The sequence below is a fragment of the Lysinibacillus sp. FSL K6-0075 genome (assembly GCF_038592945.1).
Classification (GTDB): Bacteria; Bacillota; Bacilli; order Bacillales_A; family Planococcaceae; genus Lysinibacillus; species Lysinibacillus fusiformis_F.
In genome coordinates this window covers 4954469-5012139 of sequence record NZ_CP151947.1, presented here as the reverse complement: position 1 = coordinate 5012139, position 57671 = coordinate 4954469, and the positions used below count along the sequence as shown (strand labels likewise).

The following is a 57671-nucleotide window of genomic DNA, read 5'->3' as shown; positions in this document are numbered from 1 at the left end:
TAGTTACTTAAAGGTGGTGCCACTTGGATGAAAAGTCCTTTTTCACGTTTTTTTGGAGGCGGAAGTAAAACAGAGCCTATTGTGAAAAATGAAGTAGAACAAGCAGAGGCGGTTCATGCAGCGGAAGAAGTTATAAAGTTGCCTATTGATCAAATTGTACCTAACCGTTTTCAGCCACGTACTATTTTTGATGATGAAAAAATTGAAGAATTATCAAGAACCATTCATACACATGGTGTGATTCAGCCAATTGTTGTACGTAAAACATCAGAAAATCAATATGAAATCATCGCTGGTGAGCGTCGATATCGAGCGATGAAAAAGCTACAATGGACAGAGGTCCCTGCTATTGTACGTAATTTAACTGATAAGGAAACAGCATCTATTGCGTTAATAGAGAACTTGCAGCGTGAGGAGTTAACAGCAATTGAAGAAGCGGTAGCCTATCAAAAATTATTAGAGCTTCATGAGCTAACACAGGAAGCTCTTGCCCAAAGACTTGGAAAAGGACAATCCACTGTAGCCAACAAATTACGTTTATTAAGGCTGCCAGATGAAGTACAGCAAGCTATTTTGAAGCGTAAAATATCTGAACGACATGCACGTGCATTAATTGCTATTAAAGATCAACCATTGCAATTAGAAATTTTACAGCTAGCAATGGATAATGATTGGAATGTGCGACAGCTAGAGGAGCAAATCCAGGTCATATTACATCCTGTAGCTGACGAGCAGGAAGAAACAATCCCAAAGAAAGCTAAACCGAAACGTAAGGCCATAAGTAAAGATGTGCGTATTGCTTTAAATACCATCAAACAGTCGTTAACGATGGTAACGAAAAGTGGGATTACGGTGAAAACTGAAGAAGAAGATACAGAAGAATACTATCAAATTACAGTGAAGATTCCTAAAAAGAAAAAAGTGTAATAAATTATTTTAGTAAAGTAATTTATAATCAAATTCATCACTGTACAGGGGAGATATCTCAAAAGATTAATTGAGATATCTCCTTTTTTGTATATATTCTTAATATTTTATACAACTCTCTTCAATTTTTTTGATAGAATGAAAGTTAGATAGCGGATTAAATAGTGATTTTACAAATGATTTGTCAAAGTAAACTTTGATAGATGAAAGCAGGTGCTTTTAAATGGGTAGAATTATAGCAATCGCCAATCAAAAGGGTGGCGTAGGTAAAACAACAACTTCGGTCAATTTAAGCGCTTGCCTAGCATACTTAGGTAAGAAAGTGCTTTTAATTGATACTGATCCGCAGGGGAATACAACAAGTGGACTTGGTATTAATAAAGGAGAAATACAAGGGTGCATTTATGATGTGCTCATTGATGATGAAGATGTTGAAAATGTCATTCAAATAACCAATGTAGAAAATTTATCTATCGTGCCCGCAACCATTTCACTTGCAGGCGCAGAAATTGAATTGGTTTCGACTATTTCAAGAGAAGTACGTTTAAAACATGCTCTACAAAATGTGAAAGAAGATTTCGATTATATAATTATTGACTGTCCACCATCTTTAGGGCTTTTAACAATCAACGCTTTAACAGCTTCAGATGCGCTCATTATCCCTGTACAATGTGAATATTATGCATTGGAAGGGTTAAGTCAATTATTATCAACAGTTCGCCTCGTTCAAAAGCATTTGAATCAACAGCTTTACATCGATGGTGTTTTATTAACAATGCTAGATGCACGCACGAATTTAGGCTTGCAAGTTATTGATGAAGTGAAAAAATATTTCCAAGATAAAGTATATAAAACAATAATTCCTCGTAATGTGCGATTAAGTGAGGCACCAAGTCATGGTCAACCAATCATCACTTATGACGCAAAATCTAGAGGTGCAGAAGTTTATTTAGAGATGGCGAGGGAAGTGATTAAAAATGGCTAAGGGTCTAGGAAAGGGTATTGGTGCATTATTTCCAGGAGAGTCTTTAGAACACAGTGGACAAGTGGAAGAAATCCAATTAGATTTAATTGTTGCGAACCCATTTCAGCCTCGTAAAATTTTCGATGAAGAGAGTTTACAAGAATTAGCAGATTCTATCAAAGAACATGGGATTTTGCAGCCGATTGCCGTGCGTAAAAAAGCACGTAAGTTTGAAATTGTTGCTGGAGAACGTCGTTACAGAGCGTGCCTATTAGCAGGCCTAGAGGTTATTCCTGTTATTATAAAAGAGTTATCAGATGCACAAATGATGGAGCTAGCTATTCTAGAAAACCTCCAACGTGAGGATTTAACTGTAATTGAAGAAGCTGAAGCCTATCAGAGTTTAATGGAAAACTTACATTTAACACAGGAAGAGTTATCGAAGCGATTAGGAAAAAGTAGACCACATATTGCAAATCATGTTCGGCTACTTGCTTTACCAGAAGATGTACGTAAATTGATGAATGATGGAACATTATCGATGGGGCAGGGACGAGCTTTACTCGGCTTAAAAAATAAAAGAAGAATATCAGAAGTGGCCAATAAGGTAATAAGTTTAGGATTGAATGTACGTCAAGTTGAATTATTAGTGCAAAACTTAAATGAAGAAGTTTCACGTGAAACAATCCCGCCTAAGAAAAAAGATATCTTTGTAAGTGCAAAGGAGTCACAATTACGTGATTACTTTGGAACAAATGTTCAAATAAAAAAAACAAATAATAAAGGGAAAATTGAAATTGAATTTTATTCTGAAGATGATTTAGAACGTATATTGGAAATATTAAACATACAGGAAGAATAAAATAATATTTCTATAACTTAATCAGAGCGCCAAGCAAACAGGCGCTCTCTATTTTTTAGAGAGAAAGAAGGCTTAAGTGTGGTATTACTAGGAGCTTTGATAAATGCTGTGTTAATTGTAGCAGGAGCATTAGTAGGGCGCATTTTTAAAAATATCCCTGAATCTATGAAGTCTACGGTCCTATCTATTATTGGTTTAGCCGTCACATTATTAGGGATAAAAATGGGCTTTGAAAGTGATAATTTTATTATATTGGTAGTAAGTTTAGTGGTAGGTACAGTAATAGGTGAGTGGTTAGATTTAGATAAACAAATGAATCGTCTTGGTAAATGGGTAGAGAGTTTATTTCGTACAAAACGGGATGGCCAAAATCAAATTAGTATAGCAGAGGGCTTTGTTACTGCTTCCCTAATTTTTGTTGTTGGCTCAATGGCCGTTATCGGTGCACTCGATAGTGGTCTTCGTAATGATCATAATGTACTCATTACAAAAGGATTAATAGATGGATTTACATCCATAATTCTAGCATCCACATTAGGTATAGGTGTATTGCTATCCGCTGTACCTGTCTTTGTTTATCAAGGATTAATAGCACTTTTTGCAGGGGTTATAAGTTCCTTTATCCCTGATGCCGCACTACAAATGTTCATTACAGAAATGACGGCTGTTGGCGGGGTTATGATTATGGCAATAGGGTTAAACATTGCAGGCTTAGCTAAGATCAAAGCTGCTAACTTGCTGCCAGGTATCGTCATTGTTGGTATTATGGTGGCTATCTTCTACACTTTTTAGTGAATAACGATGAGCAGCCAGTAATAATGCTCTTGAAAGCTTTTCAGCCATTGCATAAGAAATATGAAGTCTTGTATTTTGTAAAACAAGCATTTCCATAAAGCCTCCAATATTGACGATTCCTTTCACGGAAATGTCTCCAATTGGGGGTAATTCTTTTTTTACAGCTTTTCCAGGGAATATCGGTCCACTTTGAACGGAAATATGACCAACATTTTGCTCACTGCCAAGACAGGCATCAATCGCAATAATGAATGGTTTTGTAGTATGATTGTGTAGCTGTTGCATTGTAGAATCCAGGTTTAGAGCATGTAAAGGATCTTCTAAGGATCCTACAATTTCATAAGGAAAGCTAACAGATTTTTTTAAGAAACTACCAGTTAATGGCCCAAGTGTATCACCCGTACAACGATCACTGCCAATACAACAAAAAATTAGTCTTTCATGATGAAACGGTATATGTTCTAAAAATAATGTACTTAATTGCCAAACAGCATTTTTACTCTCGTGATGAAGGGAATAAGGTAGTAACAAATTTGGTATAGTATTCATAAAAAAACTCACTTTCTTTTTATTTTTAGAAGTGCTCAATTTTTATGCAGTATACGCAAATTTTTAGCAAGTTATTCAAGAGGTGGTAATGATGGAAAAGAATAAAAAATTAATGGAGAAATACTGGGATAAGCTCACATCTGAGGATCTTTGGGAACATGTTATTGATGCATCTATAGAAATTGTGCTCATTCTATTAGCATCATGGATAGCGGTAAGATTAGGTAAAAAATTTATTAAAAAAGTGTTTTTAATCCGTATGCGTTCACCCTTAAGCCACTCAGAGCGACGCCAACGAACAATTTCAAGATTATTACAAAGCGTGATTTCCTATGTTGTTTATTTCTCTGCAATCATTGGTATTCTTTCTTCCTTAAATATAAAGGTAGCGGGTTTATTAGCTGGTGCAGGGATCGTTGGTTTAGCAATAGGTTTTGGTGCTCAAAGCTTAGTAAAGGATGTTATTACTGGATTCTTTATTATTTTTGAAGACCAGTTTGGTGTAGGAGATTATATAAAAATAAATGCTGCAGAAGGTACGGTTGTAGAAATTGGCTTACGTACAACAAAAATTAATGGTGCTACTGGTGAACAGTTCATCATTCCCAATGGTGCCATTGGCGAAGTCGTCAACTATTCTGTTAACAACTCCAAAATTTTTATAGATTTACAAATGGCCACAGATGCTGATTTTGAAAAAGCAGAAGGGGTTATTAATAAGTATTTAGAGACATTGCCTAAGATGCATAAAGAATTAATTGCCGCTCCAGTATTTCTAGGTGTGCAAAATGTTAAAGGGACAGAAGTAACCATTCGTATAGCTGCTGAAACCTTACCACAGCAACAATATGGAGTAGCACGTATCATTCGTCGCGATATTACGAAACTCTTTGAAGAAAATAATATACCAATGGCCTATCCAAAAATGATGTTCTATGGCAAAGATGAGGGGAGAAGTGAGTAAGATGGAGGCAAAGAAATTTGGTTTAAATGATATTGTTGAAATGAAAAAACAACACCCATGCGGTACTAATAAATGGAAAATTATTCGTATGGGGGCGGATGTACGTATCAAATGCGAAGGATGTCAGCATAGTGTCATGATTCCACGTCGTGAATTTGAGAAAAAAATGAAAAAGGTTTTATTTTCTGCGAATGAGTCGTAACATCAGGCATATTAGACTTTTTCTGAGTGAATCAATATAATAGATAAGGTTATATGAGAGAAAATTTGAACTGAGTATAGAAAGGTTGTGTCCATTCATGGCATTAACAGCTGGAATCGTTGGTTTACCTAACGTTGGAAAATCAACATTATTTAACGCAATAACAAAAGCGGGCGCATTGGCTGCAAACTATCCATTCGCAACGATTGATCCGAATGTTGGTATCGTTGAAGTACCTGATGCACGTTTAGATAAATTAACAGAATTAGTTGTACCGAAAAAAACTGTACCAACTGCATTTGAATTTACAGATATCGCTGGAATTGTTAAAGGTGCTTCTAAGGGTGAAGGATTAGGAAATAAATTCCTAGCTCATATTCGTGAAGTAGATGCAATTTGTCAGGTAGTACGTTGTTTTGTAGACGAAAACATTACGCACGTTTCCGGTGCAGTAGATCCAATTGATGATATTGAAGTTATTAATCTAGAGCTTGCGCTAGCTGACTTAGAATCTGTAGATAAACGTTTACAACGAGTTAGCAAAATGGCGAAACAAAAAGATAAAGAGGCTATGATCGAAGAGCCAGTACTTCTAAAAATTAAAGAGCAACTAGAAAACGGTAAACCAGCTCGTGCAGCTGAGCTATCAGATGATGAATTAAAGGTAATTAAAGGTCTTCATTTGCTAACAATTAAACCAATGCTTTATGTAGCAAACGTTTCAGAAGATGAAGTAGCAGATGCTGACAACAACGAGTATGTGAAAAAAGTACGTGAGTATGCATCGGCTGAAGGTGCTCAAGTTATTACAATTTGTGCTAAAATCGAAGAAGAAATTTCTGAGCTTGATGATGAAGAAAAAGCTATGTTCTTAGAAGAATTAGGGATTAAAGAATCTGGTTTAGATCAATTAATTCGTACTTCTTATGATTTATTAGGATTAGCTACGTACTTTACTGCAGGTGTACAAGAGGTACGTGCCTGGACGTTCCGTAAAGGAATGAAGGCACCACAATGTGCAGGTATCATTCATACTGACTTTGAGCGCGGCTTTATTCGTGCAGAAACAGTTGCATATGATGATCTACTAGAGGCAGGTTCTCAAGCAGCAGCTAAGGAAGCTGGTAAAGTACGTCTTGAAGGTAAAGAATATGAAGTACAAGATGGCGATATTATGTTATTCCGCTTTAATGTATAAAAACTAACATGGGCAATCTATATGGTTGCCCTTTTTCGATTGCATAGTTATCAGAATTTTTAGTGTATGGAGGCAACCTTTGAATGAATGTTATGCAAATTAAGGAACGTGGTTTAGAGTTTGAGCAATTGGGGATGCTGCCACAAGATGTCTTAGATTATATTTATGAACAACAACTATTCAAATTGTTCACTTCAAGAGAATTAGGTGGTAAGGATTTAGATTTAGTAGAAGGTGTAAAGGTATTCCAGCAGATGTCTGCACTTGATGGCAATTTTGGGTGGCTCATTACGATTGGTACAGGTGGAAATGCATTTATTCCAACATTCAGTCAGGAAATCTGTGAAAAAATCTATTCTCCTAAAGAAGCAGTTATAGCAGGTAGTGGATATCCAACGGGTATAGCTGTCAAAACAGCTGGTGGCTACTATGTAACAGGGCAATGGAAGTATTGTAGTGGTTCTAATTATGCCTCGACATTTACGATGAATTGCTTAATTGAAGAAGATGGTATCAAAACAGAAAAAATTATTAGCTGCTCAGTGAATCCACAAGATGTTGAGATTTTGAATGATTGGTCTGCAATGGGTTTGAAGGCAACAGCAAGTCATACAATCCGTGTAAACAACGTTTGGGTGCCTCAGGAAGCTACTTTTCAATTAGGTACAATCAGAAATGATTATGGCAATTCAGTGCATAGCTTTCCATTCATCACTTTTGCGGAGGCCTCCTTTTTAGGTGTTTGTCTTGGGATTACAGAGAATTTTTTAGAAGAAGCTTTTGCTTTAATGAAGCAACGAAATGATGATATAAGCAGAACTGAACGAATTGGAGCCTTACAATTTTTATGGATGCAGCAGCAGAAACGTTTCAAGCAATGTGAGGAGCAGTTCTTCGCAACATTATCTGTCTATTGGCAAAAGCATCAAATAGGTGATGAATTAACAGAAGAGGAATTATCACAATTTACCCAAATGACTAAGGATATTGCTGCTGCTTGCTTAGAGATAGCGAATAACTTAATACGCAGTCTCGGTATGGATGCTATTACAGAAACATCCACGATTAATCGAATTTGGAGAAATTTATATACAGCAGCCCAGCATGGATTTTTAACTCCTTAAAGTATAAATAGAATCTGTAGCTATTCATTTTAATCTACAGATTCTATATGTTTATGTAGTCTTACTTTACTGGGCGTCCTTTTTCTTTGTTGTATAAACATACAGCTTTGGTAATTTGGGATCATCCTGTACGATAGCATTTCTCGGATATTTCCGTAGTTCTTTATACATGGCAAAATCACCTACTGCACCAGCTATTAACACTGCCCCTATCAAGATTAAAACGGTGCTGTTAAGATAAAACCCAATGATAGTTGGGAGTACACCAGTTGTCCAGAATGGCAGTAATAGAGCCTTTTTCATAGCATGATTGTAGAGAGGTTGCTCAGTAGTTGCATAGGCAATACCCAACTCTAAATTTACGCCATATTTCAAAGCTTTATAGGGCACTTTGCCAAAAATCATAAAGCCAATTAAATGAAAAGCCTCATGTAGGATAATAAAAATTATATACAGTACGACAAATAGTGCTGTGCCACAAACCATATTCCAAAAAGAAAAATGAAAATCTTTAAAGCAAATATATTGAATGGCTATAAATAATATGACAAGACCACTTGTAATGACAAAATTGTCGATCATTAATTTTTTTAAATCTAATTCGATAACGATAGGTTCCTCATCATTGATGAACATGAAGGCACTCCTTTCATAGATAATTGAAATATACTGTTATTATATAATGAATTATTAGTTTGTGACTTGAAAGACATGTACCTATATGTTACAATTCATTGATGTGAGTAATAATTAATTACTTGCTCCTTGCTCCCTTAAATAGGAGAGCCTAAGTCCATAAGGAGGTGTAAACAGATGAGAAAATACGAATTAATGTACATCGTACGTCCGAACATTGAAGACGAAGCGAAGAAAGCTTTAGTTGAACGTTTCAACGAAATCTTAACTTCTAACGGTGCAGAAGTCATCGAATCAAAAGAGTGGGGCAAACGCCGCTTAGCTTATGAAATTCAAGACTTCCGCGAAGGTTACTACCAAATCGTAAAAGTAAACGCTACTTCAGATGCAATCAACGAGTATACACGTCTTGCTAACATCAGCGAAGACATCATTCGCCACATTGCAGTTCGCCAAGAAGCTTAATTATTAAATTTTTACAAAATGCTGAAAAGGAGGTTGTATTCTGATGATAAACCGTGTCGTATTAGTTGGAAGACTAACAAAAGATCCTGAGCTACGTTATACACCGAATGGAGTTGCGTCTACAAGATTTACAGTAGCTGTAAACCGTGCATTCTCAAATCAACAAGGTGAACGCGAAGCTGATTTCATTAGCTGTGTTGCCTGGCGAAAACAGGCTGAAAACCTAGCGAACTTCATGCGAAAAGGGAGTTTAATTGGGGTAGAAGGTCGTATCCAGACAGGCAGTTATGAAGGACAAGACGGTAAGCGAGTATACACAACAGATGTCGTGGCGGATAGCGTACAGTTTTTAGAACCCCGTAATGGTAGCGGTGCTCCTGCTCCTCAATATGGTGGTGGACAAACTTACGGTAATAACCAACCGTCATATGGCGGTGGTCAACCACAACAACAGTTTGGTGGCGCTATGCCAGGGCAGGGTTCCTATGGCGGCGATGCTTATCAGCAAAATCAACCACCTATGAATCAGCCGAATTATACACGTGTAGATGAGGATCCATTTGCGAATAGCAAAGGACCAATTGAAGTATCTGAGGATGATCTTCCATTCTAATGCTTCTAAAAGATAAAAAAAGATAAGGAGGAGACACACTATGGCACCACGTCGCGGAGGCCGCAAACGCCGTAAAGTTTGCTACTTCACTTCAAACAATATTACGCATATCGATTATAAAGATGTAGATCTTTTAAAGAAATTCATCTCTGAGCGCGGTAAAATTTTACCACGTCGCGTAACTGGCACAAGTGCAAAGTACCAACGTAAATTAACTTCAGCTATCAAAGTATCTCGTATTATGGGATTACTTCCATTCGTTGCTGAAGATAAATAAAATTTATTTATTAATAAAAGCACAACAAGGTTTTCATAACCTTTGTTGTGCTTTTTTTATTTATACTGTTTTCTCAAAGATTGTTGCTATAAAGGAAAGTTAGGATTATTCCACAAGCGCACCCGATTGTGGAAGATCATAAGCATATTTCTTCTTAAACTAAATCACCTGTTAATTCAATTAGTAACACATTATTTAAGCAACGGTTGAAGACCTATTAGCAAGGGTGCATACACGATTAATGGAATAAGCAAAATTACTGCACCAATTTTTTTAATTCCCTTTTGTAATAGTAAAAGAGAAGTAATGAAAAATAATGGGTAAATAATAAACGCAATTATTAATATACCATCAACTAATTGATATAGTTTTCCTGAAAATGCTCCTATGAATGGGATTGAAATCCATTCTAGTAAGCTAAACGTAATAACTAATATCCATAACCATTTGAGTGTCATTACTAATCACCTCTAAATCCCTGATTGGTCAAAAAAGTAAAAAAACTTATTCCACTTTACATTATTATTTCAATGCATTGTATTACATTACCAATTAAACTGATTTTTGTTAAATTAAACTACCTCTTTAGTTTAAGTAAAAATCTTCTATTGCAAACGAATTACATAATTTAATAAGGTTAGATTCGGATATAAGCCTATTAGAAAAATTTTTTTTCAATTTTTAAGCACTGATCAGTTTTTTAGGTAAGATTATTTTCTAAAATTATTTTATATAAAATGTCACCAAATGGTATCTTCATGTGTGTTATAAGTGAAAGGAGTTGATGGATGTTGCAACAATTAGTTTGGGCGAACGAACTAGATATAGAACGAATTGTTGATAAATATGGAAATATGCTTTTTAGAATGTGTCTTGTTATTCTATGCAATGAGAATGATGCAGAGGATGTCGTACAAGACACTTTTATTACCTATCTAACTAAATCTACACCATTTAACGATTCAGAACATGAGAAAGCATGGTTGATTACTATTGCTACAAATCGCTGCAAGAATATGAGAAGGTACAATATTATTCGTAAACATATGGATATCAATGATTTGCAACTATATTGTAAGGATGATGAAAACTATGATTTAATCGAACATCTTATGAGATTGCCAAATAAACATAAGATTGTATTGTTACTTCATTATGTAGAGGGCTATAAAGTAGATGAAATAGCAAAAATACTTGCCATTACTACTTCAGCAGTTAAAAAGCGATTACAACGTGGAAGAGAGCTTATTCGAGAAAGATATCGAAAGGAGAATGAATGATGAACTTTGATAAAATTAAAGAAGCGGTTAATTCTATTGAAATGTCAAAAACTATGAAAAGTCGTGTGAAAAAGAATTGCAATATTATAGAAAAGAAAAATAATTTTAAAGGGCGGATTTCTGTAGCTTGTGCATTTGGAATCCTATTGTCAATTATGATAGGCATTCCACTTTTCAATAAGAATGGAAACTTTCAAGGCGCAAATTTTGCAATCACAGCTTATGCATTGAGTAATGATGGGAATCAGTCTAATACCAAACTTTCATCAGATAAAGCCACTTTTGAATTATCAACTGAAACTAGAGGTATTACAATTGATCGAACTGGTGATACAGGTGGTTTAATTTTTACAAATATTATGCTAAATATAAGTGGAGAACATATCGACTCAATTACTTATACCATTAACAAAGGCAAGTTTTTAGAGGATGTTATACTAACAGCTAAAGAATATGCAGACAAAGACTGGTTATTGTCAGAAAAGATAGTCACCATTGGAAATTCGCCTGGTTCAGATATATATTCTGCTACAAAGGACATTGGAAATACCTATACAGTTAAGTATAATGAACAGGATAAATATAAATATTCATTTGTAATTCATCATGATGGTAATTTGGTAATAGATGATGACATAATAATCAAAGTAATTATAAAATATACAGATGGAAAGTCTGAACAACAAGATATTATTGTAACTCAAGAATCAAATTCTATCGAATCAAAATCTATTTCATTAAAGCTAAATTAAAATAATCGAGATGATAATACTACTGTACAAAGAACTAAGTTAACTGGAGAAAAGAAGAACTAGTAGAAAAATCTACAGGATAGATTAGAAACCAAACATTGGCGAGGATACTTATTACTCTTGGTAGTATTGTTGGCTACGGAATTTATGTAGGATTTAGAAAGTTAATTAGTACGTATATTTATATTTTATAAAATATGTAGAAACTTTTCTCCAACTAAACCATCCAATAGTTTGTCAATATTTATTAATGGAAAATAAAAATAGTTCATTTTATACTAAATTTGGGCATGCCAAATAACCGCTAATAACATTACGCATATCGACTATAAAGATGTAGATTTATTAAAAAAATTCATCTCTGAACGCGGTAAAATTTTACCACGTCGCGTAACTGGCACAAGTGCAAAGTACCAACGTAAATTAACTTCAGCTATCAAAGTATCTCGTATCATGGGATTACTTCCATTCGTAGCAGAAGACAAATAAGATTGATGATGGTAAGGTAACTGACCTTACATCAATTTTAAAAACCAGCATATTACGATATTCGTATCGGGTATGCTGGTTTTTTGTTATGGTTAAAAAGGAAATTACCAACCACTTAGGTAAAAGTCTGAATTAAAATTGAAAAAATAAAGACAATGTACATAGTGATCTAAGTGATTTTTGTTCAATACTATGAAAAAATGGTACAATAAAGGGTAGTAAGTTTGACTGAAAAAAAGGAAGGTTTTCAATGCCGAATAATCAAACAAAAGCGCTTGTACAAGGCTCAATGATGGTTGCACTTTTTACAATTTTAATGTTAATTTCTGCATATGTACCATTCATCTTTATAGTAGCTTTATTATTCGCTCCACTACCGATTGCTTGGTATAGCGCAAATTACAAGCGTTCCACATCAATACTCGTAGCAATAGTAGGCTGTATCCTAACCACTATAACGAGTGGAATATCCATGCTGCCATTTGCCTTTATTTTAGGGTTATTAGGTGTCGTTATGGGTAACGCCATTTATCTGAAGAAGAGTAAGCTTTATTTATTTATGTCCATGGGGATTGCTAATCTTATCTCGATGGCAATTGTTTATATTGCCTATGTAAAGCTTTCAGGAATTGACTTCATTAACATGAGTTTAGAGATGGCGCGTAAAAATTATGAGCAATCTAATGAATTTGCAAAGAATGTAACAGGTCAAGTAGCCATAAATCCAGAACAGCTTGAGGCGATGTTTAAAACAATTGAACTGACTATGCCTGCAACGATAACAATCTCAGCATTTTTTGCTGCATTTATTATCATTACAGTAAATTTACCAGCTCTAAAACGACTAGGAGTAGATGTTCCTAAATTTGCTCCGTTCCAAAATATGAGATTACCACGCTCTATTTTATGGTATTACATGATTGTTTTATGCATTAATTTATTCATGCGTCCAGAGGCTGGTTCTACGCTAGATATCATTGTATTAAATGTTTCTTATATTTTATGGTTGTTACTCATTCTACAAGGAATATCTTTTATCCATTATTTTATTTCTAAAAAAGGGATGCCAAACGGTGTTAAATGGGTAGCTACTTTGTTAGCAATTCCTTTATCATCCTTCATGATCTTACTCGGTATTGTTGATTTAGGTTTTGACGTACGTTCACTTGTAAAGGGGAAGACTAAAGAATAAGGGGCTGATTGTAATGGGGACTTTTAGAAAACGACCAATTCGCTATCCGCTTTTTGTTCTTTCCATATTTGGAACTGTGACGTTCGTGCTTCTATGTATTTGGAATATCGGGATAGGTATCGGTTATGGTGTAGGTTTTGTTTTACTGATGACCTACACATGGAAGGTAGAAAAGATAGCTTATGAGGAAACGGAAAAGCATATTGAATCTATTTCCTTCCGTATGAAAAAAGTAGGGGAAGAGGCATTGCTTGAAATGCCGATCGGGATACTTCTGGTTAATGAGCAATATGAAATAGAATGGTCTAATCCATATATGCAAGGTATCCTTAATGTGGAATCATTAGTGGGTGAAGGTATTGTCAATATATCCGATGATATCTACGTGTTAATGAAGACCGAGGAAACAAATGAGGCTACGATTACATTACGTGATCGGAAATATCGGGTTTATTATAAAAAAGAGGAACGACTACTGTATTTCTTTGATATAACTGAACAGATTGCCATTGAAAAGCAATACTTTGCAGACCGTACAGTAATCGCTATATTGTTTGTCGATAATTACGATGAAATCACGCAAGCCATGGACGATCAACCACGTAGTTTAACTAACACAATGGTTACTTCAATTGTCAATGAATGGGCTGCGGAGCATGGTGTGTTTGTCAAACGAATATCATCCGATCGTTTCCTAGCAGTATTAAATGAATCCATTTTAACGGAGCTAGAAAAGAAAAAATTTGCTATTTTAGATACCATTCGTGAAAAAACAGCTCAAAAGAATTTATCGTTAACATTAAGTATTGGGGTAGGAGCTGGATCATCCTCATTAGTTGAGCTTGGTGAGTTGGCACAATCAAGTCTAGATCTTGTATTAGGACGAGGTGGTGACCAAGTGGCGATAAAGCAACCTACTGGAAAACTTAAATTCTATGGTGGAAAAACAAATCCAGTTGAAAAACGTACACGTGTTAGAGCGCGCGTTATTTCACATGCATTACGCGATTTAATTCAAGACAGTGATCAAGTGTTTGTTATGGGACATAAAAATCCTGACATGGACTCCATTGGTGCGTCTGTAGGTGTACGGAAAATGGCTCAAATGAATGATGTAAAGGGCTATGTCATCATCAATTTTGATGAATTAAATGGTAGTGTTACACGATTAATGAATGAAATAGAGAGTAAATCAGATTTCTATGAAAATTTCCTTACACCAGAGGAAGCCGCTGGTAAAATGACTGAGAAATCGTTGCTCGTTATTGTTGATACACATAAACCGAATTTAGTAATTGATGCACACCTATTGAAATTAGCTGAAAAGGTGGTTGTAATCGACCATCATCGTCGAAGTGAGGACTTTATCGAAAATCCTACACTTGTTTATATGGAGCCGTATGCGTCGTCCACAGCTGAGCTAGTGACAGAGTTACTAGAATATCAGCCGAAGCGTGCAAAGATCAATATGCTAGAAGCTACTGCATTGCTGGCAGGTATTATTGTTGATACCAAAAGCTTTACACTTCGAACAGGAGCACGTACATTTGAAGCTGCTTCTTATTTACGAACGAATGGTGCAGATACAGTATTGGTACAACGTCTCTTAAAGGAGGACGTGGACACATATATAGAGCGCTCCAAAATTGTGCAAACAGTTAAGTTCGTAAAACCTGGAGTAGCTGTTGCTGTAGGTGAAGAATCAAAAGTGTATGACTCTGTCTTAATTGCGCAAACAGCAGATATATTACTAACGATGAAGGATGTTAGTGCATCCTTTGTCATTGCGCATCGGGCAGATGGAAAAATTGGTATAAGTGCACGCTCACTTGGCGAGGTCAATGTACAGCTAATTATGGAGAGGCTCGGCGGCGGTGGACATTTAACAAATGCTGCCTGCCAAATAGATGCTAAATCCATTGATGGTGTGAAAAAACATTTAGAAGAGGCCATAAATGAGGTCTTTGAAGGGAGTTCTGACTAATGAAAGTAGTATTTTTAAAAGACGTTAAAGGAAAAGGAAAAAAAGGTGAAATTAAAAACGTAGCTGATGGCTATGCACAAAATTTCCTAATTAAGAATGGCTATGCAGCGGAAGCAAATGCGCAAGCTTTAAGCCAATTAGATGGGCAAAAAAAATTAGAGGCCAAAAATGCAGCTGCTGAATTAGCTGAAGCACAAGCATTGAAGGAAAAAGTAGAAGCACTAACAGTTGAGCTAAAAGCAAAATCAGGTGAAGGTGGCCGCTTATTTGGCTCAGTATCTACAAAGCAAATTGCTGATGCATTACAAAAGGTGCATGGCATTAAAATTGATAAACGTAAAATGACTTTACCTGATGGAATTCGTTCACTTGGCTTTACAAATGTTCCTGTAAAACTACATCATGAAGTATCAGCAACGTTAAAAGTACATGTAACGGAAGAATAAGGAGCGACGATCCATGAGTGAACCGATGATGGACCGCGTTCCACCGCATAACCGGGAGGCGGAACAATCGGTTATCGGTGCTATCTTCCTTGAGCCACAAGCATTAATAACAGCATCAGAAATTTTATTGGCAGATGATTTTTATTTAAATGCCCATAAGAAAATTTTCGAAACGATGTTGCGCTTGAGTGATCAAGGAAAAGCGATAGATGTTGTAACAGTTACTGAAGAATTATCAGCTAAAAAAGAGATTGAGGACGTTGGCGGGCTTTCTTATTTACTAGAGCTCGCCAATGCTGTCCCTACAGCTGCCAATGTCGCCCATTATGCCAAAATCGTTGAGGAAAAGGCCCTCTTACGTCGATTGATTCGGGTCGCTACGAAAATCGTCGAGGACGGCTATACGCGTGAAGACGAAGTAGAGGCATTATTAGGTGAGGCAGAGAAGAAAATGATGGAGGTTGCCAATCGTAAGAATGCAGGAGACTTTAAGCATGTTAAAGATGTGCTAGTGGAAACTTTCGATAATATTGAGCAACTTCAATCACAAAAGGGAGAAGTAACGGGTATACCAACTGGCTTCCGTGATTTAGATAACATTACTGCTGGCTTTCAGCGCAACGACTTAATCATTGTTGCTGCACGTCCATCTGTAGGGAAAACGGCCTTTGCATTGAATGTTGCACAAAGTGTTGCCGTACAAGCACGTGAAAATGTAGCAATCTTTTCTTTAGAGATGGGTGCAGAGCAACTGGTAATGCGTATGCTTTGTGCAGAGGGAAATATAGATGCACAAGTTTTACGTACAGGTGCTTTAACTACAGAAGATTGGGGTAAACTAACTATGGCAATGGGTAGTTTATCGAATTCAGGGATTTTTATTGATGATACACCTGGTGTACGTATCAATGAAATTCGTGCAAAATGTCGTCGTTTAGCACAGGAAAATGGACTAGGAATGATCTTAATCGATTATTTACAGTTGATTCAGGGTAGTGGCAAGCCAGGAGAAAACCGTCAGCAAGAGGTATCAGAGATTTCACGTTCCTTAAAGGGATTAGCCCGTGAATTAAAGGTACCTGTTATTGCTTTATCACAGTTATCTCGTGGAGTTGAGCAGCGACAAGATAAACGGCCAATGATGAGTGACTTACGTGAATCGGGAAGTATTGAGCAAGATGCTGATATTGTTGCGTTTTTATACCGTGATGATTATTACGATAAAGAATCTGAGAATAAAAATATGATCGAAATTATCATTGCGAAACAACGTAATGGTCCAACAGGAACCGTTACACTTGCCTTTAAAAAAGAATTCAATAAATTCATTAATGTGGATTGGTCACAAATGCCACCACCACCGCCACGTGATTAGTCATGTTATTCGTCATTCAGATAAGTTGCCTATCCGTAATGAAATATTACCCTTAGAATGAATTAATCTGAATGTTCGATAATATTCATACCATTCTGTTATTAAACACGAACGTTGAATCAGATTTTTTGATTTTATGTTCGTGTTTTTTCACTATTTTTTATTGACGAGTTGTTTCTATCATTGTTACAATAATTGAGGCTTGAAATTTGAGATACAAAGGTATCTAACGGAGGTGCTGATTATGACATCAGTAGTAGTTGTAGGAACACAGTGGGGAGACGAAGGAAAAGGTAAAATTACAGATTTCCTTTCGCACAAAGCCGATGCCATCGCTCGTTTTGCCGGTGGAGATAATGCAGGACATACCATTAAAATTGATGGTGAAACTTATAAATTACATTTAATTCCATCAGGGATCTTCTATAAAGAAAAAACTTCAGTAATTGGTAATGGATTAGTTGTGAATCCAAAATCACTGGTAACGGAGCTTAAAGGTTTACAAGAGCGCGGTATTAATACAGATAATCTACGTATTTCTAATCGTGCACATGTTATTTTGCCTTATCATATTAAACAAGATATAGCTGATGAAGAAAGTCGTGGAGACAATAAAATCGGCACAACTTGTAAAGGAATTGGACCTTGTTATCAAGATAAAGTAGCACGTATTGGGATTCGTATGGCTGACTTACTTGATAAGGAAATCTTTGAAGAAAAACTACGTCATAATTTAGCCATTAAAAATAAATTATTTGAGAAATTCTATGAAGTTGAAGGGGTAACATTCGAAGAAATTTTCGAGGAATACTATGGTTATGGACAAGAAATTGCAAAATATGTCGCTGATACATCTAAAATCTTAAATGATGTCCTTGATGAAGGCGGTAAAGTGCTATTCGAAGGTGCACAAGGAATTTTACTTGATGTCGATCAAGGTACGTATCCATATGTAACATCTTCAAATCCAGTTGCAGGAGGAGTAGCGATTGGCGCTGGTGTTGGTCCATCACGCGTGACAAGTGTTATAGGTGTATCCAAAGCCTATACATCTCGTGTAGGAGATGGTCCTTTCCCAACAGAGTTATTTGATGAAGTGGGTCAACAAATTCGCGAGGTAGGTCGCGAATACGGTACAACAACTGGTCGTCCACGTCGTGTAGGCTGGTTCGACACAGTCGTTGTTCGTCATTCACGCCGTGTAAGTGGCATTACTCATCTTGCCCTTAACTCTATCGATGTTTTATCTGGTTTAGAAACAGTAAAAATTTGTACAGCATATAACTATAAAGGTGAAACAATTACAGAATATCCAGCAAATCTTCATATTATTGAACAATGTGAGCCGATTTATGAAGAGCTTCCAGGCTGGTCAGAGGATGTAACAAGCTGCCGAACTTTAGAAGAGCTACCTGAAAATGCACGCCGCTATGTGGAGCGTATTAGCGAACTAACGGGCATTCAAATTGCTACTTTCTCTGTTGGACCTGCACGTGAGCAAACAAACGTGTTAGTGGACGTTTGGGAAGCATAATGAAATAAAATGAAAGGGCGTGCCAAATGCGGCATGCCCTTTTTTAGTGAATATCCTTCTTCTTAAAGCGACCACCTTTTACCTCGGCGATATTACCGATGGCTAGAAACGCATTGTCATCTATTTCAGCGACGATTGTTTTCAATTTAGACTCTTCTAAACGAGTAATAACGGTAAATATGACTTTCTTGTCATTCCCCGTATAAGCTCCTTCTCCGTGAAGGAAAGTAACGCCACGACCAAGTCGATCCATAATAGTTTGTCCAATTTCATCAATGTCATCACTTATGATATAAACAGATTTCGATTCTTCCAATCCTTGAATAACAATATCAATCATTTTATAGGCAATATAGTATGCAATGATGGAGTACATGGCTTGTTCCCAATTAAAAATAAATCCTGCCACCGTAAAAATAATGACATTGAAGAGCATAATGATTTCTCCAACTGAAAAAGGTGTCTTGCTATTAAATAAAATAGCTAATATTTCAGTTCCATCCAATGAACCTCCATAACGAATGACAATACCGACACCAACTCCTAAAATCATTCCTCCAAAAACTGTTGCCAATAATGTGTCTTCCGTAAATGGATGGATATTATGTAAGGCAAGTGTTGCGAACGAGAGTACGGTAATACCTAGACCTGTCGACAGTGCGAAGGTTTTACCAATTTGTTTATAGCCTAAAAAAATAAAAGGTAAGTTTAAAATGAAGATGAAAATACCAAGGGGTAAATTTAATAAATGAGATGTGATAATGGAAACACCTACGATTCCACCATCCATAATGTGGTTAGGTACTAAAAACAATTCTAAGCTCAATGCCATTATAATCGCACCTAGCGACACCATAACAATTCTTGCAAAAACTTTCCGCATGCTATTTTTCTGAGGTCTCAACATTTTTGTTGTGTTCTCAGAGGTTTGTGAATCACTCAATTTAATCGCTCCAATCAAATAGTGTACCTTCTATATACATTTTATCGGAATATTAAAAAAGTAAAAAGTATTAAGCCCAAATTCACTTGAAAAAAATTAAAGAATAGTATACCCATGATATTTTTTAAATTGTATTTTAAGAACCAGTATATGAATAAAAATACAGTATTTATAAACTATATAAAATATATTCTATGTAACAATAAGTAGATAAATAATACATTTACATTACAAAAGAGCGAAATCGTTCAAACGTCATTTTCTTTATGGTACATTATAGGGGTGCAAAAAATCCTTGTGGGTAAATCATCCTACAGTAGGGTAAAGTTGGAAGGGGCTTTATTGATGAATTCGTTTTGGAATAGAAAAGAAGAAAACAATAGATTCACCTACAATTTTTCTTCTTTTAAAAAGGCTTCAATCATTGTAGTTTTAATGACAAGCCTAACGATTAATATGGGATTTGCTAAGGAATATAACAAAGAAAACTTAAATAAAATTTACCACGTTTATGTGGGGAATGAATATATTGGTGCAGTGTCTGATGAGAAAGCGATTCAAGAAATTATTGCATCAAAAGAAAAAGTAGCAAGTCAGCAATTCAAAGGTTTATCCATTGATGCTAGCTCAGCTGTTAAAATAATCCCAGAACAAGTATTTACAAATGAAACAAAAGATGCAGAAACATTATCAAAACTTAAGCAATCTTTAGTAGCTAAATCTGATGCCTTTACATTATTAGTAAATCATAAACCGGTAGTATCATTAAAGAATACGGAAGCTTATGAAAAAACGGTTCAAATGTTAAAGCTACAATATGTTTCTCAGCAAGAATTAGAGAAATTATCTAAAAACCAACAATCTAATAATAATTTACCAGAATTACAGAATGGTGAGTCCCGACTTCTAGATGTTTCTTTTAAACAAGGAGTTTCAGGATTATCGCAAAAAGTTACACCAACTGATATTGTATCACCTGAGCAAGCCGTGAAATATTTAATGACAGGCTATCTTGAGCAGGAAACGTATAAAATTCAATCTGGAGATGTGTTAGGGTCGGTTGCTAAAAAACATAATTTAACAACAAGCGAACTGTTAGCTCTGAATTCTGATATTACAGTGGATACAGTTTTACAAATTGGACAAGAATTAAATGTTACTGTGGCAAAGCCGTTTGTAACACTTGAAGTAAAAAAGGAAAAGAAAGTTGCGGATATCATTCCGTTTAAAAAAGTAGTCGAAGAAGATCCTACAATGTATAAAGGCGAAAAGGTCATCAAGCAAGAAGGTGTTAATGGAAAAAAAGAAACAACCTATGCATTAACATCTGAAAATGGTACGCAGACATCAAAAGTTGCCTTAGAGGAAAAAATCCTTCAACAACCAGTAGATGAAATTGAAGTAGTCGGTACAAAGGTTATTTCTTCACGTGGAACTGGTGAATTTGCATGGCCAGCAGTCGGGGGCTATATTTCAAGTGGTATGGGTGAACGTTGGGGAGCCTTCCATCGAGGTATTGATATCGCTCGACCAAGTAACTATAATATTTTAGCTGCTGATAATGGTGTAGTTGTTGCAGCTGGCACTTCTGGCACCTATGGTAATCGCATTGTTATTAATCACAATAATGGTTTTACAACACTTTATGGACATCTATCTTCAATCAATGTTGAAGTAGGACAAGTAGTGGAAAAAGGTTCTGTGATCGGTATTATGGGTTCCACTGGAAATTCGACAGGTACACATTTGCATTTTGAAGTTGAAAAGAACGGTTCATTAGAAAATCCGTTATCTTATGTAGGCCGATAAACATGTTGAATAGAAGGCAGTCCAAATAATGGACTGTCTTTTTCTATTATTTCCCGAGAAATAATTGTTGAAATACATCGCTTTATGTCACAGTATTAGAAGGATCGAATATCGATTAATGCATAGAATGCGAAAGCATGATAGAGTTAAGAGTAGTGAATTTACCAATACACATTGTTTAAGAATAGATAAAAAGCGAAAGGGAGAGAATGTATGAACAAAACAATTTTAGTTGTTGACGATGAGAAACCAATCGCAGATATTTTGCAATTTAATTTAATAAAAGAAGGCTATAAAGTTATTTGTGCCTATGATGGTGATGAGGCATTAAAGAAAGTAGAGGAAGAGCAACCAGATTTAATGCTTTTAGATATTATGCTGCCAAAGCGTGACGGAATGGAAGTTTGTAGAGAGGTACGTAAAAAATACGACTTCCCGATTATTATGCTAACAGCTAAAGGCTCTGAGATTGATAAAGTATTAGGGTTAGAGATGGGTGCAGATGATTATGTCACAAAGCCATTTAGTACACGAGAGCTGATTGCGCGTGTGAAGGCCAATATGCGCCGTTTACAAGTGGTCGCTCCAGCAGCAGAAGAGGCTGAGGAAGAGTCGAATGAGATTGTCGTAGGATCGCTTGTTATTCAACCAGATGCTTATTTAGTAATGAAGCGTGATGAGGCAATTGAACTGACACATCGCGAATTTGAGTTACTTCATTATTTAGGGAAACATATTGGACAAGTAATGACACGAGAGCACTTACTACAAACAGTATGGGGCTATGATTACTTTGGGGACGTACGAACTGTTGATGTAACCATTCGCCGTTTACGTGAAAAAATTGAGGATAATCCTAGTCATCCTGCTTGGATTGTCACACGACGTGGTGTAGGTTATTATTTACGAAATCCTGAACAGGAGTAATAGGAATGCAGAAAGTGAGCTTCTTTAAATCGATTCATGTCAAACTAGTGCTGATTTATATTTTATTAATATTACTTGCTTTACAAATTATCGGTATCTATTTCGCTCGTGAATTAGAACGAAATTTGAAGAGCAACTTCCAAGATTCCATTTTTCAGCGAGTTGACTTGATGCAATATAGTCTTCGTGAAGAAATTTTAAAGGAACGCGATGAAAGCATGCCTAAACTAGAGGAAAGCCTAAAGTCAATTGTTATGGAGTTTTCTACTGGTTTAAGGGATGTTTCGAATGGTGATATTTTAGAAATCCGTGTTATTGATGATAGACAAAGAATACTTGCAACATCTGAGCTTGAAAATCAAAATTTAATAGGCCAACGCTCTAATACTGATCTTGTACGTCGAGCAATATCTGCTGAAACACTATTTGATATTATTAAGCTGGACAATAAAACGAGAAATCGTGTGTGGGTATTAGCGAACCCCATTCGTGCTGGTGCAGGACCAGACGATGAAATCATTGGTGTACTCTATATTGAAGCCAATATTGAATCCGTTTTTGAACAAATGAATGATATCAATCAGATTTTCCTCGGTGGTACGGCAATGTCCTTGGTCATTACCATCTTCTTAGGTATTCTTGTGGCACGAACGATTACACAGCCAATTGCTGATATGCGAAAGCAGGCTCAGGCAATGGCTAAGGGGAACTATTCTCGGAAAGTGCGTGTATATGGTACAGATGAAATCGGACAGCTAGCCGTCACCTTTAATCATCTAACCAACCGTTTACAGGAAGCACAATCGACCACAGAAGCTGAACGCCGTAAGCTAGATTCAGTTCTGAGTAATATGACAGATGGCGTTATTGCAACAGATCGTAAGGGACGTATTATTCTAATCAATGACCCTGCACTAGAACTACTGCATATTTCCAGAGATATTACATTAGGGCGTCCTATCGCCTCCGTATTGGGGATTGATCAGGAATATAGCTTTGAAGACTTAATCCATATGAATGATGCAGTCAATTTAAACTTCAGTACATCGGATGCACCCTATATACTTCGCGCTAATTTTTCTGTTATTCAAAAAGAGACGGGCTTTATTAATGGTCTGATTACTGTATTGCACGATATAACCGAGCAAGAAAAGATTGAAATGGATCGTAGGGAATTTGTATCGAATGTATCACATGAGTTAAGAACGCCATTAACAACAATGCGCAGTTATTTAGAGGCACTAGCAGATGGGGCATGGAAAGATGAAAATATTGCTCCTACATTTTTAAATGTAACGCAAACCGAAACAGAGCGTATGATTCGTCTAGTGAATGATTTATTGCAGTTATCTAGAATGGATAGTTCAGATTATGAGTTGAATAAAGATATTGTCTTATTTAATTCATTCTTTAACCGTATTATTGATCGATTTGAAATGTCTAAGTCTGACAAAGTACAGTTTGAACGATTATTCCCTGAAACATCCTTTTATGTAGAAATTGATACGGATAAGGTCACACAAGTCATTGATAATATCATTTCGAATGCTATTAAATATTCACCAGATGGTGGGAATATTCGCTTTGGCTTTACTGGACAAGAGGACATGCTGAAGGTCATGATTTCAGATGATGGCATGGGTATTCCTAAAGAAAACGTTGGTCGTATTTTTGATCGCTTCTATCGTGTGGATCGTGCTCGTGCTCGTTCTATGGGAGGAACAGGTTTGGGATTAGCTATTGCGCGGGAAATGATTGAAGCACATGGTGGTAAGATTTGGGCTGAAAGTGAAGAAGGACAGGGTACAACAATTTTCTTCACATTACCATATGATGCAGATGAATTTGGTGAGGCAGGTGAGTGGGAATGAAATATATAGAGCCGGTTAAATCTGTTGTATTATTTCTACTTGTCATGCTGAGTGTGATCTTAACCTTTTTAATTTGGACTTATACACCTGATTATAAATACATTGAAAAAACAGAGGGAGAGGAAATTTTAATTAAGCCGCAAAAAGATATGGAGGATATTATTCGCCCATACAAGGCTATTTTCCGTTCTGAAGAAGAGTTTACAGGTACGGTTTCTAACGCAGCTATGAAAGATATGATGAAAGTATTTAAAGGCTGGAATGTTTTAGATTTAGTGCCTGTAAACAACAATCTTTCTGCAAACTATGTGAATCAAATTATTGGTGCAGATCATCGGATGACTATCTTTTTTACCGGAGAGATTCCCTTTTCAGCTTTTAACACGACTTTTCAGTTCACTGATAAAGAATTACCAGAAACAACGTTCAATCGTATGATTATAGATTGGAGTAATTATAATAGCAAAGAATTAATGTTGTATTACATTAGTGGCAATAACCAATCATTATTCCGCTCACGTGTCAGTGTGCCAAACATGAATCAATTTATACAGGAAGTCATTGAGCCTGCAAAAAAATATGAGGTTTTTAAAGAAGTAGAGAGAGAAGGCTATACATCTCTTTATCTGGCAAACAGTAATATTGAATCTGTAAAATATACGTACTTTATTGAGGATATTACACCAGAATTATTTAAAAATGTGTTATTCCCAGATCCAAATATTGTGCAGCGTAATGTTGAAAGTGCATCCTCTGAAAAATATACAGATGGTATGTCATTAATGACCTTAGAAACAAATCTTAAATCATTAAACTATGTATATCCAGCTGCAGAAAGTAGTATTAGAGTCGAGCCTTCCAAGCTTTTAAAGGATAGCTTTGAATTTATTAATGAGCATGGAGGATTTACGGCAGATTTCCGCTATGCTTCATCCAATACCAATAAAAATCAAATAGATTATCAAATGTATCTGCAAGGTTTCCCTGTCTATAGCAATCATGTCATTACACGAATGACAACGATTTGGGGAGATAGTCGAATTTTCCATTATAAGCGTCCATACTTCTCATTGGATATGGATATATCATTAGAGAAAGAAATTAAAGAATTAGCATCTGGTGCGGAGATCGCAGAGAGATTAAAAAGCGCTAACAGTATACCTTTGTCTGATATTGATGAAATTGTCTTGGGCTATTATTTAACACAAAATCAAGAACAGAATATATTTATATTCGAACCTTGTTGGTTTGTTATTCGTAATGGTAGTTGGACTAAACTGACTCCTGAAGTATTAGGAGGTGTTAAAAATGGATTGGAATAGAACAAAATCTATTTTTATATTCGTTTTTTTAATACTTAACATCTTCTTGTATTCACTTTATGTCAATCGCTATAATGAAGCGAAGGATATTGAGGTACCTGGTGAAAGAACAATAGAAGCTCGTTTAAAAGATGACAATATTACATATGGCACATTACCAAATAATATTGAATCTGCTTCGTATATGACAGCTCAAGTGCATAAATTCACACCAGCTGAATTTAGTAATAACAACCAACAAATTAAATTTAAGGATGATAATAATACAAAGGCACGTGTTATTTTTATGAGGCCTATTAAATTACGTAATGTGAGTGATGATGCAAGCTTTACAGATTTTGCCCTTGCAAACATTATTGAAGGAGCATCTTATGCTTTATGGAAAGTAGATCGCGAAGAACGAGTAGCGATTTTTTTCCAAAAGACAAACAACCGAATGTTCTATTATAGCGGTTCATTAAAAATCAAATGGAATGCAAATAACGAAGTAACAATGTATGAACAAACAATGATTGATAATATTGAAGAAATGGAACAGCAGGAAACAGTTATTCCACCACTTCAAATTATTCAAACTTTGTATGCAAAAGGACCGCTCAAGCCAGACTCGCGTATTACACAAATGAAACTAGGTTACTCAACGCTTGTTAAATTGACACGTACACAGGTATTGGTGCCAACATGGGAAGTTCAAGTGAAATTATCTGATGGGACAAAAGAGGAGTACTTTGTGAATGCAGTAGAAGGTAAAGTCATCGAAATCCAGGAGGACAAGCAAGAGAGCGAAGAAGAAGACTGGGGAGTTGAATAATGCGATTTAGTGTTTTAGCAAGTGGCAGTACAGGGAATTCGATTTATGTAGAGAATGACGATCATGCTTTTATCGTCGATGCGGGTCTTAGTGGGAAAAAGATGGAGCAACTTTTTACAAAAATCGACCGTAATATGAAGCAGCTCAGTGGTATCTTTGTTACACATGAGCACAGTGATCATATTAAAGGAATTGGTGTACTGGCACGAAAATATCATGTACCAATTTACGCAAACGCCAAAACGTGGCAGGCGATGGACGGGCTTGTTGGTGACATTCCTGTTGAGCAACGTTTTGAATTTGAAATGGATACAGTGAAGCATTTTGGTTCTTTAGCTGTTGAATCCTTTGCCGTTTCACACGATGCAGCAGATCCAATGTTCTACACTTTTCATGAAAATGATCGCAAGCTAGTCATTATTACAGATACTGGCTATGTTAGTGATCGTATGAAAGGAATTATCCGCGGCGCAGATTCTTTTGTCTTTGAAAGTAATCATGATGTCAATATGCTTCAAATGGGACGTTATCCTTGGTCTATTAAACGTCGTATTTTAAGCGATGTAGGACATGTGTCTAATGAGGATGCAGCGATCGCTATGAGTGAGGTTGTATTTGATAAGACGACCAATATTTATCTTTCACATTTAAGTAAAGATAATAATATGAAAGAGCTAGCACGTATGAGTGTCGCACAAACTTTGCAATCTTGTGGCATCCTTGTTGGTGAGCATGTTCATCTTTATGATACGGATGCAGAAGAACCAACAAAATTGGTCACAGTTTAATCATAAGCTATTTAGGCAAAACTTGAAGCTGTTCAATGCATTTAAAAAAATGCATTGGGCAGCTATTTTTATGCCCATTTTATTTGTTTTTCATCTGATTTTAATGTTTGAATCGTAAGATTAGGGTAACAATTAACAAATAGCAACCAAAGGAAAGGATGAAGAACATGAGTTATTTCCAAGATGATGATAAAAACAGTGATTTCTTAAAAAATGATGAAGTACCGAAATCACCTCTTCAAGAAAGACTAGAGCGTGAGGAGCAAGAAATGCAGACTAAGCGTCTTAAAAAGAAAGGTGGCGGAGGAAAAGGCGGCTATTTCTTTAGTGGTCTGATTGGTGTCATTATAGGTGCTTTACTTGTATGGCTTATGCTACCGGGACTTGTCAACCAAATGCCTGGGACAACATCAAGTAATATAGAGAAAAATAACCCAACAATTAATCAAGTAGCAACAGAAATAACGACAGATGTGACAACAGCAGTTGATAAAGCCTCACCCGCAGTTGTTGGCATCACAAACATTCAAGAAGTCACAAGCGGAGGCTTTTGGAGTCCATCATCAACGACAACAAAAGAGGCAGGAAGCGGATCAGGTGTTATTTATAAAATCGAAGGTGACAAAGCCTTTATTGTTACAAATAACCACGTTATTGAAGGGGCAAAACAGTTAGAGGTCACAATGCCGGATGGAACAAAAGAACCTGCACAATTAGTAGGTCTAGACGTTTGGACAGACCTTGCTGTTATTTCAATAAGCTCAAAGAATGTAAAAACAGTAGCAACTTTCGGTAACTCTGATGTGCTAAAACAAGGCGAAACAGTTATAGCAATCGGTAATCCACTTGGCTTAGATTTCTATGGCTCTGTTACAAAAGGTGTTGTTTCTGGTAAAGACCGTTCTGTACCAGTAGACTTAAATGGTGATGGGACAGAAGACTGGCAACAAGAAGTATTACAAACAGATGCAGCAATTAACCCAGGGAATAGTGGTGGAGCACTAGTGAACTTAGCTGGGGAATTAGTAGGGATTAACTCCATGAAAATTGCTGAATCCTCTGTTGAAGGTTTAGGTTTCTCTATTCCTATTAACTCAGCTATTCCAATTATTGAGGAATTAGAGAAAAACGGTAAAATGGAACGTCCAACAATGGGAGTTTCTTTAGCAGATTTAACAGATGTGCCATCATTCTATCAGCAACAAACATTAAAATTACCTACGGAAGTGACAACGGGTGTTGTGGTAACAGATGTAATCAATAACTCAGCAGCATCAAAAGCAGGAGTCCAACAATATGATGTTATTGTTGAAATGGATGGTCAAAAAATCGAAACAACTATTGATTTACGCAAACATTTATATAATGACAAAAAAATTGGTGATAAATTAACGTTAAAAGTTTACCGTCAAGGTAAATTAGTTGAACTATCATTAACATTAACAAACGGTAATACAATGTAAAGAATATGAAGAGCGGTGGAGATTTAATCAATCTCCATCGCTTTTTTGTGAGGATGGAGAAAATACTTTTATGAAATATTGTGGATAACTAGAAAATTGTGAATACTAATGCTACACAGGAAATCGCGAGTAAAAGGCGCTTCTTCCATACGTGCCATTCCTTTGTTACAATAGATTGTGGATAACATAGACTGATTTGTGAATAAGTTTGTGGAAATTTCGGAAAATAAGGAGACATCAGAAAATGGAAAAATACAGCTGTGAAAGCCATATAAATCACGCTTTAGACATGTTTGTAGCAGAGCAAAAAGTGTTCCCAATTATGGATAAAATCGAAGAGGGTAAAAAGTTATCCACAAAGTGTAGCTACTGTGAACAGCCAGCAGAATATATTGTATCAAGTAAATAACTTTACACAATATATAGAAGTGACATGTGGATATGTTGATAACTTTTGTGGATAATTTGTTTGTAAATGAATTGTAAAGGTGGATAACGTGTGAATATAACGATTGTATCAGTCGGCAAACTAAAAGAAAAGTACTTAAAAATGGGGATCGATGAGTACGTAAAACGTCTTGGCGGCTATGCAAAAATGGATTTGATTGAAGTGCCAGACGAAAAGGCACCTGAACAACTAAGTGAAGCTGAAATGGACATCGTCAAGAAAAAAGAGGGAGAACGCATCCTAGCGAAAATCAGTCCAGATGCCTACGTAATCGCCCTAGCCATCAACGGAAAAATGAAAACCTCCGAGCAAATGGCAGCTGATATCGAATCTCTCATGACCTACGGCAAAAGCAAAATCGCCTTCGTCATCGGCGGCTCCCTCGGCCTACACGAAGATGTGCTGAAGCGTGCGGATGAGCAGCAATCTTTTGGTAAGATGACACTTCCTCACCAGCTCATGAAGCTCGTGCTAGTCGAGCAGATTTATCGTAGTTTTAGGATTATGAAGGGTGAACCATATCATAAATAAGTGTGGTTTTTGAATAAATCACTAATCATATTGATAATGATATGATTAGTGATTTATTTTGCTTCATAATTAATAGAGAAAGGTAAATTGTTTGCAGCTGTATTGTGAGGGGGCACTAATAATCCTAAATTAAATTCATTTAAATAAAAAGTTCAGTTTTGCGGAGAATATAAGTTATTACAATTAATAAATAACAATAAAAGCGCGTGACTTTTTTGCCAATTAGAAGGTTAGTAGAATAGAAGGGTACGGACAATGATATTTTTTTACGTTTTAAAGGACCCATAACTGCTAGAATTTCCAGTTCCATTCTGCTCCTTTTTTATTTTGCACTAAACATTTTATATTAAAGTAAACTTCCACATAATTAACCATATATAAATTGACCCGTAGTCATAAATAATGATTGTAAAATAAATATTCTAAAATTTAATCAATAATATAATAAGATAAATATTGACCGTGAGTCTAAAAAGTATTATAAATAGTTTAGTAGTTATTTCCAAAAAGGGGAAATGTGAGTTGTCTAATACACGTATTCATTTTATGGATTTTTTAAAAGTGTTTCTTTCTTGCACTGTAATTGTCCACCATGCAGGTCAACCTTATGGCGGGGCAAATGGTTTTTGGTATGTACGAGATTTGGGTGTTGATTCTGACTTGGGCGTTTTTTTTGGGATAAACTCTGCCTTTAATATGAGTCTTTATTTTTTTCTTTCTGCTTATTTTATTCCTCTTGCGTATAAACACAAAGGGAATATAGGTTTTTTGAAAGATCGGTTGAAGAGAATTGGTATACCTTTATTATTTGGATTTATAGTAATAATTCCTTTAATAATGTACTTTTATTATAATGAATTTCGTGGTTACCCTAACCTATCGTTATATGAATACTATAAAAATATTTATCTAGGATTTGGTGAAAAACCATTAAATTGGGCAGGACCATCTTGGCCAGACCTAAATTTTGGCCATCTTTGGTTTATTGAACATCTTCTTATTTATTCACTGATATATCTATTATTAATGAATCTTTTTAAAAATATTAATTTATCAAAAATTTCAATTTCCCCAACACATAAACATATTTTTATATTTGTTATTATCGTATCGTTAATTACTTTTTTAGTTCGAACAAGTTATTCGATTGATGAATGGATTGGTGTACTAGGTTTTATCCAAATGGAGTATGCACACTTTCCTCAATATTTAGCATTTGTAGTTTTAGGAATAACAGCTGCTAATAGTAACTGGATTTATCATATCCCTAAAAGTGTTGGTAATTTATGGTTATTTGTAGGGGTTTTATTAATTGTTTTAAATGTTATTGGGTTTGTACCACATTCAAGGGGTGGATGGGATAGTAGTTCACTTATTTATGCAATCTATGAGACCTTTTTATGTACAGGACTTTCAATTGGTTTAATTGAATTATTTCAACGTAAATTAAATAGAGAATCAAAATGGATGGAGATTCTAGCTAAAAATTCCTTTTGTGTTTATATAATTCATATTCCGGTTTTAATTGGAATTCAATATATTTTAATTAGTGTACCTGTTTCAGGCTATATAAAATTTGTATTAGCATCACTATTGGGGATTGTATTTAGCCATTTAATATCGTATTTTATTATTCGAAAATTACCGGTTATTAGTCTACTATTCTCTGGTACAAATCATAGACGTTCTCAAAGTTTAGTCGATAAATTTAATAAGAAGAGTATATATTAGTTCTCTGCTTGTCTCCAATTCTCTCTTTGACAACATACCTGCGAGTTTTTATAACCCAGGCTATTCTCGCAGGATTACTTTGGATATCAACAGGATCTTTATGAAGATATTCCTTTAAAGAAAACATCAAAACTCATCATAAGTTGTGTAATAAGATCATCTTCGCCTCCACCAAGACACCAGTGGGTTAATACACCAATAAACATTTGAATAGTTAAGTCTGCCAGTGTATCAGGGGGTAATTTTTGTGTAAATTCCCCCATTTCTTGTCCATGTTTAAAAATTGGAATCAATAAAGCACGAAGATTATTCATATTATCTATGTGATTATTTAAATTATTAGCACTTGAGAGAGTTGCCATTAAAGTTGCTCTTCTTAATGACCTTGTATAGTTTAAATTATGTACGATATTAATTAACGAAGAGAGTAGTTTAGGCACAACTGGACTTGTGATATTCATTAATTTTTCAGCTTCCGAATAGATTGAAATTCTTTCGAAATCTTCTATGACTGCCTCTTTTGTAGGAAAATAATTAAAAAAAGTTCCCTTAGAAACTCCAACTAATTTCACAATATCTTCAACCTTTGTCGACTCATATCCATTTTCTGAAAATAATTTGAAAGCGGCGTTTGTTATAGCTAATTTAGTTTGTCTTTTCTTTTCTTCCCTTCCCAAATTTATTCACTCCATTTCTTACAATAACGTTATTATTAATTCTACTATAAATAACTGTTTAAAAAGTAATTATTGTTTTAATAATACGTATTAAGAAAAACAGACAGCTAATATTGATATGCTCCCAATTAGGTAGACAAATAAAAAATTAATCTTATCTAATAGGGGGCATTTTTGTATGGCCTTTTATAAACATCCCAAAGAATTAATGTTACCTATTGTTCATTTATATCAAGACACTAGCGTTGCATTAAAATAGCTAAGGTTTTAATTTGAGTCTGAATTTTTTGTAAAAGTTTATGGATTTTCCTAAGGAACTTTTGAGCATTCAGCAATTTACAGGGAGTGACAGCATCCTAAATCTTCGAATACTTAGCTACATATGAATGAATATAATATACTCAGAAAGAAGTTTATTTGATCTTGTGGCGTTACCACCAGGTAGTGTGACTGCTTCTTGCGTTAACTAATAGACATCCCCCATAACCTATGAGAATACTCCTCTAGCTTTTAATTCTCCAAGGTTCGAGTTGCTTCTGTTAATCCTCTGTCTACGGTTCTAGTTTCTCCTTTCAAATCTACATCAAGAAAGATTCAAACATACCCACATATTTTGTCATAGTCTTTTCCTAATACCCCTTCATTGTATTGTTGACGATTTCCATGACCTTATCATACTTTTTCGTACTGAGAGAGGAACGGACTAAGCCTGCCGAGCCCATGATTTATCTCGAACACAAACTTAAAGTTTTCTTTAAGTTTCATTAATGGGCTAATCTACCATGGTAAAATACAGGAAGAGAATCGTTATAATTTATCATCGACATCGGCAGAAGTATCACTACAAATAGATAAGTGCCTTAGTAAAATATTAGTAGTTGAAAAAGGATATAGGCAACTTGACCCTAAAAGATACAATCAATAGTTACAAATAAGAAAGTTACTGTTGCAGGAAGCAATAAGGAAACTTCAATTGAACGAATTATAATATTTCTCATAAAAGATGTTCAAATCACATAAAAATGCTTCACGGTAAAGGAGTGAGTCTGATGCTGGTCCTAGGAAGAAAACCCGGACAATACATTGTGATCAATGAAAAAATTATTATAAAGGTAATTAAAAGTGAAGAGGGGCACTTACGCTTGGCTATAGAAGCGCCAAAAGATATCTCTATCGTTCGTGGAGAATTGCTTAGTCAAGAATAAGCACAAGTATCACGGTTTTTAAACTTCCATCTGGCATGGGTTAATGATAGGTAATTAGGACTGCATTAGTTATATATGAATTGTACAGGTTTACTTCAGGTTAGACCCCAAAAAAATTATTAATAACTTTCAAAAAATTTTTCGCAAGTAAACTAACATTTTCAAATAAACTGTCGATATATAGATTAATCACATATTTTGATTACTCATGGACGAGTAAATACGCATGTAGTTTCAAGGAGGAATATTTGAAACTGCTGCTTATTTACTCGTCTTTTTGCTGTTTAACTATATTTTTTTTACAATTGAATAATTTATAAAATAATTACGAGACTTAGGATGAGCAAACAAGTCGCCGTCGTTCTTCAGGAGGAAGAATGGCAGCGACCTGTTTGCTCATTTTTTTTAATTTAATAAGCAAGATAAGGGGATGAGTCAATGCTTGTGTTAGGGAGAAAACCTGGAGAATATGTGCTGATCGACAACAACATTATGGTAAAGGTCATTAAGAGCGATGAAGGTCATTTACGCTTGGCGATTGAAGCACCGAAGCATATTTCTATTGTTCGTGGAGAGTTATTGGAAGAAAACAATATAGCTTTAGGAATGGCAAAAAAGGTTGAGGCCTCTACCACTTAAGGACGAGTGGTGAAATCAAGGAAGATAACAGTTTGACTTACAAATCCTTGTTTTGGATTAGCGTGCAATCCATCAATGACTTGTGAGTACAGGGTATACGCTTCAAAGGATGCAAATGGAAACGCATCTTAAAACACACCACATGGAGGTAATGAGAAATGAGAATTAACCACAACATCGCAGCTCTGAATACGCATCGGCAATTAGCTGGTAACACATCAGCAGCGGGCAAATCTTTAGAGAAATTGTCTTCGGGTCTTCGTATCAACCGCGCAGGTGACGATGCGGCAGGCCTCGCCATTTCTGAGAAAATGCGCGGTCAAATCCGCGGCTTAGAGCAAGCGCAACGCAATTCCCAAGATGCTATTTCACTTATTCAAACAGCAGAAGGTGCGCTGAACGAGACGCATTCAATCCTGCAACGTATACGAGAGCTGGCAGGACAATCGGCGAACGGCACGAACTCTATCGAAGATCGTCAGGCAATTCAGGAGGAAGTAAATCAATTGACTTCCGAAATCAACCGGATCGGCAATACGACAGAGTTTAACACCAAGAGCCTGTTGAAAGGCGAACTAAACGTACAGAAGGTGTCCACTGCCAATGTTACGGGCGGAGCAATCTCAGGCAATATTTCGATTACGAATTCAAATACGGGTGCGTCGGCTACAGGTTCTTCGCTTGGCAATGTTAGCATCTCGTCAGTTGGCGGCGGCACGGTAACAGGCAACGTGGCTTACGGTACCCCATCTGCAGTGAACAGCGGTCCGAATGTTACAGTTACGTCTGCGACTGCTACGGGTGGTGTAGATGTTGATGCCACTTTGGGCACGGGCTTTAGTATTGTTTCCGCAGCGACACAAGGTGCAACGATCACCTCTAGTATCACTTATGCAAATTCAGCTGATCCAGATTCTGGCCCCAACGTAACGGCAGGCAATAACGAGCTCACAATTGATCTCAATGGCGTAACTAAAACGATTGAGTTGGATGTACAGAATTACGGCGCAGGTGGGGATGATAGTGCAGTTAATTTTGTTGCTGATCTTGAAACGAAAATCCAGGCGCTGGGCGGTGCCTTCGCGAATGTGACGGTAAGCATTGACGCAAACGACAAAATTCTGTTCAAAACAAACGATGCAGATGATTCTTTTGCGCTCACAGGCGGTAACGCATTGGTTCATTTGTCAACTGCTGGTAATGGTTCTGACCTTACAACAGCTGCCGACACGCCTAACAACGAACTCACACTGACTGTAGGCGGCAATACGCGTACAATCAGCTTGACCGCAGCCGATTACGATATGACGGATGCCGTTGGACGCAACGCTTTCTTGGCTGATTTGAATACACAGTTGGGTGGAGCTTTCGGCGCGGGTAATGTGATCGCTGCCTTCAACGGCGATAATAAGCTCTATCTGACGACCAACACAGCTGGCATCTCCAGCACCATTACTAACATCTCCGGTTCTGCAGCAGGGGCCCTCGGTCTGGATGCAGGCAATGCAGATTACGTACAAGGTACGGAGAATAACCTGTTGACGCTTACGTTGAACAATGAAACGCATACGATAAGCCTGGCTACAACTGATTATAGCGCAGGCGGGAATGACGGCGCAGTACAGTTTGTTGCTGATGTTCAAGCGAAAATCCAAGCGCTGGGCGGCGATTTCGCTAGCGTCACGGTTAGCTTCGATGACAACAACAATATTGTGTTCACAACTGCCGATTCTTCGGATGAGTTCTCGATTGATGGCGGCGGCGCAGCAGCGCTTATCGGAACGTCGTTCACAACAGGCACTGAAGGTTCTGGCAACAATCAACTGTCCGTGACAGTTGGTGGCTCCACGAAAAACATTACATTGGCTGACGGCAACTATGATTTCACTGCGGCAGGCGATCGCGCAACATTTCTGACCGATCTTAACAGCAAGTTGGATACGGCTTTCGGTACAGGCAACGCAATGGCGTCTTTCAACGCTAACAACGAGCTTGTCATCACGAACAGTCTGAATGGCAGCGCGAGTACGATCGGCGCAGTTACAGGCAGCGCAGCTTCCGCGCTGGGCCTCGGATCGGCAGCGCTGCAGCAAGGTCAGAATGCAAACAATGCCGGCACGCTGACGATTGACGGCATTGACGTCAATATTTCGCTGACGGCAGGCAACTACACAACTGGAGGTCTAGCATCCGACCTGCAATCGCAGATCAGAGCGGCTGATCCTGCTCTTGCTAACGCAACGGTAAGTCTGGCAGACGGTAAATTCGTCATCTCCACTGGAACTCAAGGAAGTGAAGGTTCGGTAACGATTGGCGCAGACGAACTGGCGAAAACATTGAAGCTGACTGCTTCCGAAGGCGCTCAATCGACAATTGGAGCTGACGCTGTAGATCAAGGTCTCAAAATGCAAATCGGTGCAAACAACGGACAAACATTGACTGTAGACATTGGGGATATGCGTTCCCTGGCACTTGGTATTTCCGGTAAGGACGCTGGTGCTGCACAAGGCTCCGTGACTGGTGCTGCGTTCACGTCCACTCAATCGGTAACGAACGGAACCAACAATACCGGTGCTGAATACGGACTGGATGTGACAACATCGGAGAAAGCGACAGCTGCGATCGAAGTATTGGACAACGCAATCAAAACTGTCTCCTATGAGCGTTCTAAGCTGGGTGCGTTCCAGAACCGTCTAGATCATACAATCAACAACCTTGGAGCTTCCGCAGAAAACCTGACGGCTGCCGAGTCACGCATTCGCGACGTGGACATGGCTAAGGAAATGATGGAGTTTACCAAAAACAATATCCTCTCCCAAGCTGCGCAAGGGATGCTGGCGCAAGCGAACCAACAGCCGCAAGGTGTCCTACAGTTGCTCCGTTAATATTATCCTTATCAAAGGGGACTCTAGAATCTCTAGGGTTTCCTTTTTCTTACTTGCGCATATCAAAGCTAAACTTAACGAAGGACAATTTGGGGAAATAAGTTCATTTATGCACTTGGCCTCTGTGCATAAATTGGAAAATTCGTGTGACCCACTAACCATTCTGTCAGCACAGTACGAAGGCTAGAGCGACAGTCATTATCACACTACCAACCTTAACGCTGTGTTCACACTTGCAATGCACTTTCGACAACCAGCATATAACCTGCCCCGCGAATAGTAACGATTCTCTCAGGATAGGTAGGGTCAGCCTCGATTTTTTTGCGTAAATTACTGATATGTACAGCGACCGTTCTCGTATCCTCCAGACTATCCGTTCCCCAGATGAGCTGAAACAACGCATCGACACTGACGGCACGATTCACGTTTTGTGCCATATAGGACAGTAAACCGAACTCTTTTTTAGATAAAAAGATGGTTTCGCTGCCCATGATGACGGACTGTGCGTAGAAATCCAGCGTCAAACCCGGTAACTCCAGCAGTTGTTCCCCTCTGCCCGCTGACACTCTGCGAAGATGTGCCTTGATCTTGGCAATCAGCACCTTTGGACTGAACGGCTTGGTCACATAATCATCGCCACCATAGGATAACGCGCTAATTTTCACCTCGTCTTCCTCTTGGCTACTCAGAAACACAATCGGCGCACTCGTGTAGGTCCGTGCGTTCCTGCACCAATCAATGCCGCTCTCATTAGCCAGCAGTACATCTAGTACAATTAAATCCGGCTCGAACGAGGCAAGCAGCTTCAAAGCTTCCGTCCCACTATAACTGTAGGAGGATATGAAGCCCTCCCTCTCGCAATACGCCTGAACAATCTCACATATGTTGGGGTCATCATCGACAATCATAATTTTATATTTGTTCATCTAGCGCTCACCTACTTTCTCCACGAATGCATGGAAGTGATATGTAAATGATTAAACCCGTCTTGCCGTCGCTCTCCGCTCGAACCGTCCCTCCATGCGCTTGTATGATTTCCCTGCAAATCGCCAGCCCGAGCCCGCTGCCCTCTACACTGTTCTCCACGCCCGGTCTATCATATCTATAATTGCGATCGAAAATTTTCTCAAGCTGATCTGGAGGAACGCCTATGCCAGAGTCTTGTACGCTAATGATAGCATAGCGGGTATGATTCAACTCCTCCACAGCTAGCCCAATACGCACCAGCCCACCGCTAGAGGTGAACTTCATCGCGTTCGACACTAGATTAAACAACGCCTGATCGAATCTTTGCGCATCCATCTCGACAACAGGCAAGTTAGGTTGTTGATCTTCCGCATCCCCGATATCCAGCATGAAATCCAAACCTGCGTCATACACAACCAGCTCATATTGTTCAAAAAAACCACGCAAGAAGTGAGTTACATGAACCGGCTCCATTTGGAACGAGACTTGTCCCGTCTCCAAATGCGACAAGAAGGATAACTCCTCGATCATCCGGTTAATCCTTATCGTGTTATCCTGGATATACTTCAGATACTGTTCATTACGTTCCGGCTTGACCCCGTCCTGCACAGCTTCTACATAACCAAGCATGCTGGACAGCGGCATACGCAGATCATGCGTAATATAGGCAAGGAGCTTCTTTCTCCCTTGCTCGGAGTGAAGCAATCGGTCATATGATGTGCGGAGATCATCATGAGCTACGGATAAAGCATGTGTGCGTTCTTGTACAATCTGTTCCAAATTTATATTCATTTCGGTCAGCTTGTTGTTAGCGTCCTGCAGCTCACGTGTAATCCTCTCTTCGTTCGATGCCGCCTTCGTAAATCTTGAAGAAAGCAGAATCATCTGTGCAATCGTAAACACCAACAGACCAAGCGGAGAGGTATTTCCAATTCGTGACCATTCATTGTAATATAAAAAATCGTTGACGACAGTAACTAAACCAACCACCGACACGAGCAGGAAGATTAGCGCTCCCTCCATACGCCGCATAGCCGCTTTTACTAGCCCAACCATTAGATAAATCATATGCAGAAAAACCATCACACCGATCATTAGTAACATTTTGGTATATAGAAGTGCAGGGGTCATTACAACAACGATACAGAATGCGCCGGTAACAATCCGCGTGCCAAGATGAAACCAACGCGACACATAATTCGGAAAAATACTATCAAAGTACATCGTCATGATATAACCAATACTGCAAAGAATCAGGTACTCGATCTTGAACTGCAATCCCCATGGAAATGCTGGCCACAATTGTGTGAGCAAGAGCTCGCCGACCAGCAAGGATCGGATACCAGATAACACGGTGAACAGACCAAAATACAATGGAGCCCTGTCTTTGCGTCGAAGTCCGAACAACAGCAGATGATATACGCCAATCACAAGCAGGCCTGCGGTGGTGAACATTTCTGCGGCGATTCTCAGATTTGTCCTAACCGTTAACACATCACTGCCGCCAAACTCTATATACTTGGTGATGCCGCCTCGCTTATGATGGAAGTTGGCTACTTGCATAACCAGCTCCACCCTGTCATTCTCGGGCTGGAAGAACACCAGCTTCGTTGCCAGATGCGGAGTCACGCTGCCCTTGTCCCTACTAACTGTACCAACTTCTGCCAGTAGTTCACCGTTAACCCATAATTTATACGCATGAAAAATGGTAGGCAGCCGTAGGGCAAGCCGCTCATTCCTATCTTGCTCGCTAAGCTTGATGATCACCCGAAATGTTGCAAAGCCTGTACCGTTCAGTTGCTGACCCTCTAACCGATAGCCTAGCCAGGAGCTCGGGATATTGATCCAACGGTCATTATTTCCGTCTCTTGCTAAGCGATTCTGTATGTCCTCAGGCGACAGCAGCTCTTGCCAGTAGAACGCCCACTCCCCTTTTAAATTTAGAGGATTCTCACTAACATGAACCTGCGTTAAATCCAGAATGCCTTCTTCACTTTCGAACTTAGGGGAGTCCGGTACAGAGATGACGGCATAGCTTGCAACCAAACCAAAAACAATGGCAGCAGCTATTTGAAGAAAAATAGTACGAGAACTGAATCGGAGAATACCCCTCATTATGAACCCAACCCCAATCTCCAAGAGCGCAATAAGTAAGTTAATTATCTAAATAATATCATCATTAAAGGAAAATGTATCCTACAAAAATCTGTGGGGCGTTGTACACAATCATTACGATGAGGTCCTTTTTTCTTACGTGCAACCAAGTTTTAAGCAAGAAGAAGGGAGCGGTTAACGAAGCAGACTAACCGATGCAGATCTAAACGGTAGATTCAGATCTTACCCCACAATGTGGCGACTTGCTTCAAAGATATTTTCCATGATTTTGCGGGGGATCCAAATAGCCTCACTTCTTTAGTTCGACCCGTTCAGCTACCACATTCAATACACAGGTAGATGCGGCTCCTAACTATTACTTCCTTATGAGTGACACACAGCACTCCGTTTGTCTCGAATGCATGCTACATCAATAATGGCACTTAAAGTATTAAATATATATAGTTTACGCTTAATCTTTGTTATATTTAGGGTATTTTTGGGAAAAATGTTTATATAAATTGCAGTTAAGCAATACAAATCAGATCGGTCACATTCGCTTCATACAAATGTGCCTGTTTTTTTAAAAACCACCTTTACTTATGATAAGGTTCACCGTAATGTATCTAAATGAGGTTTATTCTTCTTTTCGACAGTAAAAAAAAACAGAGGGACCTTCCAAAATACTAGAACAGCTTCCGATGCTCAAGTATTTTGTAGTTCCAAACTATTTTAAAGTTGTAATTCCTCAAGTTATAGACAAAAAGGATGAATATAATGAAATATAATAAATCAATTATGCTAAAGCTAATCAATGAACATCGAACATTGCATGATGAATTAAAAAAGCTAAAATCTGAAATGGGTTTAGAGAAAAATTTTGCAGTAAAGGCATTGTATCATTCATATGTTGCAGAGGATGGTCCTTATATGAAAGAATATCAGGATTTAGAGCGATTATAAATCGGGGTGCTACTAACAAATGGTTAGCAGGATAAGTGGAAATCTTTAGTTTAAATGATTCAAGAATTTCGGAAACATTTTTTCTGTTTTCATTAAAACCACACTTTATTATGATACAGTTCTCCGTGACTAGTCTAAGTGCAGTTTTCATAATGCTTGTAATTCGTATTCCATAGGGTAAGATTTTATAAAAAAATCTATTTGACGTGCTGTACTATTTTTTGTACGATATTGAAGAAAAGAATGCCCGGACTAGAACGGGAGAGGTTCATAGCTGATACCCTCTATAAAAAACTATGGAAACATGACAATATGCCATGTCCATATCGGACGTGGCTTTTTTATGTTTTTACTTATGTTTTAATAGACTGATTGGTGATGCCTCTCTTGAAAAGTGTTGGGAAACATTTTTACAAGGAGGTTTTTTTATGTCTGGCAGAAGTCATGAAGAAGGATTAAAGGATTTAACCCTATTAGGTAATCAAGGTACAAAGTATTCCTATGATTATGCACCTGAAGTATTAGAGGCAGTGGATAATCTACATGCCAATCGAGATTATTTCGTTAAGTTTAATTGTCCAGAGTTCACTAGTTTATGCCCTTTGACAAATCAGCCGGATTTTGCCACGATGTACATCTCGTATATCCCGGATAAAAAAATTGTTGAGAGTAAATCACTAAAATTGTATTTATTCAGTTTTAGAAATCACGGCGATTTCCATGAAGATTGCGTCAATATCATTATGAATGATTTAATTGCATTGCTTGATCCACGATATATTGAGGTTTGGGGGAAATTTACTCCACGTGGGGGTATCTCGATCGATCCATGGTGTAACTATGGGAAGCCAGGAACGAAATATGAAGAAATCGCCAAATATCGTTTAATGAACCACGATCTTAATCCAGAAAAAATTGATAATCGATAAATGAAGATTTGAATAGTTCAATCAAGAAAGAGGTTTTTAGCTACCCTCTTTAAAAAACTAAGAAGAAAGCAGCACTTTTTCTTAGAGTGCTGTTTTTTTGATATAAGGGAGTTTTATAGATGAAGCAGGAAAAAGCAATTGTTGTATTTAGTGGAGGTCAGGACAGTACAACTTGTTTGTTTTGGGCAAAAGAACGTTTTGAAGAGGTTGAGGCAGTCACTTTTGATTATGGTCAAAGGCATCGTCTTGAAATTGAATGTGCAAAGGAGATAGCGAGTGAACTTGGAATCAGGCATCATATTCTTGATATGTCACTCCTGAACCAGCTTGCTCCGAATGCTTTGACACGACAAGATATTAAAGTAGAAGACGGAGATAATGGTGAGCTGCCATCGACTTTTGTTCCTGGTCGAAATCTTCTCTTTCTTTCATTTGCAGGTGTTTTAGCGAGTCAAGTAGGAGCTAAGCATATCGTGACTGGCGTTTGTGAAACAGATTTTAGCGGATATCCAGATTGCCGAGATGTTTTTATTAAATCCTTGAATGTAACGTTAAATTTATCGATGGATGATTCTTTTGTAATTGATACACCATTGATGTGGCTGAATAAGGCACAGACATGGGAGCTTGCTGATCAGTTCGGGGCATTGGACTTTGTTCGAGAAAGAACGTTGACTTGCTATAACGGTGTCATAGCTGATGGTTGCGGTGAATGTCCAGCATGTAAACTGCGAAAAAAAGGACTTGATGAATATTTGCGTTATAGGAAGGAGTCTTAAGGCATGTCAGATTTTAAAATCGTCGAGAGACTCCAAAAAATTGATGTGGATATTCAAAGAAATCAATTGAACTATCATGTAAAGCGTGTTCTCGTAAGCAAGGAATTTACCTTCGATGCTGCTCATCATTTACATAATTATGAAGGGAAATGTAAAAATCTGCACGGTCATACCTATCGTGTAGTATTAGGGCTGAGTGGCTACACAGATGAACGTGGTTTGCTGATTGATTTTGGCGATATAAAAAAAATATGGAAACAAAAAATAGAGATTCATTTAGATCACCGCTATTTAAATGAAACACTTCCACCTATGAATACGACGGCAGAGAATATAGTTGTGTGGATTTACGAAAAGTTGACAGTGGCCTTGCTTGATGAAGGATATAACGGTGCGCGTGTAGAGTTTATCAAACTTTATGAAACTCCGACAAGCTATGCAGAAGCGAGACGGGAGTGGATGGAAGTTGAGTAAGATACCTGTGATTGAAATCTTTGGACCAACAATTCAAGGCGAGGGAATGGTCGTTGGCCAGAAGACCATGTTTGTGAGAACTGCAGGATGTGATTACTCCTGTTCTTGGTGTGATTCATCGTTTACGTGGGATGGCAGTGGAAAGCATCTTATTGTCCAAATGACAGCGGAAGAGATTTGGGCTGAGTTGAAACGAATGGGGGGCAATGGTTTTTCATTTGTCACGATTTCAGGAGGCAATCCTGCACTCAATCCGAATTTAGCAGAGCTCATTGCCATTTTAAAAGAAAATGACATAAAAATCGGGGTAGAAACACAGGGGAGTAGGTGGCAGAAATGGATGTATGAGATTGATGAACTGACAATTTCACCAAAGCCACCTAGTTCTGGAATGACCACAGACTATTCTGTGCTTTCTTATATCTTCGAAAAACTTAAAGATCGAAACAGCAATCACCATGTATCCCTCAAAATAGTCGTTTTTAATCAAGAGGATTACGATTATGCTAAACAAATTCACCATCGATATCCAATGATTCCTTTTTATCTTCAAGTCGGCAATGATGATCTTACGACAACTGATAATTCACAATTAATTATGCATTTATTGGATAAATATCATGCGCTGATTGATAGAGTAATGAAGGATGAAGAATTAAGAGATGTTAAAGTACTGCCACAGTTACACGCCCTTGTTTGGGGGAATAAAAGAGGTGTATAGTGTGCCATTACAAAAAAGCTTTTAAATTTACTTGAGGAGTAATAGTATGAGCGTATTATTTTATTTATTATCTATTGTTATCGCTAATGTGGTAACGGCAGCATTTGCACCATTGCACTTTGGTATGTTTATTGTTCCAATGGGGACACTTTTAATTGGGGCGACCTTTATTTTTCGTGACCTAGTACAAAATAAATATGGTAGAGCAAAAACGTATTTATTTATTATTACAGCTTTAATTTTATCAGCAGTGGTATCATTCCTACTGGGAGATACACTTTTGATTGTAGTAGCATCAGCGCTATCGTTTATTGTCGCTGAAACGGCTGATACAGAAATCTATACTCGATTAAAATTACCAATGGCTTGGCGTGTGTTCTACAGTGGAATTGTTGGAGGCTTTCTAGATTCTGCAATTTTCGTAGTAATCGGCTTAAGTCCACTTGGCGCCAATATATTGCCATGGGAAGCGGTACCTGCCACTATTTTGGGGCAAATTATTGTGAAGACGATTATTCAAATGGTTGGTGCAATCATTTTAAATAAAGTTGGACCAATGAAAGAAAAACATCTCATTTCAGGATAATTCTTTGAAATAGCCTTCCTTATTATGAAGATTCGTATCACAAGTAATTGTTTTAATAACAGGCCCATTCACTTTATGCGAATGGGTCTGTTTGATTTATATTCTTACTAAAGTGCATCTTTATGCCATTTTCTTTTGTTTATGATCTAAATGATAACTAAAGAAAGTTAGCAGACTTGCACAGACGGCAACTATACCACCGACCCATGTGACATTCATCAAATTTCCTTGATGATACACAATTCCGCCTAATGCAGACCCAAAGGCGATGCCTACGTTACTTGCCACTGGCATAAGAGAAGCAGCGAGTCCTTTAGCATCTGGTTTATAAATTTCGGCCAAATCTATTAAATAAAGCTGAGTAGATGTTGTTAAGAGGATGGCCATTAGTGACATTAATCCGATGTTTGCTAGTCCTAAAATAAAATGATTTGTCGTCCAAAATAAAGTTGTCAGTACAATTGCTTGGACGAGAAAAACAAACCGAAGTCGACCTATGGCATTGTGACTGGCAATTTTACTGGCAAGAATGTTGCTGAAAATCGAAAGAAACCCGTAACCGAATAAGATTAAACTGATAGAATTATTTGGTGCACCCATCCCCTTTAAAATAGGAACAAGGTACGTAAAGACTGCATAGGTTGCACCAAACCCAAGCGCAGGAATGAAAAAGGCAATTAAAATTCGTGGTTGGATTAGTAAAGAAAATTGATCGCGTATCGAGCTTCGTACTTGGCTGAGTCGAGTAGGTAAGACAAAAAAAGATGCCGCAAACGCCAACCCTCCGAGAAGAGTGGTTAACATGAAAGTGGCATTCCAGCCGTACCATTCGGCGATAACAATTCCAATGGGTACGCCAACTACATTTGCCAGTGTGAAACCACCGAAAACGAATGATATAGCAAGGCCGCGTTTGTTAGTCGGCATGGTTTCGCTTGCAACAATCATGGCTAGAGAGATCAATACGCCTGTTACAATCGCTGTCATAACCCGAAGTATAAGGAGCATACTATAGCTCGTTGAAATTACGCACAGAGCATTTAAGGCAATGAAGGAACCTATCAAAAACAGCATCCATTTACGCTTTGGAAAATGGCTTGTTGCTGACATCACGAGTGGTGTGGCTATGGCAAATGTAATAGCGAACGCAGAAACGAGTGTGCCTGCTTTTGCATTTGTCATATGAAGGCTTGAAGAAATATCAGTTAAGATCCCGACAATAACAAATTCGCTTGTCCCAAGAACAAATGTTAATAATGCTAGTGTTAAGATAAGTAACCAATGTCGCTTGGATAACTGTGTATGATGCATAAATACCTCTTTCTTAGATGAATGTAACTGTGTTACTTAGTAGACACAATTTAAACATCATAGCATAAAATGTTTTTATGAGAAATTAGATTGGTTTTCCTTATATGTTGTCAGTATTTGTTTCCAACGATTCCCCTTAAGAAGGATTTTGTAAATATTACTCGAATTTTCTATTGGAAGATTAACTTTAAAATTGTTTGATGTGTATAAATAATAAGGGGAAAAGGGGGATTCACATGATTCAATTCCTTCAGATGGGAGAAAATACAGTTATAAGTTCCCAAAAAGGTAGTGTTACTATTAGCTACGAAATGTCTAATTTGGTCGATATTTCGTTAACTGCATTTCTTTTAACGGATGCAAACAAGGTACAAGGAGATAACGGAATTATATTTTATAATCAACCAACTAGCATATCTGGTGCAGCTACCCTGATACCATCTGAGAATGTAGGGAATATAAAAATACATAAAATGAATTTTGACATGAGTAAAATTCCTGAAGGTATTACTAAAATAGCAATAACACTTACAGAAGATAATAGCCGAGGTTTTTCAAATGTGAAAAATTTAAAGGCAGAGATATGTACTGATAGCACTGTTATCGATTTAGCGCCATCTAAGTTCGCAAATGAGAATGGAATAGTAGTATTAGAATTATATCTAAGGAATAGTCAGACAAAGGTGAGATCTATTTGGCGTGGATTTGATTCTGGGTTAGAGGGGTTATGTAAAAATTACGGTGTTGAAGTTGAACCTGATGAACAAAACAAGCTTTCTGAATCTACAACTATAAAAAAACAAACACCGAGAGAACCTGATAAATCACTAACTGTTCAGGAAAATACAAATAGACAAAACATGTTGTCACCGATAAATCTTGAAAAGGTAAAGGGGAATGTCAGTCTTACCAAAGGTCAAAAGCCAGTTATCATTGATAAAACGCCTGAAATTACTGCTACGGTATCTTGGAAAACTGGTACTGACTACGATATATATGCTTTAGTCTATACAAAGGATGGTCAGCAGATCGATGTAGCTATGTTTGGGGCGAAAAAAACACCTCCACTGAGGAGTTTTGGCAACGGAGTAGTCGAACACATGGGGGATGTTGGGAGAGCTGGTGGATCAACGAAAACTGAAGTAATCAAATTGAGACTAAATAATAATGTTCTGGCAGTTGTTCCTGTCGTTTACTCCGCTCAATCAAATGGCACAGGCTCATTCTACAGGTATAAGGTGTCCATGAGTATAGATAATCATAATGGAACCTCCGTTACTATTTTCGCTAAAAATGCCAATAATAATGATAGAATTTATTCCTGTGTGCCTGGAATACTTCATAATACTCCGGATGGCGTGATTATCAGTCCATTAGAGCTTTATAGTGAACCGAATTCAGAACGTAGACCTCAACTGAAGATGGGGTCCTCTAATATGGTAGAAGTTCTAATGGATAAAGGTCCAATCAATGATTACAAGTAAAAGCAAATACAAGGGAGATTGGCTATAGCCAATCTCCCTTAGTGTTGAAAAACAAAACCATCAATAGAATTTTTGTGAAAGGTGAAAATGGTTTCCGTTACAGGCTACTTGCTTTCCTGTGGGCGAGCGCCGAATCGCTTCCTCCGCTACCGCTCCGTTTAGAGTTTTGCCTGTCTCGCTATCCCACGGGAGTCAAGTAGCCCTCCACTCCAACCTACAAAATGTTAACTTTTTAGAAAAGGTCTTCAAATAAAGTGAAGGTCTTCACTACCCATTTTATGGAGGGTTTTTGACACTCATCACTTCTTCGCAATGAAATTAAGAGTCTATCCTTTCTCTAATCATACAAATAATAGGCTAATTTGATTACTACGGCTAGCTAGTATGAAAGATAAGGAAAAGCCACTTTTGCAGCATGGTTGATTGGAGTGGAGCCAGCGTCACAGAGGAGACCCTGGAGCGAACGGAAGTGAGTGAAGCGGCTCATCGGACGCCCCCTGGAAAGGACGCTGGCCGAACGGAAATCAACCCCTCACCTTGCAAAGTTGCTTTTTCTGCCGTTGACATCCTCTTTATTTGTCGCAACTTATAATAAAGGTTTACTCCGTTAGTTCGAGGGCAATATACGCAGCTAGTATTTCACGGACTTCATCAGTAGAATTTGCGTTCAGTAATTGAACTCTCAATTGACTAGCCCCTTTGAAGCCACGTACATATATTTTAAAGAAACGCTGTAATGCTTTAAATGAACGCGTTTCGAATTCCTTGGCATAGTGGTCATGAAGATCAAGGTGTAAGTATAGTAAGTTAAGGTATTCTTTGGCGCTATGCTCTTTAGGTTCCTTTTCAAAGGCAAATGGGTTTGAAAACACACCACGTCCAATCATTACACCATCGATACCGTATTGCTCAACCAGTTTTAGACCTGTTAAACGATCAGGAATATCACCGTTGATTGTCAGTAATGTTTGAGGAGCAACTTCATCACGTAGTTTTTTGATATCTGCAATTAATTCCCAATGTGCAGCGACCTTGCTCATTTCTTCCCGTGTACGGAGATGAATAGAAAGATTGGCGATATTCTGTTTTAAAATATGGGTAAGCCACTCACGCCATTCTGCTACATCCGTAAAGCCAAGTCTTGTTTTAACACTAACTGGTAATCCACCTGCTTTGGCTGCTTGAATAATATCTGCGGCTAGTTCAGGGTGAAGAATTAAGCCAGCTCCTTTACCTCTTTCTGCTACATTATCAACTGGGCAGCCCATATTAATATCAATTCCCTTAAAACCTAATTCCTTCATACCAATACTCATTTGACGAAAATGTTCAGGGGTGTCTCCCCAAATATGTGCAACAATGGGTTGCTCATCTTCTGTGAAAGCTAAGCGATTACGTACATTATCTAAGCCATCTGGATGACAATAGCTCGTCGTATTGGTGAATTCCGTAAAAAATACATCAGGTCTCCCTGCCTCCTGAATGACATGACGAAATACAACATCTGTCACATCCTCCATAGGAGCTAAAATGAAAAATGGCCGTGGTAAATCAAGCCAGAAATTATTTTGATTCATTGATAAATATCCTCTCTTTCCAAAATACTACCTTGCAAAAAGATATCATATTTACATTATTTCTACATAGTTAATTGGCTTAGCTTAAGGATGGAAATGCATACTCGTATTTAGACTTAGGTTCTCTTAGATTAGAGGAAAAAATATAATAAGTTGGAATTTGAAAAATCTGGCTCTACACTGAGTATTTAGTCTTGGGTAGTTTGCCTATATTTCATAAATATTGACATTTATTTTTTAGACAACTAAGCTTAATGGAAAATAGAGTTGGGAGGGCTGCCAGTGGAATTTATTAAATTAAATTGTCCAAATTGTAATGGGAAAATTGAATATAAAGAAGAGCAAACATTCAAATGTCCTTTTTGTGATACTGAAATCATGTTAAAAGAGAATAAAGTTTATTATGTAGATCAAACGATTAATAATTATTATGGAACAGCTTCTCCTAATACAACATCCCGTCCAAAAACAAATTTAAAGCTGCTCCTTCTGCTACCAATTATCATGATGTGCGTATTCCTTGGGTATTTCCTTTTAAGCAGTAATCAAACAGAGCATGGAAACCGTGAAGAAATATCTGTTCGAACAATGCCTGAAAGTGAAGTTCTTCTGTTCTTTTTAAAAGATATTTTTGATAAAGGTGGGGCGATGCCAGCAAAAGAAGAGATGGCAAGTATTCGATATTTGGCTGCCTACTATTCTGACGAACAATGGCATTTTGATTATAGTCTAGAAGATCCTTTTACAAATAAGGAAGCTAAAATTTCTACGTATATCATTATGGATAAGATATTAAATACGCAAGAAATCCAACAAAAGGACTTTGAGGCCTTTACTGGATTAACGGTTTTAAAGCTCATGAATGATTATGAAATATCACAAAGTGAAAAAGTAAGCTTCCAACATCTTAAAAACTTAAAAAGTTATACAGGTAGCTTTAATGAATCATTTAGTAAAATTGCAGAATATTTTAGTGATAAGTCAAATGTTAAAGAGCTCTCTATCCAAATTAGAAGTAATGATGAACTTGCTTTATTATTAGAGTTTCCTAATCTTCAATCACTTGAATTATCTTATGTGACTGAAGAGGTGACGGATTTCCAGATTCTAAATAAATTACCACTGAAATCACTGTCCTTAAACTCAATCAATGATTTAAAGTGGCTGTCTACATTAACTAATTTAGAGTCGTTAGCAATAGACATTAGTGAAGCTACAGATTTTAGCCCACTTTACTCACTGACTCAATTACAAGAATTGAAGCTTACATCAGTAAGAAATTTAAAAACGCTTGATTTTATACAAAACATGCCTAAACTACAATCTTTAGATCTTGAATCCATGAATATAATCAATTTAGATAGGCTTAGAAATATGTCATCTTTAACAAAGCTACGATTAGCCTCTCCTGGTCAAGTGGAATTATTGGATATTGTGAACAGTCTAACGTCACTAACGGAGTTATCGTTAACTGGTTATCATGGTGATATGTCATCGATTGTAGCACCCCATTTGAAAAAAGCAGAACTAAAGAGTTCGTTTTTACCAAAGTTAGAGGCACCAGCTTTAAGAGATTTGACGGTTTCTATAAGCGGTTCGGAATCCCAATTGAATGGTGCAGAATTATTGAAATATCCACAGCTAGAACAGCTTACAGTCATGGAGTATGGAATTCTTAAAGGTATTCGTTCATTAAATGACCTACCAGATTTGCAAACAATCAATTTAAATGAGACCCTCTTTTATGAAGAAACCAATGACTTATTCAATTTACAGCACGTAAAAACGTTAAACTGTTATGAATGTAATTTTCAAGTGAATAGTAAACCATTTACGAACAACGTGCTAGAGCATTTAACTTTGAAGGATGTCTCGATTCAAATTGATAATGACAATTGGGTACAAGAAGTGGATAAGATCATGCCTTACTTTGCTGGCTTTTCAAATTTGCGTTCTTTCACGTTACAAGATAGTTCACTACAATCGTTAAATTTCTTGGGAAATTGGCAACAAATAGAGGTGCTTCATTTAGAAAATAACGCCATTTCAAATGTAGAGCCATTAGTGAATTTACCTAACTTAAAAAAGCTATATATTTTAGGAAATCAGGTACAAAATCAATCTGTTTTAGACAAAGGGATTATCATTTATTGAGGTCATGCACATTTATAAAACAACTAAATTCCAAATGTGTAAGCAGAGAATATTGTCATTTTGCAACATACCACTTTAATAGAGTAGAAATAAAAAGTAGAGACGATGATAGGAATATCCTGTCATTGTCTCTCTTAGATTTGTCCTAAAGATTGGATAGTTTTATAATGAATTGATGTTTAACAAGAGGAGTTGAAAAGGATATGTTCGCACGTAATAAAGGTTTGTATTTTATGCTATCACTACTTGCCATTATTGTTGTTTTGACAGGCTGTGGTACAGCTAAGGATAGTGATAAAACAGAGAGTAACACGGCTAAGGAAACGCAAGAAGCAGTGGATTATGCGTCAAAGGTGAAGGAAAATCCAATTGTGACGATTACGATGAGCAATGATGAAAAAATTGTTATTGAATTAGAGCCTACTGTAGCACCGAATACAGTAGCTAACTTTATTGCTTTAGTAAAAGATGGATTCTATGATGGCCTTATTTTCCACCGTGTTATTCCTGATTTTATGATTCAGGGTGGAGATCCTACGGGAAATGGTACTGGAGGACCTGATTATACGATTAATGGTGAGTTTTCTTTAAACGGATTTGAAAATAATATGAAGCATGAACGTGGTGTTATTTCGATGGCCCGTTCAGATGATCCAAACTCAGCAGGCTCACAATTTTTCATTATGGTAAAGGAAGCATCACATCTTGATGGGAAATATGCTGCTTTTGGGAAGGTGATCGAGGGGATGGAAACAGTCGATGCCATTGTTGCGGTTGAGAGAGACGCCACAAATAAACCACTAGAAGATCAGCAAATGAAAAAGGTAGAAGTGGATACAAAAGGCTTTGATTATCCAGCACCTCAGGTAAACAAGTAGTTTGTGTCTCAATGCTATTTGCTAAAATCCAAAACTTAATATAAACATTAGAAAGGCTAAATCAATTGAGATTTAGCCTTTTATATTTGTTAAAAAATTGAAATTATAAATATTTTTGCGTAATATGAGAAGAAATTTAAGATTGAGCGATGTTTTATATAAAGGATCCTTTATGTTGGTGGAAGAAAGGGTGTTTGCATGAGGGTAACAGATGAAAATTTTATAAAACATCTTAAGAAAAAACGGGAAGAAGCACTTCAATATGTCATTGATGAATATATGGGGATTGTCAAAGCGATTATTTATAATGCTCTAAAATCCTATAATGATCCTCAAATAATAGAGGAATGTATTAGTGATACATTTCTAGGGGCTTATGAAAATGCTAAACAATTTAGAGGCGATAAAGAGGATTTTAGAAGATGGATTTGCACGATAGCAAAGTTTAAAGCCATTTCACAACAAAGAAGGTTGTCTAAAACGCCATATTTTTATGAGCTAAATGAAACAGGTGAAGCCGCAATATCGGCTGAAGAGGAATACTTAATCAAGACAACGACGGAGGAATTGCTCATAATGATGAAGCAATTAGAGCAGTTAGACCGAGATATTTTTACGATGAAATACTTTTTAAATATGAAAAACGAAGAAATTGCTATCCATTGTGGTTTAACAAAAGCTGCTATCGATAATCGATTATATCGTGGGAAAAAACGATTACAGCAAATTCGTTTGGGGGGAAGTATGACATGAAAAAGCTATATAAACAATTTAATGATTTAAATCTTGATATCAATATAGAGCCGATGGAAGTGAGCACGGTTGAAAAAGAGAGAGTTAAAAGAAATGTCATGATGGTCAAAAAGAAAAGGCATTTCATTAAAAATTTTATTGTTGCAGCTACTTTTTTTATTGCGTTCAGTATGACACTTGGTTATACATTTCCTACATTTGCTGCAAAATTACCGTTTATCGGAAATATATTCGAATTGTTTATTGATGATGAAAGGTATGTATTTAACAATTATGATCACTATTCTACAAGTGTTGGAGTGAGCCAAGAAAGTAATGAAGTTGAAGTCACCGTTACAGATGCTGTATATGATGGCGAAAATATTACGATTGCTTACACTATTAAAAGTGAAAAGGATTTAGGAGAAAGGCCAGTATTATATGGTGAGAATCGTGAACTAACTGCTGAGGAATTTGGTAATAGGTATCGATATGACGGCTATTCAACAAATTATTTGGTTCAAAAGATAAACAGCAATGAGTATGCAGTATTGTATATTTTTGAACTCATTAGAGGCTCAAAGCCCGAGGAAGTTCACATTAATTTTCAAGGAAATCAAATTGTTGATTTAAATAATGTAAATAATTCAGTAGCAGGCGACTGGGCATTTGAATTTACTTTAGAGAAGCTTGAAAGTGAAACAATAAAGGTGGAAAAGGATAGTATGAAAACAGAAGGGGAAGGTATAAAAATTGAAGCTTTTAAAATAACGAAAACACCTATCTCTACGACATTTTATCTTTCCGAAGAAGTTTTGGTGGAAAAAGAAAATGAAGCTTGGCGAGGAGTTCTTATTGACTATATTGTGACAGATGATTTAGGGAATGATTATAATGTCATTCATTTTAGAGGAACTAGTCATAATACTGATTTTAAAGGGCGTGGAAATTTCCCTCGTATTGTTGCAAACAACTTTGATGAACAAGCTACCTCGATTATGATCACCCCTGTAGTAGGTGTATACAAAATTAAGGATAGTACAGGAGCATTAGAACCGATAAAAGAGCCGTATACATTGAAGCCTATTGTTGTTCCGATAAAGTAAAAATATGAAAAGAGTATGTAAGAAGAACAACCTTACATACTCTTTTTACTTGTCAATTTCCCTTGGTATCGAAATAAGCCATAAAAAATCATCTTCTATCAAGATTTGAATGTCTTGCCCCTGACTCATTAGCTGCTCGGCTTTATGCTGCTTGGCGCTTATACCGCGACGTTTATCACCAAGAATGACGAAATCCGTTTGCTGTGTAACAGCTCCCTGTAAATACCCTCCATAAGCTTTTACTTGTTTGGCGGCTTCGGAACGTGTCATGGTGGAAAGTGCGCCTGTAAAAACGATTTGTTTATTATAAAAAGGGTGGGTTAGATTTTCAACTGAATCAGAAAAGAAAATGATTTCTGCGTTGTCCTTATTGATCATATTCGTTACTCCTTAAAAATTCACTTTTAGATGCAATTTAATCAATAAATAAATCCACAAAATTTTATATGTATGCTACATTAAAATTAAAAATTTAAAGAGGTACATAGACATGAATTCGCAATTGACTGCTTTCATTACTCTTAGCTGTACATCAGGTGTACTAAATTTGTATTTATGTTTATACGTATTTCTACAACGCTACAATTATACAAAAATTGCTCAATTGTTTATTAGTTATACCGCATTAATTGCGGTATATTGTTTTGCCTCTGCTTTTGGTTTAATCGCTACAACATTGGGCACCATCAAGGTTTGGACAGCCATCCAATATGTAGGTATGGCTTTTTCAACGCCTCTCGGATTATTGTTTATCATGCAATACCTGGGTTTTCGTCTAACAAGGAAAAAGATAATGGCCCTTCTTGCCATCCCTTTTATTAGCTTAATTATGGTTGCTACAAATGACATTCACCATTTTCATTATAGAGTATTTGAAATAGATCCTGTATTAGGGACGCCATATGTTTATCAGGAAATTGGCATATGGTATATCATTCATGGCATGTTTACTTTTGGCTGTATGTTCGTATCTTTTTTATTAGTATTAATCCATTGGAAAGAGACTACTAAGGCCTATCGGCAACAATTAATTGCCCTAATGTGTGGTCAACTTATTCCTATGATAACAGCATTCATCTATTTATTGGGCTTAACACCTCAAGGGGTTGATCCTGTTCCTATGGTATTATGGGCTTCTTCATTTTTGTATTTATGGTCTATTAATTCCTCACGGTTATTTAGGGTGATGCCTGTTGCCAAGGATGCAATATTTCATAGTATCAATGATGGGGTTATTGTGTTAGATGAATCTGAACGATTAATAGAGTTTAACCAAGCCTGCAGCAAGGTATTCCCTCAGCTAACCAGATCCATGATTGGTAGGGACATTAGGAAAGCATGGCTTGAAGTAACTGGGCAAACGATGCCCTTTACATTGGAGGCAGCGGTGAATACGCAAGACATCGAGATTGTGCTTTCGAATCATACTTATCAAGTGCGCATTACAGAACTACAGCATGTTAATCATGGTAAGGGATTATTACTCATTTTCACTGATATTACAGAGTTAAAGGAGCTACAAAGACAATTAGAACAACAGGCTTATTATGATGAACTTACACAAATCAATAATCGTCGAGCCTTTTTCCAACAATGTAATCAAGCTTACAGCGAGGCAGGAGAAGCATCATCGGCTTTTACTGTCATTTTAATGGACATCGATCATTTTAAAAACGTCAATGATACGTATGGGCATGCTATTGGTGATCAATTACTAGTTCATGTCGTAAAGGTTTGTCAGAGTGTATTGAAAAAAGGAGAACTGTTTGCACGGTATGGCGGTGAGGAATTTGTTCTTGCGCTCAAGGACCATACATTATCAGAGGGACAAGCATTAGCTAATTTGCTCTGCAATAGCGTAGAATCCCAACCGCTTATGACTACGGAGGGAGCAATTCGTGCTACCATTAGCTGTGGTGTAGCTGAAGGTACAACAGGACAAGAGACATTGTATCAGCTTTTAAACAATGCGGATAAAGCATTGTATGCGGCAAAACAAGCAGGACGTAATCGAGTACATGTTTATCTAGAATAAAAAAGCTAAAATATACAATCATTGAGGGAATGATGTATATTTTAGCTTTTTACTTACCAATTTGTATGGAAAACACCTTCTGCATCAATTCGCTCATACGTATGCGCACCGAAATAATCACGTTGTGCCTGTAACATATTAGCATTAGATGAACCTGTTCGATAACTATCGTAATATGTGAGAGAAGCACTTAAGCAAGGGAATGCATTTCCTGCTTGGATGCCTTCACAAACTATTTTTCTTAATCCATTTTGATAATCCTTCGTCTTTTCTGCAAAGTATGGATCAATTAATAAATTATCTAGTGAAGGTTGCTTTTGATAGGCTTCACTAATAACATTTAAAAATTCTGCTCGAATAATACAACCACTACGGAAAATTAATGCAATATCTTTTAGTGGTAAATGCCATTCATAAAGCTCAGATGTCATTTTATATTGTGTAAATCCTTGCGCATAAGCACAGATTTTCCCCATGTATAAGGCTTGGCGAACGTATTCAATCCAGACATCCTTCTCTAGATTTTGCTGATTGTAATTTGGTACAGATAGTATTGCCTCTGCTCGAATTCGTTCCTCTTTTAATGATGAAATATAGCGGGCGAATAAGGCCTCCGTAATAATTGATGTAGGAATTCCATTATCTATGGATTGCAGGCTTGTCCATTTCCCAGTCCCTTTTTGACCAGCTTTATCAAGAATCATATCAATCAGCGGTAATCCTGTTACCTCATCTTTTTTCCGTAAAATTTCAGCTGTTATTTCGATTAAATAGCTTTTCAATTCGCCTTGATTCCATGTTTCAAAGATAGTAGCAATTTCTTCAACGGATAATCCTACATTTTTTCTTAAAAACGTATAGGCTTCCGCAATGAGTTGCATATCGGCATATTCGATTCCATTGTGTACCATTTTGACGAAGTGACCTGCGCCTTTAGGACCTATATACGTACAGCATGGTGTATCATTCACTTGTGCTGCAATCTTTGTCAGAATAGGTGCTACTTTGTCATAGACCTCCTGATCGCCACCAGGCATGATAGATGGCCCTGTCAATGCTCCTACTTCACCACCAGAAATACCAATCCCTAAATAACCGATTCCTAAAGCTTTTAGTTCATCGTATCTACGCTCTGTATCTTTATAATGAGAGTTACCGCCATCCATAATCACATCGCCCTCTTCAAGGAAAGGCACTACTGATTGAATAACTGAATCAATGGCTTTACCAGCTGTAACCATTAAAAAAATCTTTCTCGGTTTTTCTAAAGCTTGTACAAACTCTTCAATTTCATAGTAAGGAGTAAGCGCCTGTCCTTCGACTTTTTGTAGAAGCTTGTCGGTTAAATCTCGTGTGTAATTATAAACGGCTACTTGCTCGCCCTTATTAGCCATGTTTAAAGCGATATTACTGCCCATAACACCTAACCCAATAACGCCTATTGTATTTAACATTGTGCTTGCTCCTTTTTAACATTTTTTAAACAAATAAACTAAGTAATAAAATAAACCCTAAACCAGCCACAGATACAATTGTTTCTAGCAAGGTCCAAGTAGCGAATGTTTCCTTCATGCTTAACCCAAAATATTCTTTAAACATCCAGAAACCAGCATCATTGACATGGGAAGCAATTAAACTTCCTGCACCTGTTGCCAGTACGACCAAGGCAAGATTCACATCACTTTGACCTAACATTGGAATGACTAGCCCTGCTGTTGTTAAAGCAGCAACTGTAGCCGACCCTAATGAAATACGTAATATAGCGGCAATAATCCATGCTAGTAAAATTGGCGATAAGGTAATGCCTTGGAAGAGTTCAGCTACATAATCACCAACACCACCATCGATTAATACCTGTTTGAAGGCGCCACCGCCACCAATTATTAAGAGCATCATACCAATATGCGAGATTGCTGTTGTACATGATTCCATTACTTGCTTAATAGGAATTTTCCTTGCGATTCCCATTGTATAGACAGCAACTAATAAAGAGATTAGCATGGCTGTACCAGCTTCGCCGATAAAGCGGATACCTGCTAAGAAGCCATTATCTTCAAAGCCAACTGTTTTTTGTAACAGTGTAACAATAGTAGCAATGGACATTAAAATAACGGGTAGTAATGCAGTGAAAACACTTATACCAAAACTTGGTGTGTCCTCTAGTTCAAATGTTTTTTGTTCACCTAGAGAGGCAATATTTCCAG

Annotated in this window: 56 protein-coding genes and 1 riboswitch (1 of these 57 cut by a window edge); of the genes, 44 read left to right on the top strand and 12 right to left on the bottom strand. The window is 37.1% G+C overall.

Annotated features, from left to right (window positions below; genetic code table 11):
- Positions 1-27: 27 nt before the first annotated feature.
- The 4 genes from noc to MHB65_RS25185 all read left to right on the top strand — a co-directional run bounded on the left by noc (position 28) and on the right by MHB65_RS25185 (position 3545).
- Complete coding sequence (noc, locus tag MHB65_RS25200; RefSeq protein WP_342442105.1) at positions 28-927, top strand: nucleoid occlusion protein; 900 nt, start codon at positions 28-30, stop codon at positions 925-927.
- A gap of 223 nt (positions 928-1150) precedes the next feature.
- Positions 1151-1912 carry an AAA family ATPase gene (locus tag MHB65_RS25195; protein WP_205446303.1) on the top strand — a complete coding sequence of 254 codons (762 nt, stop codon included), beginning with the start codon at positions 1151-1153 and terminating at the stop codon, positions 1910-1912.
- The gene (locus MHB65_RS25190) at positions 1905-2753 is read left to right on the top strand and encodes a ParB/RepB/Spo0J family partition protein (protein ID WP_342442104.1); all 849 of its coding nucleotides are present in this window, start codon (positions 1905-1907) and stop codon (positions 2751-2753) included. The genes MHB65_RS25195 and MHB65_RS25190 overlap by 8 nt, the downstream gene beginning before the upstream one ends.
- A 78-nt stretch (positions 2754-2831) precedes the next feature.
- Positions 2832-3545, top strand: a complete 714-nt coding sequence (locus MHB65_RS25185; protein ID WP_205446301.1) for a DUF554 domain-containing protein — start codon at positions 2832-2834, stop codon at positions 3543-3545.
- On the opposite strand, the gene yyaC is transcribed toward MHB65_RS25185, so the two are convergent.
- Complete coding sequence (gene yyaC, locus MHB65_RS25180; RefSeq protein ID WP_338652191.1) at positions 3465-4097, bottom strand: spore protease YyaC; 633 nt, start codon at positions 4095-4097, stop codon at positions 3465-3467. The genes MHB65_RS25185 and yyaC overlap by 81 nt on opposite strands.
- 91 nt (positions 4098-4188) lie before the next feature.
- Here yyaC and MHB65_RS25175 point away from each other — a divergent pair, with 91 nt between their 5' ends.
- The 4 genes from MHB65_RS25175 (at position 4189) to MHB65_RS25160 (ending at position 7585) form a co-directional block, all read left to right on the top strand.
- Positions 4189-5061 (top strand): mechanosensitive ion channel family protein, encoded by an 873-nt coding sequence (locus MHB65_RS25175; protein ID WP_205446299.1) that lies wholly within the window; start codon positions 4189-4191, stop codon positions 5059-5061.
- Between the two features lies 1 nt (position 5062).
- Positions 5063-5263 carry a DUF951 domain-containing protein gene (locus MHB65_RS25170; RefSeq protein ID WP_342443794.1) on the top strand — a complete coding sequence of 67 codons (201 nt, stop codon included), beginning with the start codon at positions 5063-5065 and terminating at the stop codon, positions 5261-5263.
- Between the two features lie 97 nt (positions 5264-5360).
- Positions 5361-6461, top strand: coding sequence for a redox-regulated ATPase YchF (ychF, locus tag MHB65_RS25165; protein WP_016994923.1), 1101 nt, complete (start codon positions 5361-5363; stop codon positions 6459-6461).
- An 83-nt stretch (positions 6462-6544) separates the two neighbouring features.
- The gene (locus MHB65_RS25160; protein ID WP_342442103.1) at positions 6545-7585 is read left to right on the top strand and encodes an acyl-CoA dehydrogenase; all 1041 of its coding nucleotides are present in this window, start codon (positions 6545-6547) and stop codon (positions 7583-7585) included.
- 66 nt (positions 7586-7651) lie between these two features.
- On the opposite strand, the gene MHB65_RS25155 is transcribed toward MHB65_RS25160, so the two are convergent.
- Positions 7652-8221: a DUF3267 domain-containing protein gene (locus MHB65_RS25155; protein ID WP_342442102.1), complete on the bottom strand. Its 570-nt coding sequence runs from the start codon at positions 8219-8221 to the stop codon at positions 7652-7654.
- A gap of 177 nt (positions 8222-8398) precedes the next feature.
- On the opposite strand from MHB65_RS25155, the gene rpsF reads away from it, so the two are divergent.
- From rpsF to rpsR (MHB65_RS25140), 3 genes are read left to right on the top strand one after another with little or no spacing between them, the layout of a single operon-like run.
- On the top strand, positions 8399-8686 hold the full coding sequence (rpsF, locus tag MHB65_RS25150) for a 30S ribosomal protein S6 (protein ID WP_205446295.1): 288 nt from the start codon (positions 8399-8401) through the stop codon (positions 8684-8686).
- Positions 8687-8729: 43 nt separating this feature from the next.
- Positions 8730-9299, top strand: a complete 570-nt coding sequence (ssb, locus tag MHB65_RS25145) for a single-stranded DNA-binding protein (protein WP_054610250.1) — start codon at positions 8730-8732, stop codon at positions 9297-9299.
- A 40-nt stretch (positions 9300-9339) separates the two neighbouring features.
- Entirely contained in the window at positions 9340-9576 is a 237-nt protein-coding gene (gene rpsR, locus MHB65_RS25140) for a 30S ribosomal protein S18 (RefSeq protein WP_004233359.1), read from the top strand.
- A gap of 191 nt (positions 9577-9767) precedes the next feature.
- Here the strand turns inward: rpsR (MHB65_RS25140) and MHB65_RS25135 are convergent, their stop codons facing one another.
- On the bottom strand, positions 9768-10034 hold the full coding sequence (locus MHB65_RS25135; protein ID WP_342442101.1) for a hypothetical protein: 267 nt from the start codon (positions 10032-10034) through the stop codon (positions 9768-9770).
- Between the two features lie 330 nt (positions 10035-10364).
- Here MHB65_RS25135 and MHB65_RS25130 point away from each other — a divergent pair, with 330 nt between their 5' ends.
- The 8 genes from MHB65_RS25130 (at position 10365) to MHB65_RS25095 (ending at position 18628) form a co-directional block, all read left to right on the top strand.
- A complete protein-coding gene (locus MHB65_RS25130) occupies positions 10365-10856 on the top strand; it encodes an RNA polymerase sigma factor (RefSeq protein ID WP_342442100.1) in 492 nt (163 codons plus the stop codon).
- Positions 10853-11608, top strand: a complete 756-nt coding sequence (locus MHB65_RS25125; RefSeq protein WP_342442099.1) for a hypothetical protein — start codon at positions 10853-10855, stop codon at positions 11606-11608. Before MHB65_RS25130 ends, MHB65_RS25125 begins: the two co-directional genes overlap by 4 nt.
- Positions 11609-11890: 282 nt before the next feature.
- Complete coding sequence (gene rpsR / locus MHB65_RS25120) at positions 11891-12097, top strand: 30S ribosomal protein S18 (protein WP_342443793.1); 207 nt, start codon at positions 11891-11893, stop codon at positions 12095-12097.
- Positions 12098-12347: 250 nt separating this feature from the next.
- A complete protein-coding gene (locus MHB65_RS25115) occupies positions 12348-13289 on the top strand; it encodes a YybS family protein (protein ID WP_205446294.1) in 942 nt (313 codons plus the stop codon).
- Positions 13290-13302: 13 nt separating this feature from the next.
- Positions 13303-15273, top strand: coding sequence for a DHH family phosphoesterase (locus tag MHB65_RS25110; protein WP_205446293.1), 1971 nt, complete (start codon positions 13303-13305; stop codon positions 15271-15273).
- Entirely contained in the window at positions 15273-15719 is a 447-nt protein-coding gene (gene rplI / locus MHB65_RS25105; protein ID WP_205446292.1) for a 50S ribosomal protein L9, read from the top strand. The genes MHB65_RS25110 and rplI overlap by 1 nt, the downstream gene beginning before the upstream one ends.
- Before the next feature lie 13 nt (positions 15720-15732).
- Positions 15733-17094 (top strand): replicative DNA helicase, encoded by a 1362-nt coding sequence (dnaB, locus tag MHB65_RS25100; protein WP_004233370.1) that lies wholly within the window; start codon positions 15733-15735, stop codon positions 17092-17094.
- A gap of 244 nt (positions 17095-17338) precedes the next feature.
- Positions 17339-18628, top strand: coding sequence for an adenylosuccinate synthase (locus tag MHB65_RS25095; protein ID WP_205446291.1), 1290 nt, complete (start codon positions 17339-17341; stop codon positions 18626-18628).
- 43 nt (positions 18629-18671) lie between these two features.
- Here MHB65_RS25095 and MHB65_RS25090 read toward each other — a convergent pair whose 3' ends face one another.
- Positions 18672-19535 (bottom strand): YitT family protein, encoded by an 864-nt coding sequence (locus MHB65_RS25090; RefSeq protein ID WP_342443792.1) that lies wholly within the window; start codon positions 19533-19535, stop codon positions 18672-18674.
- A gap of 381 nt (positions 19536-19916) precedes the next feature.
- Between MHB65_RS25090 and MHB65_RS25085 the strand changes: the two genes are divergently transcribed.
- From MHB65_RS25085 to MHB65_RS25040, 10 genes are all read left to right on the top strand, one after another.
- Positions 19917-21380, top strand: a complete 1464-nt coding sequence (locus MHB65_RS25085; protein ID WP_205446290.1) for a M23 family metallopeptidase — start codon at positions 19917-19919, stop codon at positions 21378-21380.
- Positions 21381-21593: 213 nt separating this feature from the next.
- On the top strand, positions 21594-22307 hold the full coding sequence (yycF, locus tag MHB65_RS25080; RefSeq protein ID WP_036077923.1) for a response regulator YycF: 714 nt from the start codon (positions 21594-21596) through the stop codon (positions 22305-22307).
- A gap of 5 nt (positions 22308-22312) precedes the next feature.
- Entirely contained in the window at positions 22313-24178 is a 1866-nt protein-coding gene (walK, locus tag MHB65_RS25075) for a cell wall metabolism sensor histidine kinase WalK (protein ID WP_205446289.1), read from the top strand.
- Positions 24175-25500, top strand: a complete 1326-nt coding sequence (gene yycH, locus MHB65_RS25070; protein WP_205446288.1) for a two-component system activity regulator YycH — start codon at positions 24175-24177, stop codon at positions 25498-25500. The genes walK and yycH overlap by 4 nt, the downstream gene beginning before the upstream one ends.
- Positions 25487-26311, top strand: coding sequence for a two-component system regulatory protein YycI (gene yycI / locus MHB65_RS25065; protein WP_205446287.1), 825 nt, complete (start codon positions 25487-25489; stop codon positions 26309-26311). The genes yycH and yycI overlap by 14 nt, the downstream gene beginning before the upstream one ends.
- Positions 26311-27099, top strand: coding sequence for an MBL fold metallo-hydrolase (locus tag MHB65_RS25060; RefSeq protein ID WP_205446286.1), 789 nt, complete (start codon positions 26311-26313; stop codon positions 27097-27099). Before yycI ends, MHB65_RS25060 begins: the two co-directional genes overlap by 1 nt.
- A gap of 167 nt (positions 27100-27266) precedes the next feature.
- Positions 27267-28562 carry a trypsin-like peptidase domain-containing protein gene (locus MHB65_RS25055; RefSeq protein ID WP_243456365.1) on the top strand — a complete coding sequence of 432 codons (1296 nt, stop codon included), beginning with the start codon at positions 27267-27269 and terminating at the stop codon, positions 28560-28562.
- A 244-nt stretch (positions 28563-28806) separates the two neighbouring features.
- On the top strand, positions 28807-28971 hold the full coding sequence (locus tag MHB65_RS25050) for a CxxH/CxxC protein (protein ID WP_342442098.1): 165 nt from the start codon (positions 28807-28809) through the stop codon (positions 28969-28971).
- A gap of 90 nt (positions 28972-29061) precedes the next feature.
- Entirely contained in the window at positions 29062-29541 is a 480-nt protein-coding gene (gene rlmH / locus MHB65_RS25045) for a 23S rRNA (pseudouridine(1915)-N(3))-methyltransferase RlmH (protein WP_342442097.1), read from the top strand.
- A 522-nt stretch (positions 29542-30063) separates the two neighbouring features.
- Complete coding sequence (locus MHB65_RS25040; protein WP_342442096.1) at positions 30064-31272, top strand: acyltransferase family protein; 1209 nt, start codon at positions 30064-30066, stop codon at positions 31270-31272.
- Positions 31273-31370: 98 nt separating this feature from the next.
- Here the strand turns inward: MHB65_RS25040 and MHB65_RS25035 are convergent, their stop codons facing one another.
- Positions 31371-31949: a TetR/AcrR family transcriptional regulator gene (locus MHB65_RS25035; protein ID WP_342442095.1), complete on the bottom strand. Its 579-nt coding sequence runs from the start codon at positions 31947-31949 to the stop codon at positions 31371-31373.
- 1049 nt (positions 31950-32998) lie between these two features.
- On the opposite strand from MHB65_RS25035, the gene MHB65_RS25030 reads away from it, so the two are divergent.
- The 3 genes from MHB65_RS25030 (at position 32999) to MHB65_RS25020 (ending at position 36678) form a co-directional block, all read left to right on the top strand.
- Positions 32999-33154 (top strand): carbon storage regulator, encoded by a 156-nt coding sequence (locus tag MHB65_RS25030; RefSeq protein WP_342442094.1) that lies wholly within the window; start codon positions 32999-33001, stop codon positions 33152-33154.
- A 438-nt stretch (positions 33155-33592) separates the two neighbouring features.
- A complete protein-coding gene (locus tag MHB65_RS25025; protein WP_342442093.1) occupies positions 33593-33793 on the top strand; it encodes a carbon storage regulator in 201 nt (66 codons plus the stop codon).
- 158 nt (positions 33794-33951) lie between these two features.
- Positions 33952-36678, top strand: coding sequence for a flagellin (locus tag MHB65_RS25020; RefSeq protein WP_342442092.1), 2727 nt, complete (start codon positions 33952-33954; stop codon positions 36676-36678).
- Between the two features lie 227 nt (positions 36679-36905).
- Here MHB65_RS25020 and MHB65_RS25015 read toward each other — a convergent pair whose 3' ends face one another.
- Entirely contained in the window at positions 36906-37604 is a 699-nt protein-coding gene (locus MHB65_RS25015; protein ID WP_342442091.1) for a response regulator transcription factor, read from the bottom strand.
- Between the two features lie 7 nt (positions 37605-37611).
- Entirely contained in the window at positions 37612-39759 is a 2148-nt protein-coding gene (locus MHB65_RS25010) for an ATP-binding protein (protein WP_342442090.1), read from the bottom strand.
- 756 nt (positions 39760-40515) lie between these two features.
- Between MHB65_RS25010 and MHB65_RS25005 the strand changes: the two genes are divergently transcribed.
- The 6 genes from MHB65_RS25005 to MHB65_RS24980 all read left to right on the top strand — a co-directional run bounded on the left by MHB65_RS25005 (position 40516) and on the right by MHB65_RS24980 (position 44190).
- Positions 40516-40701 carry a hypothetical protein gene (locus MHB65_RS25005; protein ID WP_205446268.1) on the top strand — a complete coding sequence of 62 codons (186 nt, stop codon included), beginning with the start codon at positions 40516-40518 and terminating at the stop codon, positions 40699-40701.
- A 257-nt stretch (positions 40702-40958) separates the two neighbouring features.
- Positions 40959-41005: riboswitch (PreQ1 riboswitch) on the top strand.
- A 124-nt stretch (positions 41006-41129) separates the two neighbouring features.
- Positions 41130-41630 carry a preQ(1) synthase gene (gene queF, locus MHB65_RS25000; RefSeq protein WP_205446267.1) on the top strand — a complete coding sequence of 167 codons (501 nt, stop codon included), beginning with the start codon at positions 41130-41132 and terminating at the stop codon, positions 41628-41630.
- Positions 41631-41749: 119 nt separating this feature from the next.
- Positions 41750-42409: a 7-cyano-7-deazaguanine synthase QueC gene (queC, locus tag MHB65_RS24995; protein ID WP_342442089.1), complete on the top strand. Its 660-nt coding sequence runs from the start codon at positions 41750-41752 to the stop codon at positions 42407-42409.
- 3 nt (positions 42410-42412) lie between these two features.
- Complete coding sequence (gene queD, locus MHB65_RS24990; RefSeq protein WP_342442088.1) at positions 42413-42883, top strand: 6-carboxytetrahydropterin synthase QueD; 471 nt, start codon at positions 42413-42415, stop codon at positions 42881-42883.
- Positions 42876-43604, top strand: coding sequence for a 7-carboxy-7-deazaguanine synthase QueE (gene queE / locus MHB65_RS24985; protein WP_342442087.1), 729 nt, complete (start codon positions 42876-42878; stop codon positions 43602-43604). Before queD ends, queE begins: the two co-directional genes overlap by 8 nt.
- Positions 43605-43650: 46 nt before the next feature.
- Positions 43651-44190 carry a VUT family protein gene (locus MHB65_RS24980; protein ID WP_342442086.1) on the top strand — a complete coding sequence of 180 codons (540 nt, stop codon included), beginning with the start codon at positions 43651-43653 and terminating at the stop codon, positions 44188-44190.
- Between the two features lie 120 nt (positions 44191-44310).
- Here MHB65_RS24980 and MHB65_RS24975 read toward each other — a convergent pair whose 3' ends face one another.
- On the bottom strand, positions 44311-45501 hold the full coding sequence (locus MHB65_RS24975; RefSeq protein ID WP_205446262.1) for an MFS transporter: 1191 nt from the start codon (positions 45499-45501) through the stop codon (positions 44311-44313).
- A gap of 236 nt (positions 45502-45737) precedes the next feature.
- Between MHB65_RS24975 and MHB65_RS24970 the strand changes: the two genes are divergently transcribed.
- Positions 45738-46985: a TerD family protein gene (locus tag MHB65_RS24970; RefSeq protein ID WP_342442085.1), complete on the top strand. Its 1248-nt coding sequence runs from the start codon at positions 45738-45740 to the stop codon at positions 46983-46985.
- 599 nt (positions 46986-47584) lie between these two features.
- On the opposite strand, the gene MHB65_RS24965 is transcribed toward MHB65_RS24970, so the two are convergent.
- Positions 47585-48562, bottom strand: coding sequence for a tRNA-dihydrouridine synthase (locus tag MHB65_RS24965; RefSeq protein WP_342442084.1), 978 nt, complete (start codon positions 48560-48562; stop codon positions 47585-47587).
- Positions 48563-48844: 282 nt separating this feature from the next.
- On the opposite strand from MHB65_RS24965, the gene MHB65_RS24960 reads away from it, so the two are divergent.
- From MHB65_RS24960 to MHB65_RS24945, 4 genes are all read left to right on the top strand, one after another.
- On the top strand, positions 48845-50716 hold the full coding sequence (locus tag MHB65_RS24960; RefSeq protein ID WP_342442083.1) for a leucine-rich repeat domain-containing protein: 1872 nt from the start codon (positions 48845-48847) through the stop codon (positions 50714-50716).
- A gap of 203 nt (positions 50717-50919) precedes the next feature.
- On the top strand, positions 50920-51594 hold the full coding sequence (locus tag MHB65_RS24955) for a peptidylprolyl isomerase (protein WP_205446258.1): 675 nt from the start codon (positions 50920-50922) through the stop codon (positions 51592-51594).
- Positions 51595-51792: 198 nt separating this feature from the next.
- Positions 51793-52347, top strand: a complete 555-nt coding sequence (locus tag MHB65_RS24950; RefSeq protein WP_205446257.1) for a sigma-70 family RNA polymerase sigma factor — start codon at positions 51793-51795, stop codon at positions 52345-52347.
- The gene (locus MHB65_RS24945) at positions 52344-53432 is read left to right on the top strand and encodes a DUF4179 domain-containing protein (protein ID WP_342442082.1); all 1089 of its coding nucleotides are present in this window, start codon (positions 52344-52346) and stop codon (positions 53430-53432) included. Before MHB65_RS24950 ends, MHB65_RS24945 begins: the two co-directional genes overlap by 4 nt.
- 45 nt (positions 53433-53477) lie before the next feature.
- Here the strand turns inward: MHB65_RS24945 and MHB65_RS24940 are convergent, their stop codons facing one another.
- Positions 53478-53810: a BRCT domain-containing protein gene (locus MHB65_RS24940; protein WP_205446255.1), complete on the bottom strand. Its 333-nt coding sequence runs from the start codon at positions 53808-53810 to the stop codon at positions 53478-53480.
- Positions 53811-53922: 112 nt separating this feature from the next.
- Here MHB65_RS24940 and MHB65_RS24935 point away from each other — a divergent pair, with 112 nt between their 5' ends.
- On the top strand, positions 53923-55467 hold the full coding sequence (locus MHB65_RS24935) for a histidine kinase N-terminal 7TM domain-containing protein (RefSeq protein ID WP_205446254.1): 1545 nt from the start codon (positions 53923-53925) through the stop codon (positions 55465-55467).
- 53 nt (positions 55468-55520) lie between these two features.
- Here the strand turns inward: MHB65_RS24935 and gnd are convergent, their stop codons facing one another.
- Positions 55521-56921, bottom strand: a complete 1401-nt coding sequence (gnd, locus tag MHB65_RS24930) for a decarboxylating NADP(+)-dependent phosphogluconate dehydrogenase (RefSeq protein WP_205446253.1) — start codon at positions 56919-56921, stop codon at positions 55521-55523.
- Positions 56922-56946: 25 nt separating this feature from the next.
- Positions 56947-57671, bottom strand: partial view of a GntP family permease gene (locus MHB65_RS24925; RefSeq protein ID WP_342442081.1) — the 3' portion only. Its footprint extends 622 nt past the window's final position; only the last 725 of its 1347 coding nucleotides appear in the window; its start codon lies beyond the right edge, outside the window; the stop codon is at positions 56947-56949.

Coding starts and splice junctions, on each gene's coding strand:
- noc (WP_342442105.1), top strand. CDS start 28: ATGAAAAGTCCTTTTTCACGTTTTTTTGGAGGCGGAAGTAAAACAGAG.
- MHB65_RS25195 (WP_205446303.1), top strand. CDS start 1,151: ATGGGTAGAATTATAGCAATCGCCAATCAAAAGGGTGGCGTAGGTAAA.
- MHB65_RS25190 (WP_342442104.1), top strand. CDS start 1,905: ATGGCTAAGGGTCTAGGAAAGGGTATTGGTGCATTATTTCCAGGAGAG.
- yyaC (WP_338652191.1), bottom strand. CDS start 4,097: ATGAATACTATACCAAATTTGTTACTACCTTATTCCCTTCATCACGAG.
- MHB65_RS25175 (WP_205446299.1), top strand. CDS start 4,189: ATGGAAAAGAATAAAAAATTAATGGAGAAATACTGGGATAAGCTCACA.
- MHB65_RS25170 (WP_342443794.1), top strand. CDS start 5,063: ATGGAGGCAAAGAAATTTGGTTTAAATGATATTGTTGAAATGAAAAAA.
- ychF (WP_016994923.1), top strand. CDS start 5,361: ATGGCATTAACAGCTGGAATCGTTGGTTTACCTAACGTTGGAAAATCA.
- MHB65_RS25160 (WP_342442103.1), top strand. CDS start 6,545: ATGAATGTTATGCAAATTAAGGAACGTGGTTTAGAGTTTGAGCAATTG.
- MHB65_RS25155 (WP_342442102.1), bottom strand. CDS start 8,221: ATGTTCATCAATGATGAGGAACCTATCGTTATCGAATTAGATTTAAAA.
- rpsF (WP_205446295.1), top strand. CDS start 8,399: ATGAGAAAATACGAATTAATGTACATCGTACGTCCGAACATTGAAGAC.
- ssb (WP_054610250.1), top strand. CDS start 8,730: ATGATAAACCGTGTCGTATTAGTTGGAAGACTAACAAAAGATCCTGAG.
- rpsR (WP_004233359.1), top strand. CDS start 9,340: ATGGCACCACGTCGCGGAGGCCGCAAACGCCGTAAAGTTTGCTACTTC.
- MHB65_RS25135 (WP_342442101.1), bottom strand. CDS start 10,034: ATGACACTCAAATGGTTATGGATATTAGTTATTACGTTTAGCTTACTA.
- MHB65_RS25130 (WP_342442100.1), top strand. CDS start 10,365: ATGTTGCAACAATTAGTTTGGGCGAACGAACTAGATATAGAACGAATT.
- MHB65_RS25125 (WP_342442099.1), top strand. CDS start 10,853: ATGATGAACTTTGATAAAATTAAAGAAGCGGTTAATTCTATTGAAATG.
- MHB65_RS25115 (WP_205446294.1), top strand. CDS start 12,348: ATGCCGAATAATCAAACAAAAGCGCTTGTACAAGGCTCAATGATGGTT.
- MHB65_RS25110 (WP_205446293.1), top strand. CDS start 13,303: ATGGGGACTTTTAGAAAACGACCAATTCGCTATCCGCTTTTTGTTCTT.
- rplI (WP_205446292.1), top strand. CDS start 15,273: ATGAAAGTAGTATTTTTAAAAGACGTTAAAGGAAAAGGAAAAAAAGGT.
- dnaB (WP_004233370.1), top strand. CDS start 15,733: ATGAGTGAACCGATGATGGACCGCGTTCCACCGCATAACCGGGAGGCG.
- MHB65_RS25095 (WP_205446291.1), top strand. CDS start 17,339: ATGACATCAGTAGTAGTTGTAGGAACACAGTGGGGAGACGAAGGAAAA.
- MHB65_RS25090 (WP_342443792.1), bottom strand. CDS start 19,535: ATGTTGAGACCTCAGAAAAATAGCATGCGGAAAGTTTTTGCAAGAATT.
- MHB65_RS25085 (WP_205446290.1), top strand. CDS start 19,917: ATGAATTCGTTTTGGAATAGAAAAGAAGAAAACAATAGATTCACCTAC.
- yycF (WP_036077923.1), top strand. CDS start 21,594: ATGAACAAAACAATTTTAGTTGTTGACGATGAGAAACCAATCGCAGAT.
- walK (WP_205446289.1), top strand. CDS start 22,313: ATGCAGAAAGTGAGCTTCTTTAAATCGATTCATGTCAAACTAGTGCTG.
- yycH (WP_205446288.1), top strand. CDS start 24,175: ATGAAATATATAGAGCCGGTTAAATCTGTTGTATTATTTCTACTTGTC.
- yycI (WP_205446287.1), top strand. CDS start 25,487: ATGGATTGGAATAGAACAAAATCTATTTTTATATTCGTTTTTTTAATA.
- MHB65_RS25060 (WP_205446286.1), top strand. CDS start 26,311: ATGCGATTTAGTGTTTTAGCAAGTGGCAGTACAGGGAATTCGATTTAT.
- MHB65_RS25055 (WP_243456365.1), top strand. CDS start 27,267: ATGAGTTATTTCCAAGATGATGATAAAAACAGTGATTTCTTAAAAAAT.
- MHB65_RS25050 (WP_342442098.1), top strand. CDS start 28,807: ATGGAAAAATACAGCTGTGAAAGCCATATAAATCACGCTTTAGACATG.
- MHB65_RS25030 (WP_342442094.1), top strand. CDS start 32,999: ATGCTGGTCCTAGGAAGAAAACCCGGACAATACATTGTGATCAATGAA.
- MHB65_RS25025 (WP_342442093.1), top strand. CDS start 33,593: ATGCTTGTGTTAGGGAGAAAACCTGGAGAATATGTGCTGATCGACAAC.
- MHB65_RS25020 (WP_342442092.1), top strand. CDS start 33,952: ATGAGAATTAACCACAACATCGCAGCTCTGAATACGCATCGGCAATTA.
- MHB65_RS25015 (WP_342442091.1), bottom strand. CDS start 37,604: ATGAACAAATATAAAATTATGATTGTCGATGATGACCCCAACATATGT.
- MHB65_RS25010 (WP_342442090.1), bottom strand. CDS start 39,759: ATGAGGGGTATTCTCCGATTCAGTTCTCGTACTATTTTTCTTCAAATA.
- MHB65_RS25005 (WP_205446268.1), top strand. CDS start 40,516: ATGAAATATAATAAATCAATTATGCTAAAGCTAATCAATGAACATCGA.
- queF (WP_205446267.1), top strand. CDS start 41,130: ATGTCTGGCAGAAGTCATGAAGAAGGATTAAAGGATTTAACCCTATTA.
- queC (WP_342442089.1), top strand. CDS start 41,750: ATGAAGCAGGAAAAAGCAATTGTTGTATTTAGTGGAGGTCAGGACAGT.
- queD (WP_342442088.1), top strand. CDS start 42,413: ATGTCAGATTTTAAAATCGTCGAGAGACTCCAAAAAATTGATGTGGAT.
- MHB65_RS24980 (WP_342442086.1), top strand. CDS start 43,651: ATGAGCGTATTATTTTATTTATTATCTATTGTTATCGCTAATGTGGTA.
- MHB65_RS24975 (WP_205446262.1), bottom strand. CDS start 45,501: ATGCATCATACACAGTTATCCAAGCGACATTGGTTACTTATCTTAACA.
- MHB65_RS24970 (WP_342442085.1), top strand. CDS start 45,738: ATGATTCAATTCCTTCAGATGGGAGAAAATACAGTTATAAGTTCCCAA.
- MHB65_RS24965 (WP_342442084.1), bottom strand. CDS start 48,562: ATGAATCAAAATAATTTCTGGCTTGATTTACCACGGCCATTTTTCATT.
- MHB65_RS24955 (WP_205446258.1), top strand. CDS start 50,920: ATGTTCGCACGTAATAAAGGTTTGTATTTTATGCTATCACTACTTGCC.
- MHB65_RS24950 (WP_205446257.1), top strand. CDS start 51,793: ATGAGGGTAACAGATGAAAATTTTATAAAACATCTTAAGAAAAAACGG.
- MHB65_RS24945 (WP_342442082.1), top strand. CDS start 52,344: ATGAAAAAGCTATATAAACAATTTAATGATTTAAATCTTGATATCAAT.
- MHB65_RS24940 (WP_205446255.1), bottom strand. CDS start 53,810: ATGATCAATAAGGACAACGCAGAAATCATTTTCTTTTCTGATTCAGTT.
- MHB65_RS24935 (WP_205446254.1), top strand. CDS start 53,923: ATGAATTCGCAATTGACTGCTTTCATTACTCTTAGCTGTACATCAGGT.
- gnd (WP_205446253.1), bottom strand. CDS start 56,921: ATGTTAAATACAATAGGCGTTATTGGGTTAGGTGTTATGGGCAGTAAT.